This window comes from Micromonospora sp. NPDC047074, assembly GCF_040643815.1.
Lineage (GTDB): Bacteria > Actinomycetota > Actinomycetes > Mycobacteriales > Micromonosporaceae > Micromonospora.
Genome location: NZ_JBEYVB010000026.1, coordinates 1 through 57,671, shown reverse-complemented (window position 1 = coordinate 57,671; position 57,671 = coordinate 1). Strand labels below are relative to the sequence as shown.

Here is a 57,671-nt window from a genome sequence, read left to right as displayed (position 1 = left end):
GTAGGTACCGACCACCGCCGACGCGGGGATGTTCACCCTGAGGTTCGGCGACCAGGCGACGCTGTTGACGCCGGTCCCGCCGACGTGCCGGAAGGCCACCAGCGGGGTCACCGTGTCCAGGGGCTGGGCGTCGTTGGCGGTCGGCTGGCCGGGGATGAACGTGCCGGTGCCCTGCTGCTCGGCGCCCTGGCCCGACCAGTAGTCGATGTCACTGGCCAGGATGCGCTCGGTGGGAGTGCCGCCGCCGGTCTCGAAGTGGGTGGAGGTGACCGACGCGGTCCAGGAGGCGTCGGCGGAGCCCCGCCGGTCCGTGACGCGTACCGTGCCGATCGACCCGGCGAGCGTCGTGCCGGGCAGCGCGCTGCCGAGGAAGGCGGCCTCCGGGGCTTCGATGTCGAGCCCGGCACCGACCACGTTCAGGGTGACCACGGTGGTGTCGGTCGGTGCCGCCACGGCCGGCGACGCGAAGAGGGCCAGGCTCGCGCACGCGGCCACCGCCCCCACCGCGATACGGGTAAGACGCATGGTGTTCTCACTCTCTCGGTCATGAGCGACGCCGAGGGCGGCTGCCGCTGATCGCTAGTGCCCATACCCTATTTGCCACATGAGACCGATGTGTCGCCTTCGACACATTATATCCCGTTTGTGACGTTTTGACGTTCGGCTCGTTGGTGGAGAGAACGCGTCACCCGGACGCGTAGGCGGAAGGATCTGATCACCCGATGAGGCGCAGGCGGTTTCTGTTCCAGGGCGTCGCGCTGCTGATGGCGGTCGCGGCCGGGCTGGTCGTTCCGGCACGGCCCGCCGAGGCCGCCCTGGTGCGGCCGTTCGCGCCGCGGTTCCAGGCCTCGGAACGGGGCGACGTGATCTTCGCGGGGAACACCCTCGTCACCTGCCTCGCGGTGGCGGTGGTGGGCAGCCCGACCTGCGCGGCGGCGCAGGCGGGGGCCGTGGTGAACAACAACAACTACACCTCCCAGTACGTCGACGTGGACACCACGGTCTCGACCGTGAACTCGAGCCGGGCCACGCTGACCGTCCCCACCGGCGCGACGGTGCTGTGGGCCGGCCTCTACTGGACCGGGAGCGCCACCGCCACCAACCCCTTCCGGCAGCGGATCCAGCTGGCTGCGCCCGGCGGCGCGTACACCGAGGTGCAGGGGCAGGTCAGCACCGGTGCCATCGCCACCACCGGCGGCGTGCCCTACTCCGCCTTCGCGGAGGTGACCGCGCTCGTGCGGGCCAGCGGCAGCTACACCGTCGGGGGCCTCACCACGACGATGGGCACGAACGCGCGGGGCGGGTGGGCCATCGTCGCCGCCATCCGCGACACCACGCAACCCTTGCGCAACCTGGCCATCTTCGACGGCTACGCCGAGCTCGCCGGAAGCACCGCCGACAACCGGGTCAGCACCACCATCTCCGGGTTCCGGACCCCGAGCACCGGCACCGTGAACGCGCGGATCGGCGCGGTCGCCGCCGAGGGAGACCTCGCCTCCACCGGTGACGCCGTCTCCTTCAACGGTGTCGCGCTGACCGACAGCCTCAACCCCGCCACCAACTTCTTCAACAGCTCGATCACCAGGCTCGGCAGCCGGGTCAGCGGCAAGAGCCCCGACCACGTCAACCAGTTGGGCTTCGACGTCGACTACCTGGCCGCGCCCGCCGGCTCCATCGGCAACAGCCAGACCAGCGCGACCGTCGCCTTCACCACCGGCGGCGAGTCGTACGAGGCCATCGCCCTGTTCACCGTGATCGACATCTTCGAGCCGGACATCACCGCCACCAACACCGTCGCCCGCGTCGGCGGCGGCAGCACGGTCAACCCGGGCGACACGCTCGAATACACCATCACCGTCAACTCGACCGGAAGCGAGAACGCCACCGGCGTGCAGGTGAGCAGCCCTCTGCCGAACGGAGCGACCTACCAACCCGGCACGCTCTCCATCAACGGCGTCGCCCGCACCGACGCCGCCGGCGACGACCCCGCACGCCTCGACAGCGCCAACAACCGGCTGCACTTCAACCTCGGCACCGGCGCCACCGCCACCGCGGGGGGCGTCCTGGCCCCGGGCACGCAGGCAGTCCTGCGATTCCGCGTACGCGTCGCCGACCCCAGCCCCGTCGGTGTGATCATCAGCAGCCAGGCGACGATCACCTACGGGTCGCCGACCAGCAGCACCAGCTACACCGACCTGACCGACGACCCGAGCGCCCCCGGGGCCACCGATCCCACCCGCACCGACGTGAACGACCCACCGGTCGCCTCGCCGGCGGCGGTCAGCACCGGCGAGGACACGCCCCTGACCATCGACCTCACGACGTACGTCGACGACCCCGAGGCCGGCACGCTGACCTTCGCCGTGACCCAGCCCCCGGCCGGTCAGGGCGGCGTCACCTGCACCACCGCGGGCGTCTGCACCTACACGCCGCCCGCGAACTTCAACGGGCTGACCAGCTTCGGCTACACCGCCACCGACCCGGGCGCCCGCTCGGCCTCCGCCACCGTCACCGTCACCGTCAGCCCGGTCAACGACCCGCCCGTCGCGACGGCCGACACCGCCGCCACCACCAGCGGGTCCGCCGTGGTCGTCCACGTGCTCGCCAACGACACCGACATCGACGGCGACCGCCTGACCGTCGTACCGGGCAGCGGAGCGACCGCGCACGGCAGCTACACCTGCGACCCCGCCGCCTGCGTCTACACGCCCGCGGCGAACTTCACCGGCACCGACTCCTTCACCTACCGCGTCACCGATCCCGGCAACGGCACCTCCACCGGCACCGTCACCATCACCGTCACGGCCGGGCCCACCGGCCTGTCGATCCTCGCCCCCGACTCCGCCGCCCTGCCCGCAGTCTCCGCCGGAGCCCCGAACACCATGGGCCCGATCGGGCTCGTCACCGTCGTCGACGACCGTGGCACGGCCTCCGGGAGCTGGACCGCCACCGTCTCCATCACCGACCTCACCACCGGCGACGGGAGCCCCGGCCGGACCGTGCCCCGGACCGGCATCAGCTACGCCTCCGGGCCGTCCGTCGGCACCACCGGGACCGGCACCTTCGTCCCGCAGCCCGGGGCTCCGCTCGGCACCGCCCAGACCGCGGCGCGCTGGACCGGCGGCAGCGGACCCAACACCGTCTCCTGGGTGCCGGAACTCACCCTGCAGCTGCCCTACTCCCTGGTCACCGGCAGGTACACCACGGTGGTCACCCACTCCGTGGCGTGAGGTGCGACGAGCGCCCGGCTCTGACCTGAATGCGACTAGCCACGGACAGGGGTCGATGTCTCACCTACGCTGACGTGGGGTGAACGTCACGACCGGGCCTCCCCAGCCGACGGGGGCGCTGCCGTTGCCGCGCATCACCCACCGTCCGGGAAAGCCCGCTTCGAATCGGAGAAACGCGACACCGACATGAGACGGCGGCGACCGGGTCCCCCACCACCGGGGCCTGAAGGCGCCACCGAACGCGAGCTGCACCGGTTGGGCCGCCGGTACGCCGTCGTCATGCGCACCACGGCCTTGACCTGCGTGAGCTGCACGACACCGCGGCGGCCACACTGCTGGCGGTCGGCACCCGGATGGTCGACGGCACCGAGCCGTGGCTGGCCGAGCAGGCCGCCCGGGACCTGGAGATCCTCGCCGCGCAGCCGGACCACTCCGACGACGACACGAACCTGGTGCGGTTGCTGGACCAGGTGGCGCGGCAGGCGCCGGTCGCGGTGCGGGTGCGCTCGCCGGCAGCCGTACCGATGCCGGCGGTGCGGGCCACCGCGATCAGCGCGGCGGCGCGGGAGGCGCTGACCAACGTGGCCCGGCATGCCGGCGTCGACACCGCCGAGCTGGTGGTGCGGCGGGCGGACGACCGGATCGTCGTGGAGGTCTCCGACCAGGGCAGGGGATTCACCCCGGAGCAGGTGCCACCGCACCGGCGCGGGGTGTCGCAGTCCATCACGCAACGCCTGGCGCGGATCGGTGGACGGGCGACGGTGACGTCCCGGCCCGACGCCGGCACCCGGGTCCGGCTGGAGGTGCTATGCGGACTTCGACATCTGCTCGTCCGGCTCGACGGTCTGGGTGAGGGCGTTCGGGATGGACACCGTGGACGGCGACGGATGGTGCGGGATCGCGCAGATCGGCTACCTGATCGACGCGGACCGCAACGGCGTCTACGAGACCCACCGGCACGTGCGCTCCACGGAGACCGACTGCAATCCGCCGTTCGGTGATCAGTCCGGATGGTACAAGTCGAACTACCCCATTACCCAACTTTCGGGCCGCTCCTGCATCGGCTACAGCGACGGAACCGCCTACGCATGTGACAGCTGGCGCTGACGTCACGCGAATCCCGGCGTGAGGGTCTCGCGCGCAGGGCGTCAGCCGGGTTCCGTCACTCCTCGCGAAATCCAGGCTCCGCTCTCCACCACCGGTGGTGGAGAGCGGAGCCGCTCGGCGGTGCACGCATCGGCGTTGGGGCCATCGCGCCTTCATTCCGAGGCAGTCCGGTAATCACGGCGCGACCGCGTCCATTGGTCCCGCGATCTTGCACTTCACGCCCACCGCTTGCGGCCTATGTCTGCTATGCCGGGGCGGCAAGTGCAAGATCGCGGGGGCGTTGCGGGCGGGGGCGGGCAGTGCGGGAGCGCCGCCGTCCCGCGGGCCGACGGCAGCGTTGCGGGGGCAGGGGGCAGGATGGGCCGGTGACTGCCCCCGCCCGCCCGTTGGCCGTGTTGGACGCGGTGCTCGAACGGTTGACCTACGTCAACGAGGAGACCGGTTACACCGTCGCCCGGGTGACCACCGACCGTGGCGGCAGCGACCTGCTCACGGTGGTCGGGGCGCTGCTGGGCGCCCAGCCCGGGGAGAGCCTGCGCCTGTCCGGGCGGTGGTCGTCGCACCCGCAGTACGGTCGGCAGTTCGAGGTGCACTCCTACACGACCGTGCTGCCGGCCACGATCCAGGGCATCCGCCGCTACCTCGGCTCCGGGCTGGTCAAGGGCATCGGCCCGGTGTTCGCCGAACGCATCGTCGCGCACTTCGGCCTGGACACCCTGCGGGTCATCGAGGAGGAGCCCGCCCGGCTGGTCGAGGTGCCCGGCCTGGGGCCCAAGCGCACCGCGAAGATCACCGCGGCGTGGGAGGAGCAGAAGGCGATCAAGGAGGTGATGGTCTTCCTCCAGGGCGTCGGCGTGTCCACCTCGCTGGCCGTTCGGATCTACAAGCAGTACGGCGACGCCTCCGTCACTGTGGTCCGCAACGAGCCGTACCGGTTGGCGGCCGACGTGTGGGGCATCGGGTTCAAGACCGCCGACACCATCGCCCAGGCCGTCGGCATCCCGCACGACAGCCCTCAGCGGGTCAAGGCGGGCCTCCAGTACACCCTCTCCGAGGCCACCGACAACGGGCACTGCTACCTGCCCGACTCGCAACTGGTCGCCGACGCCACCAAGATCCTCAACGTGGCGGGCGACCTCGTCACCGCCTGCCTCGACGAACTCGTCGGCGAGGAGGGCGTGGTCCGCGAGACGCTGCCCGGGCCGGACGGCGAGCCGACGTCGGCGGTCTACCTGGTGCCGTTCCACCGCGCCGAGCAGTCCCTGGCCGGCTCCCTGCTGCGGCTGTTGCGCGACCGCGCCGACCGGCTGCCCCACTTCGCCGACGTCGACTGGGGACGGGCGCTCGCCTGGTTGAGGGCCCGCACCGGCACCGACCTCGCCCCCGAACAGGAGCAGGCGGTCCGGCTCGCCCTCACCTCCAGGGTCGCCGTGCTGACCGGCGGCCCCGGCTGCGGCAAGAGCTTCACCGTCCGGTCCGTCGTCGAACTCGCCGCGGCGAAGAAGGCCAAGGTCACCCTCGTCGCGCCGACGGGTCGCGCCGCGAAGCGACTGTCGGAGCTGACCGGGCATCCGGCGGCCACCGTGCACCGGCTGTTGCAGCTACGCCCCGGCGGGGAGGCCAGCCACGACCGGGACAACCCCCTCGACGTCGACCTCCTCGTCGTCGACGAGGCCTCCATGCTCGACCTCATCCTGGCCAACAAGCTCGTCAAGGCCGTCCCGCCCGGCGCGCACCTGCTCCTCGTCGGCGACGTCGACCAGCTTCCCTCCGTCGGCGCCGGGGAGGTCCTGCGGGACCTGCTCGCCGCCCCGGCCATCCCCCGGGTCCGGCTCACGCAGATCTTCCGCCAGGCCGCGGAGTCGGGAGTCGTCAGCAACGCCCACCGCATCAACGCCGGCAAGCCGCCCCGGCTGGAGGGCCTGCGCGACTTCTTCCTGTTCGCCAGCGACGACACCGAGGCCACCGCCGCCCTGACCGTCGACGTCGCCTACACCCGGATCCCCGCCCGATTCGGCCTCGACCCGCGCCGCGACATCCAGGTCCTCACTCCCATGCACCGTGGCCCCGCCGGTGCCGCGGCCCTGAACACGCTGCTGCAGCAGCGCCTCACCCCGGCCCGCGACGGGCAACCGGAGCGGCGCCTGGGCGGGCGGGTGTTCCGCGTCGGCGACAAGGTCACGCAGATCCGCAACAACTACGACAAGGGCCAGGCCGGCGTCTTCAACGGCACCGTCGGCATCGTCACCGCCCTGAGCACGGACGAGCAGACCCTCACCGTACGCACCGACGAGGACGAGAGCATCGACTACGACTTCGACGAACTCGACGAACTCGCCCACGCGTACGCCGTGACCATCCACCGCTCGCAGGGCTCCGAGTACCCGGCCGTGGTCATCCCGCTGACCACCAGCGCCTGGATGATGCTGCAACGCAACCTGCTCTACACCGCCGTCACCCGCGCCAAGAAGCTCGTCGTCCTGGTCGGCTCCCGCCGCGCGCTCGCCGCCGCCGTCCGCACCGTCGGCGCCGGGCGCCGGCACACCGCCCTCGACCATCGCCTCGCCTGAGCGAACCCGGCGCTCCCGACCGCGGTCGACCCGGCGTCGGGCCCGCTACGCCACCGGGCGGGGCGTCGGCGCGTGGCCCAGCGCCGCGAGCTGGATCTGCAACGCCAGTCGCGCACGCGGCGACCCCAGGTCGACGGCGACGACCTCCGTGAGCCGGCGCATCCGGTACCGGAGCGTGTTGGGATGCACGTGCAACTGCCGGGCGGCCCGCTTCAGGTCACCCTGCTGGTCGAGCCAGGCGCCGACCGTGGCGACGTAGTCGGTGCCGTGCTCCCGGTCGTGCGCGACGAGGTCGGGCAACGGCCCGCCCACCAGCAGGTCGGCGCTCGGCACCGTGCCGACCACCCGGTGCACGACCACCTCCGCCCACTGGTCCTCGAACCGCAGCACCGGCCCCCGCTGCCCGGCCGGGTCGCGCAGCGCGAGCAGCTCCGCGGCCTCGGCCCGCGATCGCGGCAGGTCCGTCAGGTCGCGGGCGACGCCGCCGGACGCCGCGTGCAGCCCCGGGTCGTGCACGGCGACGTCGTGGACCAGCTTCTCCATCCACCGCCGGGACCCGGGCGCCCCGCCCTTGTCGACGAGTACGGCGAACAGCACGTCTCCGACGTCGGCGAGCAGCGGCTGGCGCCAGCCGTGCCGGCGGGTGATCGACTCCCACAGGGCGAGGTTGTCGACCATCTCCCCCGTCCCGCCGAGCGCGACGACCCGCCACGGTCCCTCGGGGAGGGCCAGTTCCTCCCGACCGGTCCGGCCGGGGGCCCGCAGGACGGCCCGCAGGCGGTCGGCCGACACCCGGCGCGCGACGTCGGCCTGCACCCGCAGGCGGAGCAGGTGCAGGGCCAGCACGGACGCCGTGCCCTGGAGATCACGCAACCGCGCGTCCGGCACCGGGCCCTCGACGACGGCCCAGATCGAGCCGAGCAGCTCGCCACCGGCGCGGATCGGGACGACGAGCCGGGGCAGCGTCCCGTCCGGCCCCTGCGGTACGAAGATCAACCCGCTGCCCGTCGCGAGCCTGCGGAAGACGCCACGGGACCGGAAGTGGGCGACCACGTCGCCGGGAGCGCGTCGTCCGACGATCGTCGACACGCGCGCCGGGTCGGCCCGGTCCTGCCGCGACGAGTAGGCCAGCACCCGGGACTGGGCGTCCTCGATCGTCACCGGCGCGTCGACGACGGCGGCGGTCGCGTCGGCGAGGGCGAACAGCTCGTCGTAGACGCCGGGCTCACCGGTCTCCGGCGAGCCGGGCGCGACGGCCCGGTCGATCATCCCGCGCAGCAGCCAGACGAGCTGGGCCCAGGAGCCGTGGCGCTGCAACTCGACCAGGGTCAGGCGCCGTTCGGCGGCGGCCGACGTCACGTCGGGGTGCGAGGCCAGCGGAGGCTTGAGGACGAGGCCGGCGGCCCCGGCCTCGTCGCAGCGCGCGACGACGGTACGCGCCTGCTCCGGTGTCGCGACGCCCGCACCGAGGACGAGATCGCCGCTCCGGCCGGTCGTGGCGTCGTCGAGTTCGGCGATGGTCACGTCGCGGACCTCCGCGTCGTCGGCGGGGACGACGATCTTGAGCAGCGCGGCGCCGGCCGCCTCCACCACGCCAGCCACGGTGAGCATGACGCGATTGTGCCCGGGCCTTGTCCGGCACGGCCAATGACCAGGGCAATCATTGGTCGGAACGAACAATGACCTCCCGGCCCGGCGGGGACAGGATTGGCCGATCCCGGTTGCCCCTGAAGGAGAGAACGCGATGTCCCCCGTCGAGTCAGTGCCCGCCCCCCAGCACGTCGCCGTCGTGGGCGCGGGGATGGTCGGGCTGGCCACCGCCTGGTTCCTGCAGGAGCGGGGGGTCCGGGTCACCGTGCTCGACCGTACGGGGGTGGCGGCGGGCGCGTCGTGGGGCAACGCGGGCTGGCTCACTCCCGGCATCACCACTCCCCTGCCGGAGCCGGCCGTGCTGCGCTACGGGCTGCGCGCCGTCCTGAGCCCGTCCTCGCCGGTCTACGTGCCGCCCCGCGCGGATCCGCGGCTGCTGCGGTTCCTGGCGGGCTTCACGCGACACAGCACGTCGTCGAAATGGCAGGCCGCGATGCGGGCCCTCATCCCGATGAACCGGCGGGCGTTGGCGGCGTTCGACGCGCTGGCGGCCGGCGGGGTCGCGGCGCCGACGCACGACGCGAAGTCGTTCGTCGCGGCGTACCGGACCGAGGCCGAACGGTCGGTCCTGCTCGACGAGCTGGCGCACATCCACGCCGCGGGCCAGGGCATCGAGTTCGACGTCCTGACCGGGGCCGAGGCCCGGGAGGTGGAGCCCTCGCTGTCGGACGCCGTCGGCGCCGCCATCCGCCTGCACGACCAGCGCTACGTCAATCCCGGGCAGTACGTGCACGCGCTGGCCGACGCCGTCCGCGCCCGGGGCGGGGCGATCGTGGCCGGGGTCGACGTCGTGGACGTCCGCGACGAGGCAACCGGCGTCCGGGTGGTGACCTCCGCCGGCACCGACGAACGGTACGACACGGTGGTGCTGGCGACCGGCACGTGGCTCGGCCAGTTGGCCCGACGGTTCGGCGTCCGGACCGTCGTGCAGGCCGGCCGCGGTTACAGCTTCAGCGTCGCGATCGAGCACCTGCCGGCCGGCCCGGTCTACTTCCCGGCGCAGCGCGTGGCCTGCACGCCGCTGGGCGACCGGCTGCGCGTCGCCGGGATGATGGAGTTCCGCAGCGCGGAGGCTCCGCTGGACCGGCGCCGGGTCGCGGCCATCGCCGACGCCGCGCGGCCGCTGTTGCGGGGTGCCGACCTGGACGCCCGCACCGACGAGTGGGTCGGTTCGCGGCCCTGCACCCCCGACGGCCTGCCCCTGATCGGCCGGACCGGGTCACCGCGCGTCTTCGCCGCCGGCGGCCACGGCATGTGGGGCATCACCCTCGGCCCGCTCACCGGCGAACTGCTCGCCGCGCAGATCACCGGCGGCGGACAGCCCGTGGAGCTGCGCCCCTTCGATCCGCTGCGCTGACGGCGGTCGGACCAGGCCGCGAAAATGACGTGCGGCTGACGGCCGGGCGCCCTACGTTGCCGCCGTGACCCTCGACATCGTGAGCCTGGCGGACCGTCCCGACCTCGCCCAGCCCCTCGACGAAGGCTTCGACGGGGCGTGGCCGCCGTTCATGCTGTGGGACCCGATGGGCGCCGTGTACTACGGCGTCGCCCACGACCTGTATCCCGAGTTCGTGTTCGCCGCCGTCGACTCCGCCGAGCCCGGCCGCCCCGTGGCCCGGGCGTACGCCGTGCCGTTGCGCTGGACGGAGGACGAGCTTCCCGACGGCGGCTGGGACCGGGTGATCCAGCGGGCCACCGTCAACCGCCTCACCGGCACCACCACCAACATCGTCTCGGCGTTGGAGATCTGCATCCGACCGGACCACCGCGGCACCGGGTTGTCCGCCCTGATGCTCACCGCCATGCGGGAGGCCGTCGCGAAGCTGGGCTACGACACGCTGGTCGCGCCGGTCCGCCCGAGCGGCAAGCACACCCGACCCGAGCTGCCGATGACCGAGTACGCCGCGCGGGTCCGCGAGGACGGCCTGCCGGTCGATCCGTGGCTGCGGGTGCACGTGCGCGCGGGCGGGCGGATCGAACGCGTCGCCACCCGGTCGATGACGATCGCCGGCACGCTCGCCGACTGGCGTCGCTGGACGGGCCTGCCGTTCGACACCACCGGGCCGGTGCACGTGCCGGGGGCCCTCGTGCCGGTGCACTGCGACGTGGCGCACGACCACGCCGTCTACGTCGAGCCCAACGTCTGGGTCAGGCACCCGCTCCGGGTTCCGCCTCGCCCGTAGGGGTCAGGCCGGTGCGATCCGCACGTCGTGCGGCGTCGTGTCGGGCGCGGCGAGCCGGAGCACCCGGTGCCCCTCGGCGGCCACCGCGTCCGCGTCGGCGGGTCGCAGCCGGGCGAACGGCACGACGGTGACGAGCCCGGCGCGGCGGTCCAGCTCCCAGGTGCCGGCCACCATCCCGTCGACCAGCACGGTGGGCATGATCAGATCGGCCACGCAGACCCGGCGCCGGATCTCGTCGGTCATGAGGCGGGTCCGGTCCGCGTGGGCGAGCAGCAGGTTGTCGAAGCCGGCGAGCAGCCGTACGGGCGCCGGCGTGTCCGGGTCGGGCCGGGGCGCGTCGGGGAGGTCGTACAACCGGCGGCCCGACTCGTCGCGGAAGGCGCGCAGCTCGCCGGCCATGTCGGCGACGACCTGCGGCAGCCCGCTGACGCCCGACCAGGTCCGCAGGTCGGCGGTCGTCGCGGGCCCGAACGCGGCCAGGTATCGCGAGACCAGCCGCCGTGGATCGGGGCGTGCCATGGGCCCGAGGCGCTCGGTGGCCAGCACGAGCGGGGTGGCGCCGCGCGTGTCCCAGGTGCCGCTCGGCGCGGGGTGCAGTAACGGGAGCAGGTACTGCGCGGACCACGCGAGCGCGGTGCGGTCGGCGGCCGGGCGACGCTCGGCGAGTCGCCGGCCGAGCTCGGCGCGGGTCAGGGTACGCCCGGCCAGGATCTCCCGGGCGTCGGCGACCAGCTCGGTCAGGTCGACCCCGGCGGTACGCCGACCGAACACGTTGCGCTGCACCCGGGCCAGCAGCGGGTCCAGCAGCGGGCGCAGCCACCGGAAGTCGTCGGCGCTGACCAGGTGCTGGGTGGCGCGCAGCAGGCACGAGCGCACCAGGTGGCCGTCCTCGATCGCCCGGGTGAGGTCGGCGAGCGTGCCGCCGGCCAGCCGCGAGTGGAGGGCGAGGTAGGGGTCGTTCGGGCCCTGGGCGTTGAGGCCGGCGATCCGCTCGACCGCCTCGACCACCCCGGTCCCGCCGCGCCGCAGCAGCAGTTGCCGGTGCAGCGTGGCCCGGTTGAGGGCCCGCCGGCCGAGCACCTCGGTCGCCGCCGGGGGCCCCTGCCGGCGGGTGCCCATCAGCGGACCTTCCGGAAGAAGTCGCGTACGTCGTCGGTGAACAGCCGGGGCTGCTCCAGGGCGAAGAAGTGCCCGCCCCGGTCGTACTCCGACCAGTGCACCACGTGGTGCTCGCGCTCGGCGAACCGGCGGATGGTGACGTCCTTCGCGGTCGACACCAGCACACCGGTGGGCACCGTGCCGACGGCGGTGGCCGCCCAGCCACCGGCGGCGTCGCCGTCCGCCCCGGTGTCGTCCCACCCGCCCGCCGCGTCGCTCCACGCGTTCGCGGTGATGTCCTCGTAGTAGACCTGCGCCGCTGATCCGCCCGTGCCGGTCAGCCAGTAGAGGCTGACGTTGGTGAGCAGCCGGTCGGCGTCGACGACGGCCTCGAGGGGCTCGTCGGCGGGGCGGTCGGTCAGGCGGTGGAACATCTCGACGATCCACGCGAGCTGTCCGGCCGGCGAGTCGTGCAGCCCGTACGCCAGCGTGTGCGGCGACTTGGCCTGGATCTGCAGGTAGCCGTCGTTGTAGCTCTCCATCGCCGCCAGGCGCCGCTGCTCGGCGTCGGTGAGCCCGTCGAGTTCGCCCTCGGCGCCGACCGGGTAGGTGACCAGCGCGTTGACGTGGACCCCGAGCACCTGCTCCGGGGCCTGCCGGCCCATGGCCGGGGCGACGTAGGAGCCGGTGTCCCCGCCCTGCACCCCGTAGCGCTCGTAGCCGAGCCGGCTCATCAGCCGCACCATGGACGTGGCCATGGTCTCGCTGCCCCAGCCCGGCGCCGCCAGCGGCGTGGAGAACCCGAACCCGGGCAGGGACGGGACGACGAGGTGGAACGCGTCGGCCGGATCGCCGCCGTGCGCGCGCGGGTCGGTCAGCGGGCCGATGACGTCGACGAACTCCAGGATCGAGCCCGGCCACCCGTGCAGGAGCATCAGTGGCGTCGCGTCCGGCTCGGGCGAGCGCACGTGCAGGAAGTGGACGCGCTGCCCGTCGATCTCGGTGACGAACTGCGGGATCCTGTTCAGCTCCGCCTCGTGGGCCCGCCAGTCGTAGCCGGTGCGCCAGCGCTCGGCCAGACCCTTCAGGTAGGCCACGGGCACGCCGCGACTCCAGCCGACGTCGGGCAGCACCGGCCAGCGGGTGTTCGCCAGCCGGGCGGTCAGGTCGTCCCACTGCTCCTGCGGGATCTCGATGCGGAAGGGCCGGATCTCGGAATCGGAATTCGTCACGGCCACCACGCTAGGCGCCGGTTAGGTCAGGATCGTTCCTAACCGGCCTGGCATCCTGGTAGTCATGTCGCAGACCTCGGCCCGCCTGCTGAAGTTGCTGTCGCTGTTGCAGACGTACCGGGACTGGTCCGGTGCCGACCTCGCCGACCGGCTCGGGGTGACCACCCGCACCGTGCGCCGGGACGTGGACCGACTGCGCGAGCTGGGCTACCCGGTGCGCGCCACCCAGGGCACCGCCGGCTACCGGCTGGGCGGCGGCGCGGCCCTGCCGCCGCTGCTGCTCGACGACGACGAGGCGGTCGCGGTCGCCATCGGCCTGCGCACCGCCACCGCCAGCTCGGTGACCGGCATCGAGGAGACCGCCCTGCGCGCGCTGGGCAAGCTGGAACGGGTGCTGCCGTCCCGGCTGCGGCACCGCGTCGACACCCTGCAACGGGCGACCGTCCGGGTCGCCGACGCGGGGCCGGGGATCGACCCGAACGTGCTGCTCGCCATCTCCGAGGCCACGGCGCGCCGCGAGCGCCTGCGGTTCGACTACACCAGCCACCAGGGCGCCGGGACGGTACGCGACGTCGAGCCGCACACCCTGGTCAACTGGGGCCGGCACTGGTACCTCGTCGCCTGGGACACCGACCGGGACGACTGGCGTACGTTCCGCGTCGACCGGCTGCGCACGCGCACGCCGAGCGGGCCGCGTTTCACCCCGAGGGAGGCGCCCGACGGCGACGTGGCCGCGTACCTGTCGCGGCAGTTGTCCACCGGTCCGTGGGCCGTACGGGCCACCGTCACCATGCACGGGCCGGCCGCGACGGTGACCGACCAGGTGTGGCCGGGGATGGGTGCGGTGGAGCCCGTCGACGACGACACCTGCCTGCTGCACCTCGGCGCCGACTCGGCCGCGGACCTGGCCTGGATGGTCACGTCGGTCGGCGTGGACTTCACCGTCACTGGTCCCCCGGAACTGGTCGACGCGATCCGCGCCCTCGGCGACCGCTGCCGCCGGGGCACCTGACCCGTCCACCGTCGTCCGCGCTGCTGCCTGCCGGTTCACGGCCGGGCGGGCGGCGGCCCCGTGTAGCCGCTGTTCCAGCGGAACCGGTTGTTCGGCTGGGTGTACTCCTCGTTGACGTGCGCGATCCAGCCCGCCGTCCGGGCGACCGAGAAGATCACCTCGGCGGCGCCGGGTCCCATGCCGGTCGCGTGTGCCAGCACGGCGATCGCGAGGTCGATGTTCGGCGGGGCGCCCCGCCGCGCCGCGGTGGCGGTCAGGCCGTCGACGGCCCGCCACAGGTCGTCCTCGGTTGGGAGGTCGGCGACGAGGTCGAGCAGGGCGGCGGCGCGCGGGTCGCCCTGCGGGTAGCGCGAATGCCCGAAGCCGGGCAGGTCGCCGGTACGCAGCCACTCGGCGATCGCGGCCGAGGCGCCCTCCCGGCGCGCGACCCCGATCATCCGGTGCACGCCGCTGCCGATGGCCCCGTGCATCGGCCCGTCCAGCGCGCCGAGGCCCGCCAGCACGGCCGCGTAGGGGTTCGCCCGGGTCGAGGCGGCGACGCGTACCGCGATGGTCGACGCGGCCAGGTCGTGGTCGGCGAGCAGAACGAGGGTGGCGTTGAGCGCCCGGAGACCGGCCGGGGAGGGCGGTGCCTCGGTCAGGCGCGCCCACAGGCGGGTGGCCAGGCGCTCGTCGGCGGGCGCCGCACCGCTGAGCGGTAGCGCGTCGACCATCGTCGAGAGCAGGGCGGGGGCGAGTGCCGTCACGGTGGTGGGCGCCAGGTCGAAGCGCAGCGGGTCCATCGCGGCGGCGACGGCGACGATCACCGGCAGCCGGTCGAAGAGCCGGGCCTGGGCGGGCAGGTGACTGCTGGCGAGCCTGGCCCGCTCGAGGGTCTCGACGGGCGCGGTGAAGGTGCCCGGGCGCCGCTCGCCCGTCCACAGCCAGTGCGCGATTTCCTCGAACGACGTCACCGGCGCGAGCTGCGCCGCGTCCAGGCCCCGGTAGTGGAGGCGCCCGTACGCGATCAACGTCGTGTTGGTCCGCATCGCGGGGGCGGCGTCCCGTTCCGGCCGGGTCGCCTGCGTGCGGGCCGCCAGCCGCTCGACGTCGACCAGCCGGAACCGGCTGATCCGCTCGCCGGGCACCCTGACCCTGGCGAGCAACCCCCGGCTGACGTACGCGTAGACGGTCTCGGGCTTGACGCGCAGGCGCAGGGCCACCTCGGCGGTCGTCAGCAGGTGTTCGGCGGACATGTGGCGATGCTCTCATGTTGACTGGATCAACGTTGACCGGGCCGTTCGGCGGGCGTGACGCTGCCCGCATGACTGACACCATCACCGTTCCGCGCGGGCTCGCCGGCGTCGTGGTCACCGACACGACGATCGGCCGCGTCCGGGGTGCCGAGGGCTTCTACCACTACCGCCAGTACTCGGCGATCGACCTGGCCGAACACCGCACGCTGGAGGACGTCTGGGCGCTGCTCGTCGACGGTCGCCTGCCCGCCGATCCCACGGCCCTGCACCAGGAGATCGCGCCGCTGCGCCACATCCCGCCCGCCGTCGCCGCGGCGCTGCCCGGCATCGCCGCGGCGTCGGCGGTGCCGGACCCGATGGGCGGGCTGCGCGCCGCGCTGGCCGTCGCCGGCCTCGCCGCCGGGGCCCGCCCGCTGTACGACACCACCCCCGCGCAACGGCGGGCACAGGCCATGGCGCTGTGCGCCCTCACGCCCAGCCTGCTGGCGGCGCTGTTCCGGCTGCGGGCGGGCCTGGCACCGATCCCGCCGCGCGACGACCTGTCGCACGCGGCGAACTACCTCTACATGATCACCGGCGCGGAGCCGTCCCCGGCGCACGCCCGCGCGATCGAGCGCTACCTGATCGCGACCGTTGACCACGGCTTCAACGCGTCAACGTTCACCGCCCGCGTCATCGCCTCCACCGGCGCCGACATCTACGCCTGCGTCGGCGGCGCCCTCGGCGCGCTGTCCGGCCCGCTGCACGGCGGAGCCCCCAGCCGGGCCCTCGACACCCTCGACGCCATCGGCTCCGTCGACCGGGCCGACGCGTGGCTACGCACGCGCATCCGCAACGGCGAGCGGATCATGGGTTTCGGGCACCCCGTCTACCGCACGGAGGACCCCCGCTCGCGCATGCTCAAGGGCGTCGCCCGCTCCCTCGGCGGGGAGTTGGTGGACTTCGCCGTGGCCGTCGAGGAGCGGGTCCTGTCGTTGCTGGCGGAGCTGAAGCCGGGCCGGGAGCTGCACACCAACGTGGAGTACTACGCGGGCGTCGTCATGCACCTGTGCGGGCTGCCCCGGGAGATGTTCACGCCGACCTTCGCCACCAGCCGGGTCATCGGGTGGTGCGCGAACGTCCTGGAGCAGGCCGAGGACTCGAAGATCATCCGGCCGGACTCCCGCTATGTGGGCCCGCGCCCGCCACAGCCGCTGCCAGCCGGGGCCGCACCGCTGGCGGACTAGCCGGTGCCGGCCTGGGCAGGGCCAGCAGAGCGACGTCCGCGCGGTCGGTGGCATCCTCTACTTCGCCCTGACCGGCCACTGGCCGCACGCCGAGGCTCCGCAGCACGAGCACACCGGCCAGGCAGCCGACGTCCCGCACCGCGCGGGGCGGCGGCAACCGACCGGGACCGGCTACCCTGCGGCGATGCGGTTCGAGCCGGGCGAGATCATCACCCGTCGCTATCTGCGCGGGCCGTGGTGCACGTGGCTGCAGCCGATGCGCGTCGTGGCCGACGACGAGCACGGGCTGCTGCTCTGGCATCCGGCCGGCAGCGACTTCGCCCGGCTCGTCGACGCGGACGGCCGGACCCAGCACGACGTCACCGTCGACCAGATGCGTGCTCCCCGGCTGACGGTGCTGACGTGGCAGGCATACGACGTCCTGGTCCTCATGCCGCCGGGGGCGGCCCACTCGGTGTGGTGGTTCTTCCGCGACGACGCCTTCGCCGGCTGGTACGTCAACCTCGAGGAGCCCTGCGTCCGGCGGCCCGGTGGCGTCGACACCAACGACCTCGTGCTCGACGTCGTCGTGACGCCGCAGCGGCAGTGGGAGTGGAAGGACCTCGACGAGTTCGAGGGGCGCGTCGGCAACCCGCTCTACTTCGACAGCGCCACCGCGGCCGCCGTCCGCGCCGAGGGAGAGCGACTGGTCGGGCTGGTCGAGGCGGGGAGCCACCCCTTCGACGGCACCCACACCGACTTCCGGCCCGACCCGCACTGGCCACCGCTGCGGCTCCCGGCGCTTCTCGACGAACCACCGGGCCCGACCGCGTGACAGCCGGGGCCTCCCGCCCGGCGCGGGCCGGCCGTCAGGAGTCGCCAGGTGGACAGACCAGCAGGCGCACGACCGGCAGCCACCCGACCGCGGTGCAGAGGTCGACCGTGGGCGACTCCGACGGGACCGGTTCGGGGACGGGGGCCGGCTCGGTGCCCGGGACCGCCTCGGTGCTTGGAACGGTGCCCGGGACCGGCTCGGTGGCGGGTGCCCCCGTGGCGGTCGGCGCCGGACCGCCGCTGCGGGACGGCAGCGTCACCGGGAGCGCCGACGGGGCGGGTCCGCCGGGCGACTCCGCCCGGGACACCCGCGTCGGCGCGCGTTCCCGCGTCGTCCCGGGATCGGTGTGGCCCGCCGGCACGTCGGGCCCCGACAGCGCCGGGTCGGTCTCCCACGCCACCGGCTCGCCGAAGGCGACCGGCGCGGTGGTCCCGGCGGGCGCGGGCGTCGCGGCGGCGCCCGGCCCGCCCCCACCCGCCCGGTGCGGCGGGTCGGCCCGCTGGGGACCGATCGCAGTGGCAGCCAACGCCACCGCGACGGCGGCGGCGAGGGCCACGCGGCGGTCGGCACGCAGCCTGGCCGACGGGGCGTGATCCGGCTCGACCGGTGACGGCGGCACCGGCCGGGCACTCCGGTGAGCGGCCAGCAGGGTGTCGAGTTGCCCGGCGACGCAGGCGCGTTGCCCGACGGCGGAGGCGAAGGCGAGGGTGAGGTAGAAGCGGAAGTTGACGGTCGCGGCGGCCGGCACCCGCAGCCCGGTGAGCCGACGCCCGTCGGTGGTGTGCAGCAGCGTGAGCGGAACGGCGGGGTGGTGGGCGGGCCCCGACATCTCCGCGTACCGCCACTCGTGCCGTTCGCGCCGCGAGGAGAACGCGATCCGGTGGTTGGTGACGACGGCCATCCCGGTGTCGACGGCCCGTACCCCGGCCGGCAGCGCGTGAGCGCCGACGCCGGCCGTGACCACGGTCAGGCCCGGTACGGGCAGGCCGGTGAGGTGCCGCCCCTCGACCTCGACCAGGTCCGCGACCGGCAGTACCCGGTAGACGACCTCGTCGTCGTCGAGATCCACGGGCAGGCCGGCGCGCGGCTGCGTACAGCCGAGGAAGCCGGCGGCCTCGATCCGCAGGCGGACCAGGTGATCGTCGTGCCGCCGCCAGGTTTCGGCCGCCACGTCGTACGCGTGCCGCCGCCGGGCGTTCTCGCGCTCCGCCCACCTGGTCCGCCACGGGGGCTGCGGCGACAGCGGGGGCGCCACGGTGGAGGGTGATGTCGACGTCACATCTCGTACAACCGCCGACCGCGCGCTTAGGAAACTGGCGTCGGTCGATACTTACCCAATGTCACGATAAGCAAGGATTCTCGTGCTCTCCTGCGCCTACGGCGGCTGCCCACGTCGGACGCGGGCACCAGCGTCAGGGCTGCGACGACAGCCGGCGCCGGTGCGCACTCCTGCGGGCCGTGACGACGATCGCGAGCACGCCGCCAGCGAGCACCCCGGCCAGTCCGAGGCCGATCGCGCCGAGCTGCGTCGCCGCCCGGGACCTGGCCCCGAAAAACCAGGGCGGCTCACCGATCGACAGCTCGACGTCGGGCTGGGCCGGGGTCAGGTCGCAGCGTACGGCGTACTGGCCCGGTGGCTCGGCCTGGATGAGAAGCGTGCCTCGCCACTCCCGCCCACCGGCGCTCCGGACGAGGTTGTCCTCGGCCGTGGACCGGCTGTGCCACCCGTCGGGTTCCCGGCCGTCGAATGCCGTGGGCTCGCAGGTCACCGCAGGCACGGACGAGCCGGCCCCACTGATCCACACCATCCTGCCGGCCCGGTCGTCGCCGGTGAAGCTGATCGGGACCGACAGACCCGCCGGCATGCTCGGCCCCACGGAGCCGCCCAGACGGCCGGGCAGGAGAAGCAACGCGGCACCCGCGACGAGAGACAGCAACGCTGTCGCCGCCGAGACGGCGTACCACCGGCGGGACGGACGCAGCGGCCCGACGGCCTCGGACAGGAAGGACACCCCGACATGATGCCGGAGCACGACCGTGCCCGGCCGCCCTGCCTCCCGGCGGCCGGCGGCCGGCGGGTGGCCTCCCGCCGATCGCCCGCCTCGGCCCGGGGCCCGGGCGGGAGGCCGCGCGCCTTCGGCCTCGCGGTTTGCCGGACGGGCACGCGGGTAGACGCCGCCATCCGTCGCAGAGAAAGGCCCCGAAGGTGGACAACAGCGAGTTCATCAACTCGGTGGCGACACGTTTGCGCACGTCGCCCGAGCAGGCGACCGCCATCACGCGCGCCACGCTCACGACCCTGGCGGAGCGGATCGACGGGGGCGAGGCGCGTGACCTCTCCGCGCTGTTGCCCGACGAGCTGCGGGCCTACGCGTTCGCGCCCCGGGACAAGGCCCAGCGCTTCGGGCGCGACGTGTTCGTCCAACAGGTGGGCGGGCGGGCCGAGGTGGACGGGGCGACGGCGGCGGCCGGCGTACGCGCGGTGTTCGACACCCTGCGCGCGGCCCTCCCGCCCGGTGACTACGACGACATCGTCACCCACCTGCCGGCGGAGTTCTGGGCACTGACGGACTCGGCGGGTCGGTACGACGGCAGGCAGGGCGGATAGCGGCGACGCGGGCGCGCTGCCCTCAGCAGAATCCCTCGCCTTCCGCGCCGTACTGCCCGAGGCTGGCGGCATGGGAACGGGCTTCGGCGGCGAGGTGGCCACGTACTACGCGAGGCACCGGCGCGGCTATCCGTCGGAGGTGCTCGACGCCGTGGTCAGCGCCTTCGCTCTCGGCGCCGGCGACACGGTGCTCGACCTCGGCTGCGGCACGGGCCAGTTGAGCCTGCCGCTCGCCGCCCGCGTGGGTGCGGTCGTCGGCGTGGACCCGGAGCCGGACATGCTGGCGTTGGCCCGGCGGGCCGCCCGCGACGCGGGGGTGACCAACGCCGCGTGGCTGCTCGGCGCCGACAGCGACCTGCCCACGCTGGACCGGCTGCTGGGCGGGCGGTCGATCGGTGCGCTGACCGTCGCCGTGGCGATCCACTTCATGGACCGCGAGACGCTGTTCCGGGCCGCCCGGCCGCTGCTGCGCCCCGGAGGCGGGGTCGCCGTCGTCACCAACGGCGCGCCGCTGTGGCTACAGGACGCCGACTGGTCCCGCGCTCTGCGCGGCTGCCTGGAAGAGCTGCTCGGGCAGCCCGTCACCGGAACGTGCCAGACCGACGACGCCGGCCGCCGGCGCAACCGGGACGCCCTCGCCGCTGCCGGTTACCGGGTGACGGAGTCGTCGGTGGCGTACGCCGCGCCGCTCACCGTGCACGACATGGTCGGCGGCGTCTTCTCGGCGATGTCTCCCGACCTGCTGCCCGCCCCCGAACGCCGGGCGGCGTTCGCCGCCGAGGTCCGCGCCGCCCTCGGCGGGCGGGAACCGGTCACCGAGCGGGTCCGTGTCTCGCTCCAGTTCGGACTGCCGGACTGAGGCAGCGCCCGCGCGGGCCGGATCGTGGCCGGCCGGCGGGGCGCCCGGGGCCGGTGAGCAGCCTTCTCGGCACGGCCGCCGGCGCACGCCGGAGGGCCCCCGCCGACGTGGCGGAGGCCCTTCGGGTCGAGCGTTTCGGCGGTGCCGGTCAGCACCAGCCGTTGACCGCTCCGTTCACCCCGGTCCACAGGTAGGCGTCGGAGACCCAACTGCCGTCGCTCAGCCGGTTCCACAGCGCGGTGGCGCCGTACCGCCCGGTGTGGGTGGTGCCGTTGGCCGAGCAGGAGATGGTGACGGTGGCGCCGTCGCCCACCGAGCCCAGCACGGCGTACCCGGTGCCGGGGCCGGACCGCCTGCTCAGCGTGCCCCCGCCGTTGGCGTCGACCACCGCCTGGTTGAAGCCCAGCGCGCCGTAGTTGTAGACCCCGCCGCCGACGCCGACCCAGGCCGAGCCGTGCCGCGCACCGCCCTGGTAGGCGGCGGCGCCGTTGCCGATCACCCACTTGCCGATGCCGTGTTCGGCGATGGAGACGTAGGCGCTGTTCTGCCGCAGCCCGAAGTGGACGTGCCGGCCGGACGCCGAGCCGCCGCAGGTGACGTCGGTGCCCGTGTAGCCCAGGTAGGTGCCCTGGCTGACGGCCGTGCCGTTGGCCGAGATGTTGCTCCACAGGTGGTAGTAGTCGGTGGAGTAGCCACGGTCGTGGATCACCCGGACCCACCCCTGGCACATCGTGTACGCGGTGCCGGCCCGCGCCGCCCGGACCACCTGGTCGCCGCCGGCGAGGTCGATCGAGCTCCACGGCGCCCCGCCGCCCCAGCCGTGCGGGCCGCCGGTCAGCGTCCACGTCTGGCCGACCGCGAACGGCAGGGCCATCCCGGTCCGGTAGTCGCCGCCGGCGTACATCGGCGTCACGGTGTTGCCGAAGACCGCCTTCTCCTGCTTGGTCACCAGGGGCGACTCGGCGGCCAGCGCACCGAACCCGGCCTCGCCGTCGAAGCTCACCCGCCAGGTGCCGGCCTCGGCCCGGGCGACGAAGACCGCGCCGGTCGGGTGGACGTCCTTCTCGTGGGTGCTGACGGTGACGGCGGTGCCGAAGGCCCACCGGCCGTCCTTGCGGGTGACGGTGACCCGGGTGTCGGACTCGTCGGCGTGCTCCACCGCCCCGTCGGCGTGCTCCGTCGCCATGGCCCGGGCCTGTCCGAGCAGCTTGGCGGTCACGGCGTCCTCGACGCTCACCGGGACCGGGTCCGCCGTGGGCGCGGCGGCGTGCGCGGCCGTGCCCGCGACCAGGAGTTCCGTCGCCAGCAGAGCCGTCGCGATGCCGAACCATCGCCTGGTGTGCACCATGGACGACCTCCTTCTATCCAGGGACATCGTTGAATGGTGCTGACGATAGGGAACTCGAAGAAGGTTGTCTACATGTTGACACACCGGTAATGAAGATATGTTTCGATCCGCCGTCCGTCGCGTGTGGACGCGGATCGGCGGCAGCGGGCATGAGCAGCATCGATGGCCTGCCCGACCGGTGGGAGCGTTCCCTTGACGGGAGGAGGAGGCAATCCAACAATCAGGCCAGCGTTCCGCGTCGGGCTGGGCGCTGACATGCGGAAATACGGTGTCACATGCTGGGTGCCTTCGGACTGGACGAGTGCGAGGAGCGGCTCTACCTGGGTTTGATCTCCGGTGGGCCGGCGACCGTCGGCGAGCTGGCGGGCCGGTTGGCGGTCGCCCCCGACGACGCCGACCGGGCGGCCAAGGCCTTGGAGCGGCACGGTCTGGTGCACGCGGTGGGCGGCCGGATCGACGCGACGCCACCGGAACTCGCCGTCGACTCGCTGATGATCCAGCGGATGCGTGAGCTGCAGGAGGCCCGCGTCGAGTTGCGGGAGTGGTTGGACCGTCAGCGGTCGGCGCAGCCGGAGCACCAGGGCGTCCAACTCGTCGTCGGCGCCGCCGCGATCACGCAGGTGTTCGACCAGTTCCTGCGGGGCGCGCAGGAGGAGGTGCTGGGTTTCGAACGCCCGCCGTACACGGCGGCGTCGCAGGACAACCCGACCGAGCTGGAACTGCTCGCGCGGGGTGTGCGCTTCCAGGTGGTGTACGACCGTCGGGCGCTGGAACGCCCGGACGCGGCCGGCAGCATCGGGCGGCTCGTGGCCGGTGGCGAGCAGGCGCGGATGGCACTGAACGTGCCGGCCAAGCTGGCGGTGGCGGATCGCCGCGTCGCGTTGTTGTCGTTCCCGCGCGCCGACGACGCGGTGGACCCGTGGGCGCTGATGGTGCGCGGCGAGGCGTGGGTGCAGGTGCTGGTGGCGCTGTTCACCGAGGTCTGGGAACGGGCCACGCCCCTGCGGCTGGCGCCGGCGGGCGACGCGATCGCGGACCTCGACCGCTGGGCGATGCCGACGCCCACCGACCGCCGCCTGCTGTCCCTGCAGATGAGCGGCCTGCCGGACAAGGCGGTCGCGACCCAGCTCGGCATGTCGGTGCGTACGGTGCAGCGACGCCTGCGGCAACTGATGGACGCCACCGGCAGCGCCACCCGGATGCAGCTCGGCTGGTTCGTGGCCCGCAACGACTGGCTGTGAGCCGCCCCGCCGCCTGGTTCGGCGGCGGGGCGGCTCGGCCGCGAGCGCCGGGTCGGCTACCCGGCCGGCGTCACCGTGACGGTGACCTTGATCGGTGTGCCCGGCGCGGTGACGCTGTTGCTGACCACGAGCACGGTGGCCACGTGGGTCCCCGGTGCCATGCCGGTGGTGTCGACGGTCAGCGTCAGGGCGCCCTCCCGACCCACCTCGACCACGCCGGTCGGCGTAGCCGTGAGCCACGGCACGTCGCTGTACGCGGGCAGGCTCCCGTCGACGTGGTAGACCCGCGCCTGGAAGGGCCGCCAGGGCGCCTGCGCCACCAGCCACAGGTCACCGTTGTCGTCGATGTCTAGACCGGCTCCGCTGAGCGCGTTGGGATCCGGATCGGGAATCGAGCCGAGCGTCGCGCAGGTCTCCGGGTCCAGCGCCCAGATCGCCTCGCCGGTGTGGTCGTTGTTGATGCCCCACAACACGTTCTTGCGCTCGTTGTACGCCACGCCGGAGATCCACGGGACCTGCGGGGTGCACTGGCCGAGCACGCTACCCGGCTGGGCGTGCGACAGGCCGGCCAACCGCTGGATCTTGCCGTCCCCGACCAGGAAGAAGACGTCGTCGGCGGCACGGTGGGCCAGCCCGTAGTAGAACTTGCCCTCCCACGGCCCGGTGATCTTCTCCTTGACCTCCAGCGTGTCCGGGTCGAAGCAGACGATCGGCAGTTCGCCGACGATGGACATGCTGGGCCCGCACATCAGGTCCCGGGACGCGACGTACGCCAGGTCGGACGGGTAGCCGTTCATCCCGACGACGCCCTTGCCCCGGGTCCTGCCGTCGGTGCCGAACCGCTGCACCTGACCCCAGAAGAACGAGTCGGTGACGATCAGCTCGCCGTCGCGGTGGCCCACGCCGTACGCGTTGTAGAGGTCGGGCAACCCGAACGAGGTGAGCACCTGACCCGGCACGCTGGCCGGGGCGGTGGCCGAGTCGATCTCGCGGCTGTCCCAGGTGCCGGTGGACGAACCCCGGTTCACCAGGCTCACCGTGGCGGTCGCGGTCGAGCCCGCCACCGCCCTGACCGACACCTCACGAGCGGCGGTCAGCAACGGGGTGCGCAGCTTCACGTCGTGCCGCAGTAAAGCGGTCTCCGGCACCGTCACCTGCTGGGCCGTGGCGTCGTAGCGGCCCTTGGCCGGGGTCGCCGTCGCCGGCCCGGCGGCCACCTCGGCGGAGTAGAAGCCCGCCGCGTCGGTGCTCGTGACGACCGGGTTCCCGTCGGCCGGTGCGAACGCGACGGTCGCCCCGGCCACCGGCTTGCCGTCGTTGGCGTCCCGGACGGTGCCCCGGACCAGGCCCCTGCCCGGCACCCGGAAGGTGACGGCGACATCCGTGTCGAGCACGGCCTCGTTCAGGGAGTACGTCAGGGCCGCGTCGCCCGGCCCGTCCTCGATGCCGACCGTGGCCGACCCGCCCGGCGCGGCACCGAGCCGGTCGTACGCCACGGTGAGCTGGCCGTTCTCGCCGAGGGTGAGCTGGAAGCTCACCCGGGTTCCCGGCGCGGCCTTGACCGCGGCGTCGACCCAGCTGATCGTGAACCGCCGGTTCGCGCCGCTGCCGGTGACCCGGGTCGAGACGCGGGACCTGTGGTCGAGCACGAGGTCGTCCCAGTGGGCGTAGACCGCCGGGGCGGGCACCGTCGGCGCGGGCAGCGCCGTGTTGTCCCCGTCGCCGGCGTCGCCGAACGCGACGTAGCCGTTGCTGTGCACGGTGACGCCGGTGTAGGTCCTGCCGTAGAAGGTCATCGGGAACGGCAGCGCGACCCTCCGCTCGGCCTCGTCGCCGCTCAGCGCGAGCCGGGCGCCGCCGTTCACCCACCGGGCCGGGGTGATGCCGGCGGCATATCCGTGCCGGTCCGACTTCGCGGCCAACGCGACGTCGAGCGCCTCGGGGCCGTCGACGGTGACCGGGACCGTACGGTCCGCCAGCCACGTCCCGCGCGAGACCGAGACCTGGTAGTCGGCCTCGGGCCACATGCCGGAGAACGTGCCGTCGGCGCCGGTGACGAACGGGGGGAACTCCAGGCCGAGCAGCCCCACCGTGGCGGCGGCGACCGGCTTGCCGTCCGGGCCGGTGACCCGGCCACTGACCGGGTGCCACGGCGCGACCTCGGACACGTCGACCGCGGCGCTGGCCGTGCCGTCGGCCGGGACGGTGATCGTCCGGCGTTGGGTGCGCTGCCCGAAGGCGCTGACCGTCAGGGCGTACTCCCCCGCCGGCACCCGGCCGAGCTGGATCGCGCCGGAGGCGTCGGTGCGCCCGCCGCGACTGATCGTGGTGGAGGTCAGGCCGACCGTGGCGCCGGGCAGCGGCCCGCCCGACCGGGTCGCGGTCACCGCGACCCCGCCGAGCGCTCCGGCCGGGGCCTTGCTGACCAGGTCGTACGCGTCGAGCGTGCCCTCGCCGTAGATGTTGTTGTCGGTGCCGGTGCCGCCGCACGACGTGTCGTCCACGTCGTGCGCGGTGCGGTCGAGCAGCTCACGGGTGGTGGCGACGTCGCGCCGCAGGTTCGGCACCGCCGACCACAGCAGCGCGATCGCGCCGGTGACGTGCGGGGCCGCCATCGACGTGCCGCTGGCGGCGCCGTACTCCCCGCCGGGCGTGCTGGACACCACGTCCACCCCCGGCGCGGCGATGTCCGGCCGGGTCGCGCCGTCGCGGGCGGCACCGCGGCTGGAGAAGTCGCCGGCCACCCGGTCACGGTCGACCGCGCCGACGGCGTACGCCAGCGGGCTGGTGCTCGGGTAACCGGCGCTGTTGCAGCCCTGCTCGCCCTCGTTGCCGACCGAGAAGACCGGGAACATGCCGGCCGCCAGCCAGGTCGACAGGATCTCCTCGTAGAAGTGGTAGCCGTCGTCGACCCCGCCCCAGGAGTTGTTGACGATGTCGGGCGAGAGGTCCGGGCGGGGGTTCTGGCCGTTGCGGTCGGTCGGCGCGACCATCCACTGGCCGGCGGCCAGCAGGGCCGTCTCGGAGCAGCTGCGGCCCTCGCAGCCCTTGGCGGCGATCCACCTGGCCCCCGGCGCGACACCGATGGGCTTGCCCGCGCCGTCGTCACCGAGCACGGTGCCGGTGGTGTGCGTGCCGTGGCCGTGGTTGTCGCACGGCACTCCGCCCGCGCCACAGATGCCGGTCGGGTCGTACCAGTTGTGGTCGTGGCTGAAGCTGCCGTCACCGTTGTTGCCCCGGTACTGGCGGACCAGCGCCGGGTGGTCGTGGTCCACACCGGAGTCGATGCTGCCGATGACGACGCCCTGGCCGGTCACGCCGTACTCGTCCCACACCTTGCCGGCGCCGACGGCCGTCAGGTTCCAGGGCAGCTCGGTCGCTGTGGCGGGCACGCCGGCGGAGGTGACCGGGTCCTCCAGCACGGCCCGCGCGACCGGCATGACGCTGGCGACGTCGGCGCGCCCGGCGAGCTCCGTCGCCAGGGCGAGGTCGCCGGTCACCGCGATCACGTTGGCGATCCAGTACGGCGTGTGGCTGACCTTCCGGTCGGCCAGCAGGGATCGCACGCCCCGCTGGCTCTGCTCGGCGTGCGCGACCTTCGCCTGGTAGACGCGCGTGGTCCGGGCGGCTCTGCCGGACCTGCGCTGCGTCCGGTCCAACTCGGCCCGGTCCAACTTCGCCTCACCGGTGAGCTTCACCATGAAGGGCGTCTCGCCGCCGGCCGCGAGCACCCGCCGCAGGCTCCCGTCGAGCTTCGTTGACGTGGCGACCGGCTCGGCCGGCGGCGGCGCGGCGCTGGCCTGGACCGGCAGCATCGGCAGCGTGCAGAGCACCGCTGCCGCCGCGGCGAGCCGGCGGCGCCGACCGCCTCTCCTCGTTGACATCGAGCTTTTCCTCCTCCGGGCCGCCACCCACGGGGCGGGGGGCGGGCCTGCCGAGATTCTCGGGCGGCCTGCCCGGACGGCGGGAGATGGCGACGTTGGCGGAGGGCGTACTTGACGGGTCTCCGCCACCTTTGTGAACGGCGGTGACGCGTTCCGAGGGCCGGCGACGACTCGTTGTCACACGCCGGCAACACGGGGTCGGCCGTCCTGGGGCCGGGCACGGCGGTCGCGCGGGCCGGACCGTTCCGAGCGCCGCACCGGCCCCGCCGCCGCACGTGTCGGGGCGCGGCGGGTGGGCACCGGCCACGGTGGAGGTTCGCGGGCACGCCGCAGGGCGACGCGCGATCACGCAGGGTGAAGGGGTCGGCTGACCGCAACGGTCGGACACGCCGTTCGGTCGTAGGCTAATACGTATTAGCGGCTCTCATTCCCGCATGTTGCTCGACTCGGGCGGCCTTGTCAAGAGGTCGGCCCGCATCCCCCGAAGTGGCGCCGTGCCGGCTGCGGCGAGGGCCGGCCACCGGCGGGTCCGGGATCGCCCGCCCGGGGCTAATCCGCATTAGTCCAGGGAGTTCATCTCGACGAAATCTTGGCGACCACCCCTTGACACAAGCCGGGTCGGACCGCCAGGCTCCCTCCCGACGCCGAGCGCTAATACGCATTAGCCGCACCGGAAGGAGCTCGCCGTGCCCGCCACCCCCAGACGCGTCACCCAGCGTGACATCGCACGGCTCGCCGGCGTGAGTCAGGCGACCGTGTCGGTGGTGCTGAACAACCGGGCCGACGCCGACGTACGCATCGCACCCGAGACACGCGACCGGGTGTTGCGGGCCATCGCCGAGACCGGCTACGCCGCCGACCCCGTGGCCCGCCGGCTCGCCTCCCGGTTCAACCGGATCATCGGCGTCTTCACCTACGAGCCCGCCTTCCCCAGCGGCAGCCGCGACTTCTTCCACCCCTTCCTGCTCGGCATCGAGGAGTACGCGGAGCGGGCCGGCTGCGACCTGCTGCTGTTCACCAGCGCCCCGGTCATCGACGGCCGGCGACGGATCTTCCACCAGGACAACCGGCTCCGCCTGGCCGACGGGTGCATCCTGCTCGGCCAGGAGATCGACGGCTCGGAGTTGCACCGGCTCAACCGCGACGGTTTCCCGTACGTCGCCGTCGGTCGCCGCGACGACGCCGGCGGCCCGGTGCCGTACGTCGGCGCCGACTACGCCGCGGCGGTGCGCGAGCTGGTCCACCTGGCCCTCGCCCGCGGCCACCGGCGCCTGGCCTACCTGCGCACCGACATCACCGCGGAGTCCTCGGCGGACCGGCGGCGCGGGTTCGCCGAGGCCGCGACGGCGGCGGAGAACGCCCGCCACCTGAGCACGGTCGACCGGGACGCCGAGACGATCCTCGACGACCTGCTGGCCGACGGCACCACCGTCGCCTTCGTGGAGGACTTCGCCTTCGCCGTGGCGCTGGAGCTGGCCACCCGCCGACGCGGGCTGACCGTGCCCGGCGACCTGTCGATCCTGACCCTCGGCGACCCGACGGTCCCGGTCCCCACCGACCTCGCGTTCACCGGGTTCCTGATTCCCCGCGAGGAGATGGGCCGGCAGTCCGTCGAGGTGCTGACCGGCGTCATCGACGGCAGCGCCGACGGCGTGCAGCAGCGGCTGCTCCCCTGCGAACTCGTCGAGGGCGACACCCTCGGCGCCCCCTGATCGGCGGTCGGCCGCGACTTCGCGGTGACCGTGCAACCGGAAGGAAGCAAGTGGTACAGATGCGTGCGGACGTCCTCGTCGTCGGGGGCGGGCTGGGCGGGGTGGCGGCGGCACTCGCCGCGGCCCGCGCCGGCCGGTCGGTCATCCTGACCGAGGAGTTCGACTGGCTCGGCGGGCAGCTCACCAGCCAGGCCGTCCCGCCGGACGAGCACTCCTGGATCGAACAGTTCGGCGCCACCGCGAGCTACCGGGCCCTGCGCACCGGGATCCGCGACTACTACCGCCGGCACTACCCGCTGACCGAGCGGTCCCGGGGCTGGACGGACCTCAACCCGGGAGCCGGCTGGGTCAGCCGGCTCTGTCACGAGCCCCGGGTGGCCGTCGCCGTCATCGAGGAGATGCTCGCGCCGTACCGGGGATCCGGCCGGCTGACCGTGCTCCAGCCGTACCGGCCGGTGGCCGCGCAGACCGACGGGGACCGGGTCGTCTCGGTCACCGTGGCACACCGCGACCGCGACGACCGGATCGACGTCACCGCGCCGTACATCCTCGACGCCACCGAGACCGGTGAGCTGCTGCCGCTGTCCGGCACCGAGTACGTCACCGGCTTCGAGTCGCAGGCCGACACCGGCGAGCCCAGCGCGCCGGCCGAGGCGCAGCCGATGAACATGCAGGCCGTCTCCGTCTGCTTCGCCCTCGACCACGTCGACGGCGACCACACCATCGACCGCCCGGCGGGATACGACTTCTGGCGCGACTACAAGCCCGACTTCTGGGGTGACCGGCTGCTGTCCTGGCGGTCGCCGCACCCGCGCACCCTGGAGATCGTCGAGCGCAGCTTCACCCCCAACCCGGACGACGACCCGCTGGCCGTCAACGCCGACCAGCGGCTCAACCCCGGCGACGGCAACCTCTGGACGTTCCGGCGCATCGCCGCCCGGCGCAACTTCACCGACGGCGCGTACGACAGCGACATCACGCTGGTGAACTGGCCGATGATCGACTACTTCGAGGGCCCCGTCATCGACGTGCCCAACGCGTCCTGGCACCTGGCCAAGGCCCGGGAGCTGTCGTACGCGGTGCTCTACTGGCTCCAGACCGAGGCGCCCCGGCCGGACGGCGGCACCGGCTTCCCCGGCCTGCGGCTGCGCGGCGACGTGACCGGCAGCCGGGACGGCCTGGCGCAGGCGCCCTACATCCGGGAGTCGCGCCGCATCCGGGCCGAGTACACGGTGGTCGAGCAGGACCTCTCCCTGGCCGTCCGTGGCGACCACGGAGCGGTCAACTACCCGGACTCGGTCGGCGTGGGGATGTACCGCATCGACCTGCACCCGTCCACCGGCGGCGACAACTACATCGACGTCGGCTCGTGCCCCTTCGAGATTCCCCTGGGCGCGCTGATCCCGCAGCGGATGGAGAACCTGCTGCCGGCCGGCAAGAACATCGGCACCACGCACGTCACCAACGGCAGCTACCGGCTGCACCCGGTCGAGTGGAACGTCGGCGAGGTCGCCGGCCTGCTCGCCGACTTCTGTCTGGCGCGGGGCGAGTCCCCGCGCGCGGTCCGCGGCACCCCCCGCCTGCTGGCCGACTTCCAGGACCGCCTTTCGGCCGCTGGCGTGGAGATGCGCTGGCCCCGGATCGCGGGCTACTGAACCACCCCCGGTGAGGAGAGAATCATGAGATTGGGAAAGGGTGTGCGCGGCGTCGCCGTCGCACTGGCCGGTGTTCTCGCGCTGTCCGCCTGTGGCGGCGGTGACGAGGCCGGCGACAAGGGCCCGGCCAACCTGCGGATGACCATCTGGTCGGCCAACGAGGCGCACCTCAAGCTGTTCAACGAGATCGCCGACGAGTACCGCAAGACCCACCCGGACATCGCGTCCATCACGTTCGACCCGCTGCCCTTCGAGAACTACACCACGACGCTGACCACCCAGATCGCCGGCGGGAACGCGCCCGACCTGGCCTGGGTGTTCGAGAACTCGGCCCCCGACTTCGTCTCCTCCGGCGCGCTGCTGCCGCTGGACGAGACGCTCAAGAAGGCCGAGGGCTACCAGTACGACGACATCTCGCCGGCCACGCTCAAGCTCTGGCAGGACGGCGGCAAGCTGTACGCGTACCCCTTCTCCACCTCGCCGTTCGGGGTGTTCGTCAACACCGACATGGTCAAGAAGGCCGGGCAGAAGACGCCGGCCGAGCTGATCGCCGCCGGGCAGTGGAACTGGGACAACGCGCTGGCCGCGGCCGGTGCCACCGCCGCGTCGAGCGGCAAGGCCGGCCTGGTGATCCGCGACTTCGACTACAAGGGCTGGGACAACCTGTCGACGTTCTGGACGGGTTGGGGCGCCCAGGCGTGGAGCGAGGACGGCAAGTCCTGCGGCTTCGCCGCCCCGGAGATGGTCGAGGCGATGACCACCCTGCACAAGGCGATCTTCACCGGGAAGGCGCTGCCCGGCCCCGGCACGACCGCCGACTTCTTCGCCGGTGACGCGGCCATGACGGTCACCCAGATCTCCCGCGCCTCGCTGCTGAAGCCGGACGGCTTCGGCTGGGACCTGGTCCCGCTGCCGGCGGGGCCGAAGGGCAACTACTCGGTGGTCGGCCAGGCCGGCGTCGGGGTGCTGAAGAAGAGCCCGAACGCCGAGGCGGCAGCCGGTTTCCTGGCGTTCCTGACCAACCCCACGAACTCGGCCAAGCTCGCCCAGTTCTTCCCGCCGCCGCGCCAGTCGCAGCTGACGGCGGAGACGCTGGCCAAGACGAACCCGATGCTCAAGCCCGAGCAGTTGCAGAAGGTCGTCATCGACGGCATCACCAACGGCGTGGTCAAGCCCAGTCACGCCGGGCAGGCCGAGCTGAGCCAGCAGGTGCGTGCCGGGCTCGACCCGCTGTGGAAGGCGGACGCCGACGTCGCGGCCGTCCTCGGCGGTGTCTGCGCCAAGATCCAGCCGCTGCTGGCGAAGTAGGGAAGCCGGACCATGTCCCAGACGGACACCAGGGTGGGCGGGGCCGCGGCCCCGCCCACCCGGGCCGGGTCGCGGCCGTACTGGACCAGCCGCCGCCGCGACCAGCTTACCGGTTACCTGTTCATCGCTCCCCAGCTGTTCGGCAGCGCCGTCTTCGTGATCCTGCCGCTGATCCTGGTGGTCTGGTACAGCCTGCACGAGTGGAACGTGCTGGCCGGCACGTTCGAGTTCGTCGGCGCCGAGAACTACTCGGCCCTCGCCGACGACGCCAACCTCGGCTCGGTGCTGCGGGCCACCGGCCTGTTCTCCGTCGGCCTGGTGGTGTTCAACCTCGCGCTGGCGCTGCTGCTGGCCGTCCTGCTCAACCAGAAGCTGCGCGGGACGATCCTGTTCCGCACCCTGTTCTTCTCCCCCGTGGTCGTCTCGCTGGTGGCCTGGACCATCGTGTGGGGGTTCCTGCTTCAGGACAACGGCGGCGTGAACGGCCTGCTCGACACCATCGGCGTGGACGGGCCGAACTGGCTGCGCGGTGAGGGCACCGCCATGCTCTCGGTGATCGTGGTGCAGGTGTTCAAGAACGTCGGCCTCAACATGGTGCTGTTCCTGGCCGCCCTGCAGGGCGTGCCGGCGGAGCTGTACGAGGCCGCCGAGGTCGACGGGGCCAGCCGGATGCGCCAGTTCTGGCGGATCACCGTGCCGCTGATCAGCCCGACGATCCTGCTCACCTCGATCATCACGGTGGTCGGCTCGTTGCAGGTCTTCGCGCAGATCGCGGTGCTCACCCAGGGCGGGCCGGGCACCTCGACCACGGTGCTCGTCTACTACCTCTACCAGCAGGCGTTCCAGTTCCACCACTTCGGCTACGGGGCCACGCTGTCGATCGTGCTGTTCGCCATCGTGCTCGCGCTCACCGTGCTGCAGTGGCAGATGCGTAAGAGGTGGGTCCACCATGAATCGTGATCTGTCGCGCCGGACCAAGCTGCTGCTCTACGGGGTGTTGCTGGTCCTGTCGGTCCCGTTCGTCTTCCCGACCTGGTGGATGGTCACCTCCTCGCTGAAGCCGATCGCCGACATCTTCAGCTTCCCGCCCCAACTGCTGCCGACGAGCCCGAAGCTCGACGCCTACCAGCGGGTGTTCGAGTTGCAGCCGTTCGGCCAGCAGTACCTGAACAGCCTCTACATCGCGCTGGTGGTCACCGTGGGCACGCTGGCCGTGGCCGCGCTGTCCGGGTACGCCTTCGCCCGGATCCGGTTCCGCGGCCAGAACGTGCTGTTCCTGGTGGTGCTCGCGGGCCTGCTCATCCCGAGCGAGGTGACGATCGTCCCGCTGTTCCAGATGTTCTTCAAGCTGGGCCTGGTCGACACCCACTGGCCGCTGATCCTGGTGCCGATCCTCGGCGCGCCGAGCGTCCTGGCGACGTTCATCATGCGGCAGTTCTTCATCAGCCTCCCCACCGAGTTGGAGGAGGCGGCGCGGGTCGACGGGCTGGGCCGCTTCGCGACGTTCTGGAAGATCGCCCTGCCGCTGTCCCGCCCCGCGCTGGGCGCCGTCGCGATCTTCACGTTCCTGCACAGCTGGAACCTCTACCTGGAGCCGATCGTGTTCCTCTCCTCGCCGGAGAAGTTCACCCTGCCCCAGGCGCTCACCCAGTTCGTCGACGCCTACGGCGGCCCGATGTGGAACGTCCAGCTCGCCGCGGCGTCGATGACCGCGCTGCCGGTGCTGGCAGTCTTCGTCATCGCCCAGAAGCAGTTCGTCGAAGGGCTGGCGCACACCGGGCTCAAGGGGTGACGGCGCCGGCCCCGCTGGTGGGCGTCGACATCGGCGGCACCAAGACGGCGGCGGCGCTGGTCGGACCGGACGGCGGGGTGCTCGGGCGGCGCCGGGCGCCCACCCCCGCCGAATCGGGCCCCGCGGCCGTGCTGGACACCGCCGCGCGGCTCGCCCGGGAACTGCTCGACGACGCCGGCACCGGTGGAGTCGGCGTGGGCACCGCCGGCACGGTCGATCCGGCCACCGGCACCATCCGGTACGCCACCGACAGCCTGCCCGGCTGGTCGGGTACCCGGGTCGCCGACGAGTTGGGCGAGCGGCTGGGCCGGCCGGTCCTGGTCACCAACGACGTCAACGCCGCCGCGCTGGGCGAGGCCTGGGTGGGCGCCGGACGGGGCCGGACGCACCTGCTGCTGGTCGCCGCCGGCACCGGCCTCGGCGGCGCCATGGTCCAGTCCGGCCGGCTGGCGACCGGCGCCCGGGGCGCCGCCGGCGAGGTGGGGCACCTGCCGGCGACCGGCGCCGAGCGGCTGCGCTGCGGGTGCGGCCGGCCCGGGCACCTGGAGGGCATCGCCTCGGGCACGGGACTGTCCGCCGCGTACGCGCTGGAGACCGGCCTCCGGATCACCGGGCAGGCCGTGGCCGAACGGGCGGCGACCGGCGAACCGGCCGCCCGACAGGTGGTGGACCGCGCCGCCACCGCCCTCGGCCGGGCCCTCGCGGGCCTGGTCGCGGTGCTCGACCCGCAGGCGGTGTTGGTGGCGGGCGGGGCCGCCGACACCCTGCTGCCGGGCGCCCGCGCCGCCTTCACCGCCGAACTGCCCGCGGCCTGGGCGGACGTGCCCCTGCTCGCCGCGACGCTGGGCGCCGACGCGGTCGTGGTGGGCGCGGCCCGGCTCGCCGGTGTCGCGGGCGGCGCACCGACCGTGGGCGACGACGAGAGGACGAGATGGTGAGTGTGTTCGACGACCTGGCCGGTGGCCTGGTGATCTCCTGCCAGCCGCTGCCCGGTGAGCCCGACGACCCGATGCGCGACCCGTACGTGCAGGCCCGGGTGGCCGCGTCGGTGGCACGGGGTGGCGCGGTGGCCATCCGGGCCAACGGCACCGCCGACGTGGCGGCGATCCGCGCCGCCGTCGACGTACCGGTCATCGGGTTGGACAAGCAGGGCGAGGACGGGGTGTTCATCACCCCGACGGCGACGCACGCGGTCGACGTCGCCGTGGCCGGGGCGCACATCGTCGCCGTGGACGCCACCGACCGACCCCGGCCGGACGGACGGACGTTCGCCGACACGGTCCGCGCGGTCCGGGAACGCACCGACGCGCTGGTCCTCGCCGACGTCGCCACGGCCGAGGAGGGGGTGGCCGCCGTGCGCGACGGCGCGGACGCGGTGGCCACGACGCTGTCCGGCTACACGCCGTCGAGCCCGCCCGGCGACGGCCCCGACCTGCCGCTGGTCGCCCGGCTCGCCGCGCTCCTGTCGGTGCCGGTGATCGCCGAGGGCCGGTACCGGAGCCCGGAACAGATCGACCAGGCCTTCGCGGCCGGCGCCCACGCGGTGGTGCTGGGCAACGCCGTCACCTCACCGCTATGGATCACCCGCCGGCTCGTCGCGGCCACCCGCCGCACGGGCGTGGCGAACGGGGTACGCCGGGGGTAGCCGATTCCCCACGGCGCGCCGGCTCAGGCGGCGGGTCCGGGGCAGCAGAGGGTCAGCGCCCCGGGCACCGCCCGCACCTTGAGCCGGGTGGTCTCGCCACGGGCGCCGCCGTCCAGCTCGTACGTGCGCGGGGCGGCGAGGCGTACCTTCACCTTCCGGCCCCGGGTGATCCGCACGAACGGCGACTCCTCCGAGCGGCCGGCGGCCATCCGGCCGAGGGTGCGCGCCCAGTCGACCGCACCGTTGGCGGTGGACACGCCGATCTCCAGGCAGCCGTCGTCGGGGCGGGCGTCGTCGAAGGCCGGGATGCCGCCGGTGATCGTGCCGACGTTGCCGAAGAGCACGCAGCTCGCCTCGCCGTCGAACCAGTCCGCGCCGTCGACGGTGATCCGGGTCCGCACCAGCTCCCCACGGACGTGCCGCAGCCCCGTCCACATGTACGCGAGGCGGCCGAGCCTGCCCTTGAGCTTCCGGTCGGCCTCCCGGATCAGGTCACCGTCGAAGCCGGCGCCCGCCATCACGGCGAAGTGCTCGCCGTTGATCCTGCCGAGGTCCAGGGTGCGGCGCGGGCCGCGCAGGCCGATCCGGACGGCCTCGGGCAGGTCCTCGGGGATGCCCAGGTTGGCGGCGAAGAGGTTGGCGGTGCCCGCGGGCAGGATGGCCATGGCGGTGCCGGAGCCGGAGAGGGCGTCGGCGCAGCGCTGCACCATGCCGTCGCCACCCCACACGAAGATCAGCTCGGCGCCCTTGCGCAACGCCTTGCGGACCTTCTTCGGCGCCTTGCGGCTCTTCGGCACCTCGTACCAGATCAGCCGCTCGACCCCGGCGGCGGCCAGCTCGGCACGCAGCTCGTCGAGGCCGCCGCCGAGGGTCTTCTTGCGGTGGGCGACGACCGCGACCGTGCCCACCCGGGTGGCGGTCGTCGCGCTGCTCGTGCTCATGGCCGCCGGTGATACCCAGCCCGGGCGGATGCCACGCCCGTGGGCGGGAGAGTTCGGTCACCCGGACCTCGACCGGAGACCGGCGGCGGTCGGCCACGAGTGTGGCCGGTCGGCGGGGCGCCACGGGACGCGCCCCGCCGACCGGTCGGGGCGGCCGGTGCGGGTGGGATACGGGCGAGGGGGGATGGCCCGGCCTCACCGTCGCGCCGGCCGCCGGCCCCGGGTGGACACGAACTGGTACGACAGCACGGCGAATCCTGGATGGCGCAGGAGCCTGCGGAACGCCTCCAGCTGGCCGGGTGACACCCCCGCCTCGATCAGCTCGGGCTCCAACTGCCGGGAGTTCGTCTCGTACAGCGAGGCGCCGACCGAGCCGCCGGGCCAGCTCTGCGAGTGGATGACCGTGTCGACCTCGACCAGCCCCGCCGACACGAGGTGCGCGTGCACGTCCTGCGCCCAGGCCAGGTCCGCGCCGTGGCTCTGCAGGATGCCGAGCATCGCGTCCGTCACCTGGGCGAAGAGCTTCGCCGCGTCGTCGCTCGGCGCGGTCAGCACGCGCAGCGGCGCGGTGCAGTCGAACTCCTCGACCACCAGCCACCCGCCCGGGCCCAGCGCGCCGGCCAACGTCCTCAGCACGTGCCGCCGCTGCGGCAAATGCAGCAGCACCAACCGCGCGTGGATCAGGTCGAAGGCGTCCCCGGGCGGGGGCTCGGTGCGCACGTCGTGCCGGCGGACGTCGAGGTTGGCCGCCGGGGCGAGGTGCGCGGTGTCGATGTCGGTCGCGAGCACCCGTCCCCGCGGGCCGACCGCCTCGGCCATGCTCCGGGCGACCGAGCCGCCGCCGGCGCCGATCTCCCAGCACACGGCGCCCGGGGCGAGCACCGGAGCGCCGATCCGGGCCGCCGTGATCGGGTCCAGGAACGACTCCAGCGCCCGCAACTGGGGCACCGCCTCGGGCGCGCCGTTGTCGAAGGTGTACTCGGTGTCAGGGCCGCCTGTCGGCATCGTCGCTCATTCCTGTCGGAGTTGGTCGGGTCAGGCGCGCGGAACCGGGCCAGAGCCCGGGCGCTGGTCGGGAAGCCGGCGGTTCCCCGGCCGAGGCGACGCTGAGCATCGCCGCCAGGCGGCCCGGCTCGGCGCGGGCCTCGGCCACCGGTCGGTCGTAGACCACCCGGCCGTACTCGAGCACCGCGATCCGGTCCGCGATCTCGATGGCGTGCGGGAGCTGCTGCTCGACGAGCAGCACGGTCAGCCCGGTGCCGGCCAGCCCGACGACGAGGTCACGCATCCGGGCGGCGAGTTCGGGGGCCAGGCCCTCGCACGGCTCGTCGAGCAGCAGCACCCGGGGCTGGCCGAGCAGCGCCCGGGCTATCGCCAGCATCTGCTGCTCGCCGCCGGAGAGCTGGTCGCCGCGATGGCGCAGCCGGGCCGCCAGCCGGGGCAGCAGCTCCAGGATCCGGGCGACCGTCCAGCCCTCACCGCCGGGCGTCGCGGCCCGCCACGGCGTCGCCGCGAGGGCCAGGTGCTCGGCGACCGTCAGCCGGGAGAAGACCCGCCGGCCCTGCGGGACGAGACCCACCCCGCACCGGGCGATCCGGTGCGGCTGCCGACCGGCGACCTGCACGCCGCCGATCTCGATCCGCCCGGCGTGGGGCCGCACCAACCCGGCGAGGGTGTGCACGAGGGTGGTCTTGCCGGCGCCGTTACGACCGACCACCGCCTGCACGGTGCCGGCAGCGACGTCGAGGGTGACCTCGTGCAGCACGATCCCGCCGCCGTATCCGGCGGTGAGCCGCTCCGTCCGCAGCATCAGGGCATCCCCTCCGCGTAGGCCTGCCGGACCTCTCCGGAGGCACGGATCTCAGCCGGCGTGCCGGTTGCCACCGTCCGGCCGTCCCGCAGCACGCTCACCTGGTCGCAGAGCGCGTAGACCAGGTCCAGCCGGTGCTCGACCAGCAGCACCGCGACGGCGCGCGGCAGGACCCGCAGGAACTCCACCAGCCGGCCGACCTCCACGGCGGACAGCCCGGCGGCCGGCTCGTCGAGCAGGAGCAGGCGTGGCCGGCCGGCCAGGGCCATCGCGATCTCCAGTTGTCGGCGCTGCCCGTGGGCGAGCTGGCCGGCGGGGACCGCCGCGACCTCGCGGAGGCCGACCCGGTCCAGCCAGGCGCCCGCCGCCCGCTCGGCGGCGGGGCGCCGCGCGCCCGGCCGCCACCGGCCGGGCCGCACCACGTGCGGAAGCGCGGCGACCACCACGTTCTCGGTCGCGGTCAGGGTCGACCAGACGGCGGGACGCTGGTGTATCCGGCCGACGCCCCGCCGGGCCCGGGCGGCCGGCCCGAGCCGGGTGACGTCCCGGCCGGCGAGGGACACGTGGCCGGCGCCCGCCCGGGTCGCCCCGGCGAGCACGTCGAGCAGGGTGGTCTTGCCGGCGCCGTTGGGCCCGATCAGGGCGTGCCGCTGGCCGTACTCGACGCGCAGGTCGACGCCGTCCAGCGCGGCCAGTGCCCCGTACCGGACCGTGACACCCCGGGCGGACAGCAGCGGCGTCATGCGCGTACTCCCGTCGGCTCCGGTCGCTCCGTGCCGGCGCCGGCCGGTCGTGCCGGCGACCCCGGGAGCAGCCGGCTGCGCAGTCCCGACCGGTGCGTCTCGCCGGGCAACAGGTAGACGGTGACGACGAACGCCAGGCCCAGCACCAGGGGCGCGTGCCCGGGCAGCACGCCGAAGAGCCAGTCCCGGGCGGCGATGACGATCACCGCGCCGACCAGGGCGCCGCCGATCGACGCGGCGCCGCCGACCACCACCCCGAGCAGCAGCAGGGCGGAGGTGTCGAAGCCGAAGTCGGCCGGCGAGACGAACTGCTGGGCGACCACGAGCAGCGAGCCCGCGGCGCCCGCGACCGCTCCCGCCGCCACGTGCACGGCCGCCACCTGCGCCGGCACCCGGTGGCCGCTGGCCCGCAGCCGGGCCTCGTCGTCGCGGCGGGCACGCAGCAGCAGACCGGCCCGGGTACGCAGGATCAGCAGCACCGCGCCGACCAGCACAGCGACGACAACCAGGACGTACAGGTAGCGCGCCCGGTCGGTGGCGAGCACCGGCAGCCCCCACAGGGGACGCACCGGCGGCACCCCGGCGAGCCCGTCGGTGCCACCGGTGACCGAACGCCACCGCCCGGCGACGATCACCGCCAGCTCGCCGACCGCCAGCGTGATCATCAGGACGATCACGCCCCGGGCGGACACCACCAGCGGGACCGTCGCCGCGGCCAGCGCCGCCCCGGCCACCGCCGCGACGGCCAGGTGCGCCACCCCCACGTCGGAGAGCCGGCTGCCGACGACCGCGCTCGCGTACGCGCCCGCCGCGTAGGGCGCGGTCTGCCCCAGGGTGGGCAGCCCGGCGACGCCGGTGAGCAGCGCGACGCTCACGCCCACCAGGCCCAACGCGAGCGTACGGGCGAGCAGCGCCGCGGTGTAGTCGTCGACCGCCCACGGCGCCAGGACCAGGCCGGCCAGGACGATCGCGGCGACGACGCGCCGTAGCGCGCGTACCGCCTCGTCCCTCACGACGCCCTCCGCGCCGTGGCCAGACCCCGCGCCCGCACCGCGAGGACGACGGCCATGGCGGCGAAGAGCAGGAACGGCGCGGCCGACGGGACGAGCGCCACCCCGAGGGTCTGGATCTGCCCGACGGCCAGGGCGGCGAGCAGGGTGCCGGTCATCGACCCGAGCCCGCCGAGGACGACGACCACCAGGGACAGCAGCAGCACCGCGTCGGCGGTGTCCGGTCCGGGGCCGATGATCGGCGCGCCGAGCACACCCGCGGCACCGGCCAGCGCCCCGGCGGCGGCGAGCACGCCGACGCGGATCCACGCCGGGTTCACGCCGAGCACGGCCACCATCTCGGCGTCGTCGACGGCCGCCCGGACCAGCATCCCGGCCCGGGTGCGGCGCACCGCGAGGTGCAGCAGCACGGCGAGCACGCCGGCGACGACGATGAAGACCAGCCGGTAGGCCGCGTAGCGGTGCCCGGCCACGGCCACCGACCCGTCCAGCGCCGCCGGCACCCGCACCGGGGGGTCGTCCGGCCCGAACGCCCCGACGAGCAGGCTGCCCCCGACCAGCGCCACCCCGAACGTCAGCAGCGCCTGGGTGAGGTGGCTGCGCGCGGCGACCCGGGTCAGCAGCCCGGCGACCAGCGCCCCGGCCGCGGTGGCGGCGACGACCCCGACGGCCAGTGCCAGCAGCAGGCTCGGCCACCCGCCGTCCAGCAGCGCGGCGGCCGTGTAGCCGCCGATGGCGTACAGGGTGCCGTGGGCCAGGTTCAGGATGCCGGCGACGCCGAAGCAGAGCACCAGCCCCGCGGCCGCCACGAAGACCAGCAGCCCGTAGGCCACCCCGTCCAGGGCCGGGACCAGGTACGGGTCGATCCGGAAGTCGACCGCCACGGCGTTCACCCGCCGACGGTCGCGAGGTCACCCACGATGGTGTTGGACAGCGCCCGGCCGTCCTGGCGCACCTGGCGCAGGTACCACTTCTGCACGGGCGCGTGCGTGGTCGGGGAGAACTGCCAGGTGCCGCGCGGGCTGGCGATCTGGCCGAGCTGGCCGATGGCCGCGTTGACGCTCTCGGGGGTGGGGTCGTCCCCGGCCGCCGCGATGGCCCGGTCCAGCACCGCCGCGGCGTCGTAGGAGGCCATGGCGTACGTGGTCGGGGAGCCGTCGTTCTTCGCCTTCCAGGCGGCCACGAAGGCGCGGTTCTCCGCGTTGTCCAGGTCGGGCGAGTAGTTGAGCACCGAGTACACGTCCCGGGCGGCCTCGCCCTGGGCGTCGAGCACCCCGCCCTCGGTCAGGAACCCGGCGGCGTAGAGCGGCAGGTCTTTGATCTCCGACTGCGCGTACTGCTTGACGAAGTCGACGGCCGCGCTGCCGGCGTAGAAGGTGTAGACGGCGTCGGCGCCGGAGGCCTTGATCCGGGCGAAGTACGGCGTGAAGTTGGTGGTCGCCGGGAACGGGGTGAAGGTGGTCTTGCCGTCGGGGTTGGCCAGCGTGCCGCCGGCCGCGACGAACGCGTCGGTGAAACCACGCAGTTCGTCCCAGCCGCCCTGGTAATCGGGGCCGATGGCGTAGACGCTGCCCTTGACGTTGTCGCGCACGTGCCGGGCGATCGCCTCACCGGGCTCGTCGGAGAGGTACGAGGTGTGCCAGATCCGGGACACGTCCTTCAGTTCCGGCCGCCCGTTCGAGCCGACGAACGGCACCTTCGCTTCGTTCAGCAGTGGGTAGACCGCCGCCACCGACCCGCCGCCGACGACGCCGGTCAACGCGACCACGCGGTCCCGCTTGAGCAGCTTCGTGGCGGCGGGCACCGCGGTCGCGGCGCCGTTGCCCTCGTCGGCGACGACGAGCTCCACCTGCCGGCCGCCGAGCTTGCCGTCGTGGGTGCTCAGGTAGAGCTCGAAGCCGGCGCGGATCTCCTTGCCGACGGCCTGGTACGTGCCGGAGAGCGACGCGAGCAGGCCGATCTTGATCGATCCGGTGGTACCGGCGTCCCGTTCGCCGTCGGCGCAGGAGGCCGTGGCGACCAGGACGAGCGCGAGCAGGGCCGCGACGCGGGCACGGCTGCGCCCGGGGGTGCTGAGAGGCATGTCTTCTCCAGGGGATATGGAAGTTCCGGCGGGGACGCCGGGTGTCAGCGGCTGCGGCCGAGTGCCGCCCGGGCCGCCGGGGTCAGCGCGTCGCCGATGCGGTTCGCCAGCTCGGTCATCTCGTAGGAGACCTTGCCGACGTCGCACTGCGGGTCGGCGAGCACGAGCAGGGACGCGCCGTCGTTGAAGGCCATGGAGAACATGAAGCCCCCCTCGAGCTGGGTGACGTTGGAGATCACCGCGCCGGCGTCGAAGAAGGCCGCGGCGCCCCGGAGCAGGCTCACCAGGCCGCTGCCGGTCGCCGCCAGCTGGTCCGCCCGGTCGGGCGGGAGGCCGCGGGTGGCGGCCACCATCAGGCCGTCGCTGGAGATCGCGATCGCATGGCTGACCTCGGTGGCGCGCTCGGCGAAGGCGTCCAGCAGCCAGCCGAGATCCTGGTGGTCGGTCACGTGTTCTCCCTGTCGGGTCAGTTGTTGATCAGGTGGGGCCGGCGGCCGGTGACTCCCCGCGCGTACGCGGCCATCGCGGTGGCCACCTGGGCCGGGTCTCGGTACTCGGAGCGTTGCTGCGGCACGGTGACGCCGCCGGGCACCAGGTGCTGTTGGGGCTGACGCCGGGGCAGGCCGGAGGCGGTGGTGGCGACGACCTCGGGCGCGTCGGCCCGGGCTGCGGTGCGCCAGGCGTCGTCGGCGGGGCTGGCCCACCCGGCCCCGTCCGGGCCGCCGTGACCGGCGTGGAACCAGTGGTTGACCTGCTCGAAGATGACGAGTTCCTGGGTGGTATCGGCGGCTGGCCCGGACCGCGCCGGGGTGGGGCGGAACTCTGGCACCACCGGCGGCCCCAGGTCGGCCGCCGACCGCCCGGCCCACGGCTGCGGACCGGTCGGGTGCGGTGACGGCTGCGGACCGGTCGGGTGCGGCGACGACTCCGGGCCCGTCGGGCGCGGTGACGGCTGCGGGCTTGCCGGGTACGGCGGCGGGGCGAGCGTGGTCCGCGCCACGCGCCGGGACGGCCGGGTGGGGGTGAGCAGGAACTCCTGCGGTGGCAGAGGACGGATGATCGACGCCGGGAGCGCCGCCTCGGCGATGGTGCCGCGGCGCGGGCCGGGACGGAGCTGGACGGCCGCGCCCAACCGGGCGGCTAGCTGTCCCACGACGACCAGGCCCATCGCCCGCACCGCCGCGACGTCGATGGCCGGCGGCCGGGCCAGCAGGTCGTTGAGCTGCTGGCGCCGCTGCGGGGAGAGCCCCACGCCCTCGTCGCTGACCTGGACGATCACCCGGTCACCGAGGCTGCGGCCGGTCACCCACGTCTCCGTTCCCGGCGAGGAGTATCCGGTGGCGTTGTCCATCAGCTCGGCCAGCAGGTGCACGACCTCGTCGACGGAGTCGGCCGCGACGGCGACGTCGCCGTCGACCATGCCGAGGCGGATCCTCGCGTAGTGCTCGATCTGGCTCTGCGCGGCCTGGCACACCTGTTGCAACGGCACGTCGTGCTGGCGTACCCGGCCGACCCCCACGCCGCCGAGCACGAGCAGGCTCGCGTTGATCCGCCCCATCCGGGTGGCCAGGTTGTCCAGCGTGTACAGCTGGTCGAGTCGTTCGGGGTCGGTCTCGTCCCGCTCGACCCTGTCGACCTGTGCCAGTACCGCGTCGACCAGCCGCTGCTCCCGGCGGCTGAGGTGGATGAAGATGTCGGCCGTGTTGGCCCGCATGACCGCCTGCTCGGCCGCGGTACGCACGGCCGCCCGGTGCACGGCGGCGAAGGCCTTTCCCACCTCGCCGATCTCGTCGCCGTTGGACGGCTCCAACGCGTCCGTGGTCTCCCGGCGGGCCAGCTCGTCGGGGTCGACCGACGAGCTGTCGGGATGCTGGAGCCGGGCCACCACCTGTGGCAGCCGTTCGAACGCGACGGCGTTCGCCGCGTCCCGCAGCCGGCGCAGCCGCCGCGTGATCTGCCGGGCCACCGCCCAGGTGACGAGCGCCGTGAGCAGCAGGGCCGCCACCACGGCGGCGGCCTCCACCGCCGTCCGCCGCCGCTGGTCGGCGTGGGCGGACCGGATGTCGTCGAGCACCGCCGCGTCGACCCGTTGGCGCAGCTCGGCCAGGCGGACGGACCACTGCTGGGTCGCGGAGATCCATTCTCCCGGGTCCAGCCGCAGCCGGCTGCCCGCCCGGGTCCTCGACACCTCGTCCTGCAGTCGCTGCAACAGCAGGGCGTCCTCGCCGCTGCCCGCCTGTTCCCACCAGCCCCGCCAGGCGGGCCGGGCGAGCGCCAGGAAGGACAGGCTGGACTCGGTGAAGCCGGATCGGGCGGCGGTGATGTCCTGCTGCATGGCGGGCGTGAGCTGGTCGACCGTGACCGCGCGCAGGACGGCGACCTGCTGCTGGCCCGCCGCCTCGGCCACCTTGGACAGCGCCGCCGAGGCCCGCATGCCGTCCGCCACCCGGGCGTTGACCGCCCCGAGGGTGATGCTCTCGCGGAGGCTCAGCAGGTCGGCGATCGCAATCCGGTAGCTGAACGTCATCGCCGAGACCGAGGCGTGCGCCGCCGTCCGCACCTGCGCGCGCAGCGGCGGTAGATCCTCCAGCGCCAGGTCGATCCGTTGCAGCGCGGTCCTGCTGGGGTCGGGTCCGGAAGGCACCCGCGTCCGCTGCCCGCGGTAGCGGGCAACGGCGTCGTCGGTGGCCCTGGTGGCGTCCACGAAGGCTTCCTGCTGCTCCGTCCCGCCCCGGCTCAGCAGGTCTGCGGCGACCACCCGCTCGCGTTGCAGCCGGTGGGCCAGGTCGCCCGCCTCGGCGCCGAGGTGCGCCAGCAGCCCCAGCTCGCTCGCGCGGGTCGTCTGCCGGGCGCTCTCGGTCAGCGCGAGGCCGGCGAATCCCATGACGGCGACCAGCGGGGCCGCGACGATGAGGCGCATCCGGGTGGCGATCTTCCAGCTGCGGCGGCTGGTCGGGTAGGGTCGGGCCGCGTGGGACCTTGTGCTCGACGCCAAGACTGACTCCCGCGACTCATCTAAGACGGCCAGTGCGCACCTTGCCGTTTGCACGTCTCATTCGGCCGGAACCCGAGCCCGCAGACCAGACCTGACGGTGGTACAAACGGCTCGTACCACCATCTGTACCCAGCCTCGGCAGCGCCGCCCCCACCCCGCCGTCGCGGTCCCGCCGCAGGTCAGGACCGCCCGGACCGCCCGCCCGACGGACGCGGTGGGACATCCGCCTCCGGCTGGCCGCCGAGCACCTGACCGATCAGCTCCCGCAACTCGTCGATCGCCGCGACGACCGCCTGCGGATCGCGGGCGTCGCGCCGGACGACCGGCGCCGCGACGGTCGGGCCGGGCCGCTCCACGTCGCCGGACCGGGGGCCCCGGCGACCGTCCGCCGCCAACTGCTCCTGCGCCACCTGCGGCCACAGCGCCGCCAGGCGACCGTCGGTGCCGAGCACCTCGTCGCAGCGGACAGCGAACTCGTGGCTGCCGTACCGGCGGCCCGACTCGACCGCGGCGACCGTCTCGCGGCTGAACCGCACCCGCTCCGCCAGGGCCCGCTGGGTCAACCCCTGCCGGACACGCCAGGCACGCAGTTCGGAGCGGAACCGGTGCATGGCACCGGAGCCGGTGACACTTGGCGGGGGTGTGCGATCCATGTGTTCACCTTCGCGACGCCGACGACGGAATCGACATCGGCGTCAATCGACGTTGGGCGATGACCGGGCATTCGCAGGGGACAATTCTTAACCCACAACCCGACAAGTGTGAAGATGCGACTTCAGAAAGTAGTCACCGGCGCCCGGGGCCGCCGTCCGGCCCCGGCGGCCCACGGGGTTCGCGCGCACCCACCGGGAGCCCGCGCGCCACCAGCCGGCCCACCAGGAGTACCACCGGAGCGTCACCGCGCGACCTCCGGTCAGCTGGCGACAGGCGTCGCCGGGCCGTCGGACGATGCGACGGCATCGATGACCACGGGCAGGCTCCGGTGCGCCCGGAAGGCGGCATTGACCTTGTAGGAACGGTGATGGCCGGCCGCCAGGCGCAGGCCGGGAATTGCTTGGGCGAGCCGGGTCAGCGCCACTCGCGCCTCCAGTCGCGCCAGTGCCGCACCGATGCAGAAATGGGGACCGTACCCGAACGAAAGGTGCGCGTCCGCGTCAGGCCGGTGCGGATCGAATTGTTCCGGACAGGCGAAGACCGCCGGATCCCGATTCGCGGCGCCGATCAGCAGCAGGCAGCGTGCTCCCGCCGGAACGGTGACGCCCCCCATGGTCACCGACCGACGGGTCACCCGCAGCCAGCCGTCGATGGCGGGCGCGAACCGCAGCGCCTCGGTCAGGAACGCGGGGATCCGCCGGGGATCCTCGCCGAGTTCCCGCCACCGGCCCGGGCTCGACAACGCCTGGTCCAGCGCGTGGGCGAGCAACCCGGCCGTCGTCTCGTGCCCGGCGACGAGAAGGTTGAACACGATGCTCGACACCTCGGCGGTGGTGAGCACCCCGTCGTCGCCGTCGCGGTACGCCAGCAGCTGACTGACGTAGTCCTCGCCGCGCCGGGCGCCGTCGAGCCGGGCGCGGACCAACCGCTGGCAGTAGTGCCAGAACTCCAACAGGCCCCGGGCGAGCCGCACCTGCTCCGCCGGATCCGGGCGGCCCCAGATCAACGCGATCTGGCCGTCCCCCCAGGCCCTGACCCGCCCGATGTCCCCCTTCGGCACGCCGAGGATGTCGAGCAGCACCAGCAGGGGCAACTCGGCGGTGAACGCGCCGACGAGGTCGGCCCGCCCGCCGGAGTGGGCGACGAGCCGGGACACCAGTTCGTCGACCCGGCGCTGGACGATCGCGCCGTAGCGGTGCTCGACGCGCTCGGCGGTGTTGGCGAAGGTCGCCCGCAGCGCCCGGCGGGTCCGTGGGTGCACGGGGGGATCCGCGGCGGCGGTGGTGGGTGGCGCGTCGAGCTGCGCGAGGATCCCCATCGCGTCCGGGCAGACGTCATAGATCGGGGCGAGGGTGAGCGCGTTGCCGAAGGCTTCGGTGTCACCGAGCGCGCGGCGGACGTCGGCGTGCCGCGAGATCAACCACAACCCCAGGTCCGGATCGTGGTGCACGCGCTCAGGATCGGCGAGAAGCCGCCGCCACACCTGTGCGGGATCGGTGAGATAAGCCCCCACGAACGGATCCAATCGCATGACCGCCTCCTGGAGTGCCATGACAGCGGACCAATTAGCCGGACGACCACCGAGGCCCCCGGGTAATCGCCGGACGCCTTTCACGGTGCGCCCATTCCGGGATCAAGTCAATATCAGCGTCCTTCAATGTAGAGATACGCGATTATGAAGACCTCGACGCCGCGCCCGCCGCCTCGTCCTGCAACTTGCGAGATGCCCCTTGCCCACTGACAGTGGCGATGAACAGGGTAAACGACCCGGCTGCGAGCATCGGGCCGTTAGATCGGCCGGCCCGCCCGCGTGTCGGCCACAGCCGAGCGGATATGCGTCCGTCCTCGACCATCACCCGCCCGGCATGGCGCACCGGTCGACTTACACACCGCGCCAGAAATGGCGTCGTCCCGCTTTCGAGAGCGGGACGGTCCAGTGCCGGAAGGAAGATCCTCGGTACGAACGCGACGGGCCCGGGACGAACGGCCCGCCCCGCCGCGCCGGCGCGCACTCCCGCCGGCACGCGGGCTCACGACCAGCCGACGCGGCGGGCTCACGACCAGCCGACGCGAGCCACACGCTCACGTCGGGCCGGGCGGCCGGCGACGATCCACCGGCCGGCCCGGCCCCGGTGTCACAGAGTGCGGGCGAGGCGATCGGCGAGGATGCGGGTGAACCGCGACGGGTCGGCCAGTTCCCCGCCCTCGGCGAGCAACGCCAGGCCGTAGAGCAGCTCGGCGGTCTCCTTCAGCGGCTCCTCGGTGCCACCCTGCTCGTGCGCCTTGCGCAGCCCGGCGACCAACGGGTGCCCGGGGTTGAGCTCCAGGATCCGCTTGACCGACGGCACCTCGTGCCCCATCGCCCGGTACATCTTCTCCAGCGTCGGGGTGATGTCCTGCGCGTCGCCGACGACGCAGGCGGGCGAGGTGGTCAGCCGGGACGAGAGGCGGACCTCCTTGACCGAGTCGGCGAGGGTGGTGCCCATCCAGGAGAGCAGGTCGGCGAAGTCCTGGCGCTGCTGCTCGCGCTCGGCCTCGGCCTCCTTCTTCTCCTCCTCGGTGTCCAGGTCGACCTGCCCCTTGGCGATGGAACGCAGGGGCCTGCCGTCGTACTCGCCGACCCGCTCGATCCACACCTCGTCGACCGGGTCGGTGAGCAGCAGCACCTCGTAGCCCTTGGCGCGGAACGCCTCCATGTGCGGCGAATTCTCGATCATGGAGCGGGAGTCGCCGGTGGCGTAGTAGATGTCGGCCTGCCCCTCCTTCATCCGGCCGACGTAGCCGGCGAGGTCGGTGGGCTCGGCCGGGTCGTGGGTGGAGGCGACCGAGAGGATCTCCAGGAGGGTGTCCCGGTTCTCCGTGTCGTCGATCAGGCCCTCCTTGACCACAGCCCCGAACTCGGTCCAGAAGGTCCGGTAACGCTCGGCGTGGTTGGCCTTCATGTCCTTGACCGTGGCCAGGATCTTCTTGACCAGCCGGCGGCGGACGACCTGGATCTGCCGGTCCTGCTGGAGGATCTCCCGGGAGATGTTCAGCGACAGGTCGTGCGCGTCGACGACGCCCTTGACGAAGCGCAGGTGGTTGGGCATGAGCGCTTCGCAGTCGTCCATGATGAAGACGCGCTTGACGTAGAGCTGCACGCCGCGGCGGCCCTGCGGGGCGAACAGGTCCAGCGGGGCGTGCGAGGGGATGAAGAGCAACGCCTCGTATTCGAAGGTGCCCTCGCCCTTCATGTGCACGATGTCCAGCGGGTCGGCCCAGTCGTGGCTGACGTGCTTGTAGAACTCCTTGTACTCGGCCTCGTCGACCTCGTCGCGCGGCCGGGCCCAGAGCGCCTTCATCGAGTTGAGCGTCTGGGTCTCGGTCTTGGTCTCGTCGCCCTCGCCGGGGCGCTCGACGGTCATCCGGATCGGCCACGCGATGAAGTCGGAGTAGCGCTTGACGATCTCCCGGATCGTCCACTCGGCGGTGTAGTCGTGCAGGCTGTCCTCGTCGTCGGCCGGCTTGAGGTGCAGGGTCACCGAGGTGCCCTGCGGCGCCTGCTCGACCGGCTCGACGGAGAAGGTGCCCTCGCCGGCCGACTCCCACCGGGTGCCGCCGCTCTCCCCCGCACGGCGGGTCACCAGCTCCACCCGGTCGGCGACCATGAACGCCGCGTAGAAGCCCACGCCGAACTGGCCGATCAGCTCCTGCCGCGCCCCCGCGTCGGAGGACTCGCGCAGCTTGTGCAGCAGCTCGGCGGTGCCGGACTTGGCGATCGTGCCGATCACCTGGACGACCTCGTCGCGGGACATGCCGATGCCGTTGTCCCGGACGGTCAGTGTGCGCGCCGCCTTGTCGACCTCGATCTCGACGTGCAGGTCGGAGGTGTCGACCTCCAACTCCTTGTCGACCAGCGACGCCAGGCGCAGCTTGTCCAGCGCGTCCGACGCGTTCGAGATCAGTTCACGCAGGAAGACGTCCTTGTTCGAGTAGATCGAGTGGACCATCAGCTGGAGCAGCTGACGCGCCTCGGCCTGGAACTCCAACGTCTCGGCCTGGTTGCTCACACCGTGTCCTTTCTTCCTCGTAAGCCCACCGCGGGTACACGGAAAGGATACGAGCCGTCGCCGACGACGGATCGACGGGACCGCGGCCCGTCGACGGCCGCCCGTTGCCCCGGGGCCGTACCGTCGCAGATGGCGTCGCCGTCGCCGCCGGAAGAGCCGAGGCTGGTGCGACCGCCGGTTCGGGCGGTCAGTACGGTGGGGATGTGTCTCTATGGATGGCCGCGATGTGGGGACTGGTCGGCAGCGCGGTGGCCGAGGCGCTGAACCTCTCCGGGATGATGCGCCCGACCAGCGAGTCCGGGGGCCGGTGGCAGTGGCCGTGGCGGGACCGGCGGGACGCGCCGATCGTCGTGTTCGCGGTGCTGCTCAGGACCGTGGCCGGCACCGGCCTCGCCGCCGCGGCCGGGGCGGGTGGCCTGGCCACCACGGCGTTCGCCAGCTTCACCTTCGGAGTCGCGGCGCCGCTGGTGATCGCCAAGATGTTCGACCAGGTCCGGGTGGCGGACCGGCCGACCGACGCCGGCAACGACGGCCCGAGCGGCGAGCACGATGACGGCGCGTGAGAGCCTGCTGGGCAGGTTCGTCGCCGCGCTGGCCGCCCGGCCGGCCACCACGAGCGCGACCGTCCCCCTGCGGGCCAGGACGAGGCTCGCCGCCGCGCTGGCCGCGCGGCCGGTGGCCGGCCGGGTCACCGGGCCGCTCCCCCACCCCGGGGACGACGGCGACGGGAAGCTGACCCACCGGGTCAGGACCGTACTGGCCGGCGTCCTGGGCATCACCCCCGACCAGCTACGGGTCGACGCCGACGGAGACGTCGGCATCCGCGCCGGATCAGCCATGATCTTCGTACGGGCGCAGGACGACCCGCCGCTGGTCGACGTCTTCTCCCCGTTGCTCACCGGCGTCGAACCGACCGAGTCCTTGTACCGGCGGCTCTCCGACCTGACCAACGGCCTCGTGGTGGGGCGCGTCTACTGCACCGGGGACACCGTCTGGGCGTCCATCCCCGTGTTCGGGCAGGACTTCGCCCCCACCCACCTGCTGCTGGCCCTGCGCGCCATGATCGCAATCGCCGACGACCTCGACGACCAGCTCCGGCGGGAGTTCGGCGGCAGCCGTTTCTTCGGCTCCGAGTCCACCGGCCTGGTGGCGGTGCCCGATCCGACCGGCTACCTGCGCGACCTCGACCGGGCCGGCGCGAACGGGGCCGGAAGCGTCCTGGTCGATCTGCTGGCCGACCGGGGACGGACGGCCGAGCTGCGGGTCCGCGCGGACCACGGCGACTGGCACGCCGCCGCCCGGCTCGCCGCACTGCTCGCCGCACAGGGCGACACCGACGAGGCCGAGCGCTACTGGCGGGTCGCCGCCGAGCAGGGCGATCCGCGCGCCCGCGACGAGTTGGCCACCCTGCTGGCCGCCCGGGGCCGGCCCGACGAGGCGATCGGCCTGCTCCGGCAGGCGGTCGACGGCGGCGACTGGCGGCACCTGCCGCTGCTGCTGACGCTGCTCACCGAACGCGGCCTGGTCGACGAGGCGGTCGCGCTGCTGCGCCGCCGGGCGGCCGACCAGGGCTGACCACCACCGCCCGCACCCGGATGAGGCGACGCCGCACCGGCGCGGGCGTCCACGCCGCCGTTCCCGCAACCGTGCCCGGCGGCGCAGCGGCGCTACCCCGCCGCCGTCGGTAGCCGGCGACCCGGATCCGGGCGGAGAGGTGTCGGAGGGCGGTTGCCCGGGTACGGAGAGCGGCTGGGGTGCCGGCGGACGCGCAGCTTGGGCCGGGTGCCAGGATGTGCGGATAACACCAGCAAGGGGCATCGGGCAAGGGTCGTCCGGCCCGGAAGTGAGGGCTGCGATGAGGGGCCACCGAGGGTGACGCGGCCCACGGGAGACCTGTTCGCCGACGGCGGGGAGACCGGGCGGCTGATGGCGCGGCTGGACTGGGCGGCCACCCCGCTCGGCCCGGTCGACGACTGGCCGCAGAGCCTGCGCGCGGCCGTACGGATGCTGCTCTCCTCCCGTTACCCGATGCTGCTGCTGTGGGGCGACCGGTTCACCCAGCTCTACAACGACGCGTACTCGGCGCTGATCGGCGACAAGCATCCCGGCGCGCTCGGCGACGACGTCCGGGTCACCCTCGCCGAGGGCTGGGACGTGCTGGCCCCCCTGATCGACGAGGCGATGGCGACCGGGGTGGCCAGCTGGGTGCCCGCGCTGCGGCTGCTGCTCGACCGGGCCGGCTACCGCGAGGAGGCGTACTTCAGCGTCTCGCACGCCCCGGCCCGCGACGACGACGGCCGCACGGTGGGCGTGCTCACCGTGTGCAGCGAGGTCACCGACCAGGTCGTCGGCGAACGCCGGCTACGCCTGCTGCGCGACGTGTCCCTGGGCGGCGACGGGCGGACCGTCGACGTCGCGAGCACCTGCGCCCGGCTCACCGAGGCCCTCGGCGGCCACCCGTCGGACGTCCCGTTCGCCGCAATCTACCTGCGCGAGGGGCGGCTGCTGCGCCGCGCCGCCTGGGTCGGCGGCGAGCCGGTGGCCGAGGCCCTGCCGGACACGCTGCCCACGGGCGGGGAAGGTGGGTGGGGGCTGCCGGCGGCGGCCACCGGCACGACGACCGAGGTGACGGGTGTCGCCCAGCGGCTCACCCTGCCCGGGGGCCCCTGGGGCGACCCGGTCCACACGGCCCTGGCCCTGCCGCTGCCCTCGGCCGAGGCCGGCCAGCCGCTCGGGGTGCTGGTGGCCGGGGTGAGCCCCAACCGCGGGCTGGACGAGGCGTACCGGTCGTTCTTCGCGCTGCTGGCCCAGCAGGTGGCCGTCGCCGTGCGCAACGCGCGGGCCTACGAGGAGGAACGGCGGCGGGCCGAGGCACTCGCCGAGCTGGACCGCGTCAAGACGAGCTTCTTCACCAACGTCAGCCACGAGTTCCGCACGCCGCTGACACTGATGCTCGGCCCGCTGGCCGACGCGCTCAACGACAACGAGCACCCCCTGCCGGCGGCGCAGCGGGAGCGCGTCGACACCGCCTGGCGCAACGCCACCCGGCTGCTCACGCTGGTCAACAGCCTGCTCACCTTCTCCAGCCTGGCGGCCGGGCAGGGGCACAGCGAGGCACGCGAGGTCGACCTGGCCGGGCTCACCGCCGACCTGGCCGGGGTCTTCCGGGCGGCCGTCGAACGCGCCGGGCTGCGGCTGGAGGTCGACTGTCCGCCGTTGCCCCGCCCGGTCCGCGTCGACCCGGTCAACTGGGAACGGATCGTCACCAACCTGCTGTCGAACGCGCTGAAGTACACGTTCGTCGGCCGGATCCGGGTCGGCCTGGCGGCCGACGACGAGGAGGTGCGGCTGACCGTCGCCGACACGGGCATCGGCATCGGCGAGGCGAGCCTGCCCCGGCTCTTCGAACGGTTCCACCGGGTACGGGGCGTCCGGTCGCGCAGCATGGAGGGCACCGGCATCGGGCTCGCCCTGGTCCGCGAGCTGGCCCGCCTCGAGGGCGGCGACGTGCGGGTGGAGAGCGAGGTCGGGGCGGGCACCACGTTCACCGTGGCGCTGCCCTGGTCCGCCGCGGGCCGGGCCGCCGGGCCGGTGACGGACGTGGCGGGGACCGGGGACGCGGCCCGGGCCGCCGCCCGCGAGGCCGCCGGCTGGCTGACCGACCCGGCCCGGGCGGCGGCGTCCGCGCCGGCCGGCCCGCCGTCGCCGGCGTACGGTGCGGTGGAGGCGCTGCGGGACGCGCGCATTCTCGTCGCCGACGACAACGCCGACATGCGCGCCTACCTGGCCCGGCTGCTGACCGGACAGGGCTGGCGGGTGGAGACCGTCGGTGACGGCCGGCAGGCACTGGCGGCGATCCACCGGGCACGGCCCGACCTGGTGCTCACCGACGTAATGATGCCCGACGTCGACGGCTTCGAGCTGGTCCGCCGGCTGCGCGCGCAGGCCGGCACCCGAGGGCTGCCGGTGGTGGTGCTCTCCGCCCGCGCCGGCGGGGACGCCAGCGCGGCGGGACTCGACCTGGGCGCGGACGACTACGTCGTCAAGCCCTTCGCGGCGACCGAACTGATCGCCCGGATCCGGGCCGCCCTGATCCGCGCCCGCACCCCGCAGCGCCGCCCGGCCGACCCGGCGCCGGAGGCGGACGACTCCGCCGGGGCGGCCTTCCCGGCCGGTACGGACCCCGTGGTCGACGTCCCGGCGGTCGCGCCGGGCATCACGCCCCCGGTCGGGCACGGAGCACGGGACGGGGGCGAGAGGGCGGCACCGGCACACCCGACCGCGTTGGACACCGGGTGGACGTACCCGTCGCGGCCCACGTCGGCCGCCGCGATGCGCCGGAACGTGCGGGCCTCGCTGGAGTCCCTCGACCTCGATCCGGACACCGTCGAGGACCTGCTGCTGGCCGCCTCCGAGGCGGTCAACAACGCCGTCGAGCACGCCCAGCGCCCGACGCGGCCCGAGGTCCGGGTGCGGCTGCGGGTGGCCGACGGCACGGTGCGGATCTCCGTGCGCGACTTCGGCACCTGGCGGGACCGCCGGCCGGCCATGGACCGGGGACGCGGCGCCACGCTGATGAAGGCGTACGGCGACGTGCGGATGTTCTCCACCGCCGAGGGCACCACCGTCACCATCGAACGCCGGCTGCCGCCCGCGTCCTGAGCGGCGCGGCAGGCGGGTCAACCGCGATCGGCGCGGAACTCCTCGTCCTCCCGCCGCTCCCGTGCCTCGCCCGCCAGGGACGCGTCGGCGGCGCGGCGCAGCGAGCGGTGCCGGGAGAGGTCCTCGCGGGCCGGCGCACCCTGCCGGGCCCGCCCCGCCGGCTGGGCCGGCACCCGGGGGGCGTCCCCGGGCTCGGTGACCAGGTCCTCGGTCTCCTGGACCAGGTAGTGCGGCCGGCGCTTGGTCTCGTAGTAGATCCGGCCGATGTACTCACCGATCACGCCCAGGATGGTCATCTGGATGCCGCCGAGCCCGATCACGCTGACGATGATCGTGGTGTAGCCGGGAACGTCGATGCCTTTGCTGACCGCGTCGGCGACCACCCACGCCATGTAGACCACCGCGATGAGGGTGAGGAACAGGCCGCCGTAGATGGCCAGCCGCAACGGCCGGTTGTTGAACGACAGCAGACCGTCGAACGCGTAGTTGAAGAGCTTGCCGAACGTCCACCTGCTCCGGCCCGCCTGCCGGGTCTCGTTGCGGTGCGCGACCACCACCGTCCGGAAGCCGATCCAGGAGAACAGCCCCTTGGAGAAGCGGTTGTACTCCGGCATCGCCAGCACCGCGTCCACGGCGAGGCGGGACAGCAGCCGGAAGTCGCCCGCCCCGTCCAGCAGCCGCACGTCGATCCACCAGTTGACCACGCGGTAGAAGGAGCGGGTGGCCAGCATCCGCAGGAACCGGTCGCCACGCCGGTCCCGGCGGGCGATCACCTGGTCGAAACCCTGCCGGTACAGCGCCACCATCTCGGGCAGCAGCCGCGGCGGATGCTGAAGGTCGGCGTCCATGATGACGACCGCGTCCCCGGTGGCCCGCTCCAGGCCGGCCAGCATCGCCGCCTCCTTGCCGAAGTTCCGGCTCAGCGACGTGTAGCGCACGGACGGATCGGTGGCCGCGAGGCGGCGCAGGGCCACCAGGGTGTCGTCCTCGCTGCCGTCGTCGACGTACACCACCTCGATGTCGACGTCGGACAGTTCAGCGGTCGCGGCGGTCACCGCCGCGTGCAGCCGCTCCACCGACGCTTCCTCGTTGAAACAGGGCACCACCACGGACAGGCGCACGCCCGTCACCCCGCCCGGCCCGGGACCGGGCGAGGCCCGGCGCCTCGGCGCCGGGCGCTCACCTGGTCACAGGCGGTAGACGAGCACACCATCGATCTCCTCCCGGGTGATGCCCAGGCCGTCGATCGGCCGGGCCGCGATGCCCTCCCACGGCGTCCCCGCGGCCCAGCCCGGCAGGGCCACCACGGACCGCACCCCGATGCTGCGCAGATAGGCCACGCTGCCCGCGTCGGGGAAGGTCGCCGTCGCGGCCCGGGTCTGCGCCTGGGTGGCGGGTTCGAACCCGGCCAGGCCGTTCGTCACCCGGGGGAACCCGTCGGTCGTCCACAACATGAAGATCAGGTCCACGATGCCACCGGCGGGCAGCACCAGGGTCGGCTCCACCGCCGCCACCGTACGCATCGCGGCCGGCGGGGGCGGGACCACCGGATGCGCCGTCCGGTTGACTCCCTCCACCGCGACCAGCGCCAACGGCACCAGCAGGAGCACCGGCGCCAGGAACCGGAGTGCGCCCCGGACCGACCATCGCCGTACCGCCTCGGCGAGGACCGTCACCGCGCCCGCCGCCAGCACGGCGAGCACCAGGCTGGTCCAGTGCATCATCCGGCCGGGCGTACGCAACGCGTCCCATCCCGGCAGGTGCTTGGACAGCGTCAGGTAGCCCGGGTCACCGTCGCCGCCGAGGGTGGCGCCCAGGCCGAGCAGCACCGTACCGAGCACGCCGAGCCCCAGCGCGACCCGGTGCCGGGCCGGATACACCGAGACGAACAGCCCTGCCACGGCCAGGGCGAGCAGGGTCATTCCGGGCAACAGCGCCATCTCCGGCGGCCAGGACAGCTGTTGCCGGGCCACCTCGTGCCGTTCGCCCCACCACCACGAGTCGGCCGGTGCGGTGATGAACCCGATCAGCGGCGGGGAGAACATCTCCGTCCAGTCCAGCGTCCGTACGGCCTGCGGGTTGAGGTCGACGATCTTCAGGTAGACCAGGCCCAGCAGCAGCGTCGCCGCGCCGAAGACGGCGCCACCGGCCAGGTCCGCGACCAGCAGCCGCCGGCCGAACTCGGGGCGTTGCCCGCGCCGCCACCACGACCAGCCGTAGCAGCCGGCACCGACCAGCACCACGGCCAGCAGGAAGTACACCAGCGGCAGCCCGATGCCGAAGCCCAGGCTCACCTGCCAGGCGGCGACCAGCCATCCCGCCAGCGCCCAGCCCGGCCGGCTCCGCTCCGGCCGGTACCCGTGCCGCAACGACCAGCCGTGACCACGGGCCAGCATCGCCAGGCACAGCGCGATCCCGCCGCTGGACAGGATGTTCAGGTGACCGGCGTGCGCCAACCGCCAGGGCGCGTACGCCCACGCGATCCCGGCGACCGCGCCGCCCAGCCGGCCCGACCCGAGTTGCCTCGCCAACGCGTACGCCCCGACGAACGCCAGCGCGTGCACCAGCACGTACGTCACGTTGTACCGGATCAGGGCGGCCTCGAAGCCCGACCCGATCATCCCCAGCGGGGCGTACCCGAGCAGGGTGTCGCTGTAGGCGAACGTGTACTTCTCGGGGAAGAACGTGTTCGAGTGCCACAGGCCGAGCGGGTTGCTGGACAGGGCGTGCCCGCCCCAGGCCATCTGCCACGCCTGCAACGTCGGGTCGCCGATGTCGCCGGGCACGGTGCTCGCCGGATGTCGCATCGTCGGCCACGTGAACACCACGGCCAACAGCAGTCCGCCGAGTGTCGCCAGCGTCCATTCGTGTCGCAGCCAGCGCCAGCGGTCCCTCCCGCCCGGGTCCCCGGCGGCGGGAACCTGGTGGTCGTGGTCGGCGGTTTCAGCGGGCGGACGGGCGTCCGTGGACCCGGTGGTCATGAAGATAGATCATCCACGATACAGAGCGTGATGTCGATCCGCGTCCCACGAAACCACCACGCAACCCGCACGACACGTCCGGTTTACAGGCTTATCACCCCACCCACCGCACCACCCTCCCCAAAGATCCACCCGCACCCAACCCCGACCACGCCCTCCCACACACTCCACCCCGCCCCGCACTCCCGCCGCCGCGCTCCCACCGCCCCACCTCCGCGATCTTGCACTTTGTGCCCATGATTCGCGGCATACGCCGGCTTTGCAAGGGCAGAAAGTGCAAGATCGCCGAGGCGGGGGGGGGGGGGGGGGAAGGCGCAGCGGGTTGTGAGGGGTT

Annotated in this window: 43 protein-coding genes and 2 pseudogenes (1 of these 45 running past the window's edge); 22 read left to right on the top strand and 23 right to left on the bottom strand. The window is 73.6% G+C overall.

The genetic code is table 11. The features are described from left to right. Positions 1-525: the 5' portion of a hypothetical protein gene (locus ABZ809_RS24530; RefSeq protein ID WP_357564922.1), read on the bottom strand. The gene continues 30 nt to the left of window position 1, outside the view; only the first 525 of its 555 coding nucleotides appear in the window; the start codon lies at positions 523-525; the stop codon falls past the left edge of the window. Positions 526-722: 197 nt separating this feature from the next. Between ABZ809_RS24530 and ABZ809_RS24525 the strand changes: the two genes are divergently transcribed. From ABZ809_RS24525 to ABZ809_RS24510, 4 genes and pseudogenes are all read left to right on the top strand, one after another. Further along, entirely contained in the window at positions 723-3,230 is a 2,508-nt protein-coding gene (locus ABZ809_RS24525; protein ID WP_357564920.1) for an Ig-like domain-containing protein, read from the top strand. A 353-nt stretch (positions 3,231-3,583) separates the two neighbouring features. Next, a pseudogene (locus tag ABZ809_RS24520) lies at positions 3,584-3,976 on the top strand (ATP-binding protein); the annotation flags it as partial. A 118-nt stretch (positions 3,977-4,094) separates the two neighbouring features. Further along, on the top strand, positions 4,095-4,337 hold the full coding sequence (locus tag ABZ809_RS24515; protein WP_357564950.1) for a hypothetical protein: 243 nt from the start codon (positions 4,095-4,097) through the stop codon (positions 4,335-4,337). Between the two features lie 365 nt (positions 4,338-4,702). Then, a complete protein-coding gene (locus ABZ809_RS24510) occupies positions 4,703-6,907 on the top strand; it encodes an ATP-dependent RecD-like DNA helicase (protein ID WP_357564919.1) in 2,205 nt (734 codons plus the stop codon). Positions 6,908-6,952: 45 nt separating this feature from the next. Here ABZ809_RS24510 and ABZ809_RS24505 read toward each other — a convergent pair whose 3' ends face one another. Beyond that, a complete protein-coding gene (locus ABZ809_RS24505) occupies positions 6,953-8,518 on the bottom strand; it encodes a helix-turn-helix domain-containing protein (RefSeq protein ID WP_357564918.1) in 1,566 nt (521 codons plus the stop codon). Positions 8,519-8,651: 133 nt separating this feature from the next. On the opposite strand from ABZ809_RS24505, the gene ABZ809_RS24500 reads away from it, so the two are divergent. Beyond that, the gene (locus ABZ809_RS24500; RefSeq protein WP_357564917.1) at positions 8,652-9,914 is read left to right on the top strand and encodes an FAD-dependent oxidoreductase; all 1,263 of its coding nucleotides are present in this window, start codon (positions 8,652-8,654) and stop codon (positions 9,912-9,914) included. A gap of 64 nt (positions 9,915-9,978) precedes the next feature. After that, on the top strand, positions 9,979-10,740 hold the full coding sequence (locus ABZ809_RS24495; RefSeq protein WP_357564916.1) for an N-acetyltransferase: 762 nt from the start codon (positions 9,979-9,981) through the stop codon (positions 10,738-10,740). A gap of 3 nt (positions 10,741-10,743) precedes the next feature. Here the strand turns inward: ABZ809_RS24495 and ABZ809_RS24490 are convergent, their stop codons facing one another. Then, positions 10,744-11,859, bottom strand: a complete 1,116-nt coding sequence (locus tag ABZ809_RS24490; RefSeq protein WP_357564915.1) for a winged helix DNA-binding domain-containing protein — start codon at positions 11,857-11,859, stop codon at positions 10,744-10,746. Next, the gene (locus tag ABZ809_RS24485) at positions 11,859-13,049 is read right to left on the bottom strand and encodes an epoxide hydrolase family protein (protein ID WP_357564948.1); all 1,191 of its coding nucleotides are present in this window, start codon (positions 13,047-13,049) and stop codon (positions 11,859-11,861) included. Before ABZ809_RS24485 ends, ABZ809_RS24490 begins: the two co-directional genes overlap by 1 nt. A gap of 85 nt (positions 13,050-13,134) precedes the next feature. Here ABZ809_RS24485 and ABZ809_RS24480 point away from each other — a divergent pair, with 85 nt between their 5' ends. Next, positions 13,135-14,082, top strand: coding sequence for a YafY family protein (locus tag ABZ809_RS24480; protein WP_357564914.1), 948 nt, complete (start codon positions 13,135-13,137; stop codon positions 14,080-14,082). Positions 14,083-14,117: 35 nt separating this feature from the next. Here the strand turns inward: ABZ809_RS24480 and ABZ809_RS24475 are convergent, their stop codons facing one another. After that, entirely contained in the window at positions 14,118-15,317 is a 1,200-nt protein-coding gene (locus tag ABZ809_RS24475; protein WP_357564913.1) for a citrate synthase, read from the bottom strand. Between the two features lie 68 nt (positions 15,318-15,385). On the opposite strand from ABZ809_RS24475, the gene ABZ809_RS24470 reads away from it, so the two are divergent. Together ABZ809_RS24470 and ABZ809_RS24465 are read left to right on the top strand one after the other, a co-directional pair. Beyond that, a complete protein-coding gene (locus tag ABZ809_RS24470; protein ID WP_357564912.1) occupies positions 15,386-16,543 on the top strand; it encodes a citrate synthase in 1,158 nt (385 codons plus the stop codon). Between the two features lie 184 nt (positions 16,544-16,727). After that, a complete protein-coding gene (locus ABZ809_RS24465) occupies positions 16,728-17,357 on the top strand; it encodes a DUF402 domain-containing protein (protein ID WP_357564947.1) in 630 nt (209 codons plus the stop codon). 34 nt (positions 17,358-17,391) lie between these two features. Here ABZ809_RS24465 and ABZ809_RS24460 read toward each other — a convergent pair whose 3' ends face one another. Continuing rightward, complete coding sequence (locus ABZ809_RS24460) at positions 17,392-18,612, bottom strand: hypothetical protein (protein WP_357564911.1); 1,221 nt, start codon at positions 18,610-18,612, stop codon at positions 17,392-17,394. 157 nt (positions 18,613-18,769) lie between these two features. After that, positions 18,770-19,369 (bottom strand): hypothetical protein, encoded by a 600-nt coding sequence (locus ABZ809_RS24455; protein ID WP_357564910.1) that lies wholly within the window; start codon positions 19,367-19,369, stop codon positions 18,770-18,772. A gap of 194 nt (positions 19,370-19,563) precedes the next feature. On the opposite strand from ABZ809_RS24455, the gene ABZ809_RS24450 reads away from it, so the two are divergent. After that, positions 19,564-19,965, top strand: a complete 402-nt coding sequence (locus ABZ809_RS24450; protein WP_357564909.1) for a DUF2267 domain-containing protein — start codon at positions 19,564-19,566, stop codon at positions 19,963-19,965. Between the two features lie 70 nt (positions 19,966-20,035). Then, positions 20,036-20,824, top strand: a complete 789-nt coding sequence (locus ABZ809_RS24445) for a class I SAM-dependent methyltransferase (RefSeq protein WP_357564908.1) — start codon at positions 20,036-20,038, stop codon at positions 20,822-20,824. Between the two features lie 148 nt (positions 20,825-20,972). Here the strand turns inward: ABZ809_RS24445 and ABZ809_RS24440 are convergent, their stop codons facing one another. Then, complete coding sequence (locus ABZ809_RS24440; protein ID WP_357564907.1) at positions 20,973-22,172, bottom strand: peptidoglycan DD-metalloendopeptidase family protein; 1,200 nt, start codon at positions 22,170-22,172, stop codon at positions 20,973-20,975. Between the two features lie 275 nt (positions 22,173-22,447). On the opposite strand from ABZ809_RS24440, the gene ABZ809_RS24435 reads away from it, so the two are divergent. Then, on the top strand, positions 22,448-23,413 hold the full coding sequence (locus ABZ809_RS24435; RefSeq protein WP_357564905.1) for a hypothetical protein: 966 nt from the start codon (positions 22,448-22,450) through the stop codon (positions 23,411-23,413). A gap of 56 nt (positions 23,414-23,469) precedes the next feature. On the opposite strand, the gene ABZ809_RS24430 is transcribed toward ABZ809_RS24435, so the two are convergent. Continuing rightward, on the bottom strand, positions 23,470-27,297 hold the full coding sequence (locus ABZ809_RS24430) for a S8 family serine peptidase (protein ID WP_357564904.1): 3,828 nt from the start codon (positions 27,295-27,297) through the stop codon (positions 23,470-23,472). A 686-nt stretch (positions 27,298-27,983) separates the two neighbouring features. Here ABZ809_RS24430 and ABZ809_RS24425 point away from each other — a divergent pair. Genes ABZ809_RS24425 through ABZ809_RS24395 form a run of 7 tightly spaced genes read left to right on the top strand, consistent with a single transcriptional unit; the run spans position 27,984 to position 35,409 of the window. Beyond that, positions 27,984-29,009 (top strand): LacI family DNA-binding transcriptional regulator, encoded by a 1,026-nt coding sequence (locus ABZ809_RS24425; protein ID WP_357564903.1) that lies wholly within the window; start codon positions 27,984-27,986, stop codon positions 29,007-29,009. Positions 29,010-29,068: 59 nt separating this feature from the next. Continuing rightward, positions 29,069-30,664: an FAD-dependent oxidoreductase gene (locus ABZ809_RS24420; RefSeq protein ID WP_357564946.1), complete on the top strand. Its 1,596-nt coding sequence runs from the start codon at positions 29,069-29,071 to the stop codon at positions 30,662-30,664. 24 nt (positions 30,665-30,688) lie between these two features. Further along, a complete protein-coding gene (locus ABZ809_RS24415; protein ID WP_357564902.1) occupies positions 30,689-31,972 on the top strand; it encodes a sugar ABC transporter substrate-binding protein in 1,284 nt (427 codons plus the stop codon). 12 nt (positions 31,973-31,984) lie between these two features. After that, on the top strand, positions 31,985-32,932 hold the full coding sequence (locus ABZ809_RS24410; RefSeq protein WP_357564901.1) for a sugar ABC transporter permease: 948 nt from the start codon (positions 31,985-31,987) through the stop codon (positions 32,930-32,932). Next, a complete protein-coding gene (locus ABZ809_RS24405; protein WP_357564900.1) occupies positions 32,922-33,764 on the top strand; it encodes a carbohydrate ABC transporter permease in 843 nt (280 codons plus the stop codon). Before ABZ809_RS24410 ends, ABZ809_RS24405 begins: the two co-directional genes overlap by 11 nt. Then, positions 33,761-34,702 (top strand): ROK family protein, encoded by a 942-nt coding sequence (locus ABZ809_RS24400; RefSeq protein WP_357564899.1) that lies wholly within the window; start codon positions 33,761-33,763, stop codon positions 34,700-34,702. Before ABZ809_RS24405 ends, ABZ809_RS24400 begins: the two co-directional genes overlap by 4 nt. After that, a complete protein-coding gene (locus ABZ809_RS24395) occupies positions 34,696-35,409 on the top strand; it encodes an N-acetylmannosamine-6-phosphate 2-epimerase (protein ID WP_357564898.1) in 714 nt (237 codons plus the stop codon). Before ABZ809_RS24400 ends, ABZ809_RS24395 begins: the two co-directional genes overlap by 7 nt. 23 nt (positions 35,410-35,432) lie before the next feature. Here ABZ809_RS24395 and ABZ809_RS24390 read toward each other — a convergent pair whose 3' ends face one another. The 12 genes from ABZ809_RS24390 to htpG form a co-directional block, all read right to left on the bottom strand. Further along, complete coding sequence (locus tag ABZ809_RS24390) at positions 35,433-36,350, bottom strand: diacylglycerol kinase family protein (protein WP_357564897.1); 918 nt, start codon at positions 36,348-36,350, stop codon at positions 35,433-35,435. 195 nt (positions 36,351-36,545) lie between these two features. After that, positions 36,546-37,355 (bottom strand): methyltransferase domain-containing protein, encoded by an 810-nt coding sequence (locus ABZ809_RS24385; RefSeq protein WP_357564896.1) that lies wholly within the window; start codon positions 37,353-37,355, stop codon positions 36,546-36,548. Further along, positions 37,336-38,160: an ABC transporter ATP-binding protein gene (locus tag ABZ809_RS24380; protein WP_357564895.1), complete on the bottom strand. Its 825-nt coding sequence runs from the start codon at positions 38,158-38,160 to the stop codon at positions 37,336-37,338. The genes ABZ809_RS24385 and ABZ809_RS24380 overlap by 20 nt, the downstream gene beginning before the upstream one ends. Then, positions 38,160-38,903: an ABC transporter ATP-binding protein gene (locus tag ABZ809_RS24375; RefSeq protein WP_357564894.1), complete on the bottom strand. Its 744-nt coding sequence runs from the start codon at positions 38,901-38,903 to the stop codon at positions 38,160-38,162. Before ABZ809_RS24375 ends, ABZ809_RS24380 begins: the two co-directional genes overlap by 1 nt. Beyond that, on the bottom strand, positions 38,900-39,916 hold the full coding sequence (locus ABZ809_RS24370; protein WP_357564893.1) for a branched-chain amino acid ABC transporter permease: 1,017 nt from the start codon (positions 39,914-39,916) through the stop codon (positions 38,900-38,902). The genes ABZ809_RS24375 and ABZ809_RS24370 overlap by 4 nt, the downstream gene beginning before the upstream one ends. Continuing rightward, on the bottom strand, positions 39,913-40,806 hold the full coding sequence (locus ABZ809_RS24365) for a branched-chain amino acid ABC transporter permease (protein WP_357564892.1): 894 nt from the start codon (positions 40,804-40,806) through the stop codon (positions 39,913-39,915). The genes ABZ809_RS24370 and ABZ809_RS24365 overlap by 4 nt, the downstream gene beginning before the upstream one ends. Then, positions 40,803-41,996 (bottom strand): ABC transporter substrate-binding protein, encoded by a 1,194-nt coding sequence (locus ABZ809_RS24360; protein WP_357564891.1) that lies wholly within the window; start codon positions 41,994-41,996, stop codon positions 40,803-40,805. Before ABZ809_RS24360 ends, ABZ809_RS24365 begins: the two co-directional genes overlap by 4 nt. Positions 41,997-42,040: 44 nt before the next feature. Beyond that, complete coding sequence (locus ABZ809_RS24355) at positions 42,041-42,445, bottom strand: roadblock/LC7 domain-containing protein (protein ID WP_357564890.1); 405 nt, start codon at positions 42,443-42,445, stop codon at positions 42,041-42,043. A gap of 17 nt (positions 42,446-42,462) precedes the next feature. Further along, positions 42,463-44,991 carry a nitrate- and nitrite sensing domain-containing protein gene (locus tag ABZ809_RS24350; RefSeq protein WP_357564889.1) on the bottom strand — a complete coding sequence of 843 codons (2,529 nt, stop codon included), beginning with the start codon at positions 44,989-44,991 and terminating at the stop codon, positions 42,463-42,465. A 179-nt stretch (positions 44,992-45,170) separates the two neighbouring features. Next, the gene (locus ABZ809_RS24345; RefSeq protein ID WP_357564888.1) at positions 45,171-45,644 is read right to left on the bottom strand and encodes a helix-turn-helix transcriptional regulator; all 474 of its coding nucleotides are present in this window, start codon (positions 45,642-45,644) and stop codon (positions 45,171-45,173) included. A gap of 260 nt (positions 45,645-45,904) precedes the next feature. Beyond that, the gene (locus tag ABZ809_RS24340) at positions 45,905-47,176 is read right to left on the bottom strand and encodes a cytochrome P450 (protein ID WP_357564887.1); all 1,272 of its coding nucleotides are present in this window, start codon (positions 47,174-47,176) and stop codon (positions 45,905-45,907) included. 604 nt (positions 47,177-47,780) lie between these two features. Next, the gene (gene htpG / locus ABZ809_RS24335) at positions 47,781-49,694 is read right to left on the bottom strand and encodes a molecular chaperone HtpG (protein ID WP_357564886.1); all 1,914 of its coding nucleotides are present in this window, start codon (positions 49,692-49,694) and stop codon (positions 47,781-47,783) included. 203 nt (positions 49,695-49,897) lie between these two features. On the opposite strand from htpG, the gene ABZ809_RS24330 reads away from it, so the two are divergent. From ABZ809_RS24330 to ABZ809_RS24320, 3 genes and pseudogenes are all read left to right on the top strand, one after another. Further along, positions 49,898-50,257 (top strand): hypothetical protein, encoded by a 360-nt coding sequence (locus ABZ809_RS24330; protein ID WP_357564885.1) that lies wholly within the window; start codon positions 49,898-49,900, stop codon positions 50,255-50,257. A 178-nt stretch (positions 50,258-50,435) separates the two neighbouring features. Continuing rightward, positions 50,436-50,822 (top strand): annotated as a pseudogene (locus ABZ809_RS24325) (hypothetical protein); the annotation flags it as partial. Positions 50,823-51,566: 744 nt separating this feature from the next. Beyond that, complete coding sequence (locus ABZ809_RS24320) at positions 51,567-54,356, top strand: ATP-binding protein (protein WP_357564884.1); 2,790 nt, start codon at positions 51,567-51,569, stop codon at positions 54,354-54,356. 17 nt (positions 54,357-54,373) lie between these two features. On the opposite strand, the gene ABZ809_RS24315 is transcribed toward ABZ809_RS24320, so the two are convergent. Both ABZ809_RS24315 and ABZ809_RS24310 read right to left on the bottom strand, forming a co-directional pair. Then, a complete protein-coding gene (locus ABZ809_RS24315) occupies positions 54,374-55,486 on the bottom strand; it encodes a glycosyltransferase family 2 protein (protein WP_357564883.1) in 1,113 nt (370 codons plus the stop codon). Positions 55,487-55,543: 57 nt separating this feature from the next. Next, the gene (locus ABZ809_RS24310; protein ID WP_357564882.1) at positions 55,544-57,337 is read right to left on the bottom strand and encodes a hypothetical protein; all 1,794 of its coding nucleotides are present in this window, start codon (positions 57,335-57,337) and stop codon (positions 55,544-55,546) included. Positions 57,338-57,671 lie beyond the last annotated feature (334 nt).

Excerpts from the sequence above, each read along its gene's own strand:
- ABZ809_RS24525 (WP_357564920.1), top strand. The coding sequence starts at position 723 with ATGAGGCGCAGGCGGTTTCTGTTCCAGGGCGTCGCGCTGCTGATGGCG.
- ABZ809_RS24515 (WP_357564950.1), top strand. The coding sequence starts at position 4,095 with ATGGACACCGTGGACGGCGACGGATGGTGCGGGATCGCGCAGATCGGC.
- ABZ809_RS24505 (WP_357564918.1), bottom strand. The coding sequence starts at position 8,518 with ATGCTCACCGTGGCTGGCGTGGTGGAGGCGGCCGGCGCCGCGCTGCTC.
- ABZ809_RS24500 (WP_357564917.1), top strand. The coding sequence starts at position 8,652 with ATGTCCCCCGTCGAGTCAGTGCCCGCCCCCCAGCACGTCGCCGTCGTG.
- ABZ809_RS24490 (WP_357564915.1), bottom strand. The coding sequence starts at position 11,859 with ATGGGCACCCGCCGGCAGGGGCCCCCGGCGGCGACCGAGGTGCTCGGC.
- ABZ809_RS24480 (WP_357564914.1), top strand. The coding sequence starts at position 13,135 with ATGTCGCAGACCTCGGCCCGCCTGCTGAAGTTGCTGTCGCTGTTGCAG.
- ABZ809_RS24475 (WP_357564913.1), bottom strand. The coding sequence starts at position 15,317 with ATGTCCGCCGAACACCTGCTGACGACCGCCGAGGTGGCCCTGCGCCTG.
- ABZ809_RS24470 (WP_357564912.1), top strand. The coding sequence starts at position 15,386 with ATGACTGACACCATCACCGTTCCGCGCGGGCTCGCCGGCGTCGTGGTC.
- ABZ809_RS24465 (WP_357564947.1), top strand. The coding sequence starts at position 16,728 with ATGCGGTTCGAGCCGGGCGAGATCATCACCCGTCGCTATCTGCGCGGG.
- ABZ809_RS24445 (WP_357564908.1), top strand. The coding sequence starts at position 20,036 with ATGGGAACGGGCTTCGGCGGCGAGGTGGCCACGTACTACGCGAGGCAC.
- ABZ809_RS24440 (WP_357564907.1), bottom strand. The coding sequence starts at position 22,172 with ATGGTGCACACCAGGCGATGGTTCGGCATCGCGACGGCTCTGCTGGCG.
- ABZ809_RS24435 (WP_357564905.1), top strand. The coding sequence starts at position 22,448 with ATGCTGGGTGCCTTCGGACTGGACGAGTGCGAGGAGCGGCTCTACCTG.
- ABZ809_RS24430 (WP_357564904.1), bottom strand. The coding sequence starts at position 27,297 with ATGTCAACGAGGAGAGGCGGTCGGCGCCGCCGGCTCGCCGCGGCGGCA.
- ABZ809_RS24420 (WP_357564946.1), top strand. The coding sequence starts at position 29,069 with ATGCGTGCGGACGTCCTCGTCGTCGGGGGCGGGCTGGGCGGGGTGGCG.
- ABZ809_RS24415 (WP_357564902.1), top strand. The coding sequence starts at position 30,689 with ATGAGATTGGGAAAGGGTGTGCGCGGCGTCGCCGTCGCACTGGCCGGT.
- ABZ809_RS24410 (WP_357564901.1), top strand. The coding sequence starts at position 31,985 with ATGTCCCAGACGGACACCAGGGTGGGCGGGGCCGCGGCCCCGCCCACC.
- ABZ809_RS24405 (WP_357564900.1), top strand. The coding sequence starts at position 32,922 with ATGAATCGTGATCTGTCGCGCCGGACCAAGCTGCTGCTCTACGGGGTG.
- ABZ809_RS24395 (WP_357564898.1), top strand. The coding sequence starts at position 34,696 with ATGGTGAGTGTGTTCGACGACCTGGCCGGTGGCCTGGTGATCTCCTGC.
- ABZ809_RS24390 (WP_357564897.1), bottom strand. The coding sequence starts at position 36,350 with ATGAGCACGAGCAGCGCGACGACCGCCACCCGGGTGGGCACGGTCGCG.
- ABZ809_RS24385 (WP_357564896.1), bottom strand. The coding sequence starts at position 37,355 with ATGCCGACAGGCGGCCCTGACACCGAGTACACCTTCGACAACGGCGCG.
- ABZ809_RS24380 (WP_357564895.1), bottom strand. The coding sequence starts at position 38,160 with ATGCTGCGGACGGAGCGGCTCACCGCCGGATACGGCGGCGGGATCGTG.
- ABZ809_RS24375 (WP_357564894.1), bottom strand. The coding sequence starts at position 38,903 with ATGACGCCGCTGCTGTCCGCCCGGGGTGTCACGGTCCGGTACGGGGCA.
- ABZ809_RS24360 (WP_357564891.1), bottom strand. The coding sequence starts at position 41,996 with ATGCCTCTCAGCACCCCCGGGCGCAGCCGTGCCCGCGTCGCGGCCCTG.
- ABZ809_RS24345 (WP_357564888.1), bottom strand. The coding sequence starts at position 45,644 with ATGGATCGCACACCCCCGCCAAGTGTCACCGGCTCCGGTGCCATGCAC.
- ABZ809_RS24340 (WP_357564887.1), bottom strand. The coding sequence starts at position 47,176 with ATGCGATTGGATCCGTTCGTGGGGGCTTATCTCACCGATCCCGCACAG.
- ABZ809_RS24310 (WP_357564882.1), bottom strand. The coding sequence starts at position 57,337 with ATGACCACCGGGTCCACGGACGCCCGTCCGCCCGCTGAAACCGCCGAC.